General features: G+C 70.3%; 51 protein-coding genes and 1 riboswitch (2 of these 52 only partly in view). Of the genes, 22 read left to right on the forward strand and 29 right to left on the reverse strand.

Going from position 1 to position 57,413, the window contains the following annotated elements; genetic code table 11:
- Positions 1-282, reverse strand: the 5' portion of a protein-coding gene (dapB, locus tag DEA06_RS07415; protein WP_116647355.1) for a 4-hydroxy-tetrahydrodipicolinate reductase. It extends 549 nt beyond the left edge of the window; only the first 282 of its 831 coding nucleotides appear in the window; its start codon is at positions 280-282; its stop codon lies beyond the left edge, outside the window.
- A 30-nt stretch (positions 283-312) separates the two neighbouring features.
- Here dapB and DEA06_RS07420 point away from each other — a divergent pair, with 30 nt between their 5' ends.
- Both DEA06_RS07420 and DEA06_RS07425 read left to right on the forward strand, forming a co-directional pair.
- Entirely contained in the window at positions 313-783 is a 471-nt protein-coding gene (locus DEA06_RS07420) for a GNAT family N-acetyltransferase (protein ID WP_116647356.1), read from the forward strand.
- 38 nt (positions 784-821) lie between these two features.
- Positions 822-1,190 carry a hypothetical protein gene (locus DEA06_RS07425; RefSeq protein WP_116647357.1) on the forward strand — a complete coding sequence of 123 codons (369 nt, stop codon included), beginning with the start codon at positions 822-824 and terminating at the stop codon, positions 1,188-1,190.
- Between the two features lie 166 nt (positions 1,191-1,356).
- Here DEA06_RS07425 and DEA06_RS07430 read toward each other — a convergent pair whose 3' ends face one another.
- From DEA06_RS07430 to DEA06_RS07440, 3 genes are all read right to left on the reverse strand, one after another.
- Positions 1,357-1,959: a histidine phosphatase family protein gene (locus DEA06_RS07430; RefSeq protein ID WP_116647358.1), complete on the reverse strand. Its 603-nt coding sequence runs from the start codon at positions 1,957-1,959 to the stop codon at positions 1,357-1,359.
- 79 nt (positions 1,960-2,038) lie between these two features.
- Complete coding sequence (locus DEA06_RS07435; RefSeq protein WP_116647359.1) at positions 2,039-3,064, reverse strand: aldo/keto reductase; 1,026 nt, start codon at positions 3,062-3,064, stop codon at positions 2,039-2,041.
- Positions 3,065-3,288: 224 nt separating this feature from the next.
- Positions 3,289-5,586, reverse strand: a complete 2,298-nt coding sequence (locus tag DEA06_RS07440) for a polyribonucleotide nucleotidyltransferase (RefSeq protein WP_116647360.1) — start codon at positions 5,584-5,586, stop codon at positions 3,289-3,291.
- 387 nt (positions 5,587-5,973) lie between these two features.
- On the opposite strand from DEA06_RS07440, the gene DEA06_RS16685 reads away from it, so the two are divergent.
- Together DEA06_RS16685 and DEA06_RS07450 are read left to right on the forward strand one after the other, a co-directional pair.
- The gene (locus DEA06_RS16685; protein WP_205781236.1) at positions 5,974-7,113 is read left to right on the forward strand and encodes a hypothetical protein; all 1,140 of its coding nucleotides are present in this window, start codon (positions 5,974-5,976) and stop codon (positions 7,111-7,113) included.
- Between the two features lie 27 nt (positions 7,114-7,140).
- Positions 7,141-7,329, forward strand: coding sequence for a DUF5302 domain-containing protein (locus tag DEA06_RS07450; protein ID WP_116647361.1), 189 nt, complete (start codon positions 7,141-7,143; stop codon positions 7,327-7,329).
- A 40-nt stretch (positions 7,330-7,369) separates the two neighbouring features.
- On the opposite strand, the gene DEA06_RS07455 is transcribed toward DEA06_RS07450, so the two are convergent.
- Positions 7,370-9,328, reverse strand: a complete 1,959-nt coding sequence (locus DEA06_RS07455; protein ID WP_116647362.1) for a GDSL-type esterase/lipase family protein — start codon at positions 9,326-9,328, stop codon at positions 7,370-7,372.
- 134 nt (positions 9,329-9,462) lie between these two features.
- Between DEA06_RS07455 and DEA06_RS07460 the strand changes: the two genes are divergently transcribed.
- Positions 9,463-10,068, forward strand: coding sequence for a VTT domain-containing protein (locus tag DEA06_RS07460; protein WP_116647363.1), 606 nt, complete (start codon positions 9,463-9,465; stop codon positions 10,066-10,068).
- Here the strand turns inward: DEA06_RS07460 and DEA06_RS07465 are convergent.
- Entirely contained in the window at positions 10,065-10,826 is a 762-nt protein-coding gene (locus DEA06_RS07465; RefSeq protein WP_116647364.1) for a fructosamine kinase family protein, read from the reverse strand. The genes DEA06_RS07460 and DEA06_RS07465 overlap by 4 nt on opposite strands.
- Before the next feature lie 206 nt (positions 10,827-11,032).
- Between DEA06_RS07465 and DEA06_RS07470 the strand changes: the two genes are divergently transcribed.
- Positions 11,033-11,845 (forward strand): DNA/RNA non-specific endonuclease, encoded by an 813-nt coding sequence (locus tag DEA06_RS07470; protein WP_116647365.1) that lies wholly within the window; start codon positions 11,033-11,035, stop codon positions 11,843-11,845.
- Between the two features lie 14 nt (positions 11,846-11,859).
- Here DEA06_RS07470 and DEA06_RS07475 read toward each other — a convergent pair whose 3' ends face one another.
- The gene (locus DEA06_RS07475) at positions 11,860-12,525 is read right to left on the reverse strand and encodes a CE1759 family FMN reductase (RefSeq protein ID WP_116647366.1); all 666 of its coding nucleotides are present in this window, start codon (positions 12,523-12,525) and stop codon (positions 11,860-11,862) included.
- 1 nt (position 12,526) lies between these two features.
- A complete protein-coding gene (locus DEA06_RS07480; protein WP_116647634.1) occupies positions 12,527-13,732 on the reverse strand; it encodes an LLM class flavin-dependent oxidoreductase in 1,206 nt (401 codons plus the stop codon).
- A gap of 186 nt (positions 13,733-13,918) precedes the next feature.
- Between DEA06_RS07480 and DEA06_RS07485 the strand changes: the two genes are divergently transcribed.
- Positions 13,919-14,941, forward strand: coding sequence for a 2-oxoglutarate and iron-dependent oxygenase domain-containing protein (locus DEA06_RS07485; protein WP_116647367.1), 1,023 nt, complete (start codon positions 13,919-13,921; stop codon positions 14,939-14,941).
- 249 nt (positions 14,942-15,190) lie between these two features.
- Here the strand turns inward: DEA06_RS07485 and rpsO are convergent, their stop codons facing one another.
- Entirely contained in the window at positions 15,191-15,460 is a 270-nt protein-coding gene (rpsO, locus tag DEA06_RS07490; RefSeq protein WP_056121136.1) for a 30S ribosomal protein S15, read from the reverse strand.
- Between the two features lie 192 nt (positions 15,461-15,652).
- Here rpsO and DEA06_RS07495 point away from each other — a divergent pair, with 192 nt between their 5' ends.
- Together DEA06_RS07495 and DEA06_RS07500 are read left to right on the forward strand one after the other, a co-directional pair.
- A complete protein-coding gene (locus DEA06_RS07495) occupies positions 15,653-16,960 on the forward strand; it encodes an MFS transporter (RefSeq protein WP_116647368.1) in 1,308 nt (435 codons plus the stop codon).
- Between the two features lie 83 nt (positions 16,961-17,043).
- A complete protein-coding gene (locus tag DEA06_RS07500; RefSeq protein ID WP_240606860.1) occupies positions 17,044-17,964 on the forward strand; it encodes a DMT family transporter in 921 nt (306 codons plus the stop codon).
- 57 nt (positions 17,965-18,021) lie between these two features.
- On the opposite strand, the gene DEA06_RS07505 is transcribed toward DEA06_RS07500, so the two are convergent.
- Positions 18,022-18,582, reverse strand: coding sequence for a YceI family protein (locus tag DEA06_RS07505; RefSeq protein WP_116647369.1), 561 nt, complete (start codon positions 18,580-18,582; stop codon positions 18,022-18,024).
- A gap of 141 nt (positions 18,583-18,723) precedes the next feature.
- On the reverse strand, positions 18,724-19,089 hold the full coding sequence (locus DEA06_RS07510; protein WP_116647370.1) for an FKBP-type peptidyl-prolyl cis-trans isomerase: 366 nt from the start codon (positions 19,087-19,089) through the stop codon (positions 18,724-18,726).
- 204 nt (positions 19,090-19,293) lie between these two features.
- A riboswitch (TPP riboswitch) is annotated at positions 19,294-19,392 on the forward strand.
- Between DEA06_RS07510 and thiM the strand changes: the two genes are divergently transcribed.
- The 3 genes from thiM (at position 19,390) to DEA06_RS07525 (ending at position 22,309) form a co-directional block, all read left to right on the forward strand.
- On the forward strand, positions 19,390-20,190 hold the full coding sequence (thiM, locus tag DEA06_RS07515) for a hydroxyethylthiazole kinase (RefSeq protein WP_116647636.1): 801 nt from the start codon (positions 19,390-19,392) through the stop codon (positions 20,188-20,190). Its footprint overlaps the riboswitch before it by 3 nt.
- Positions 20,187-20,831, forward strand: coding sequence for a thiamine phosphate synthase (thiE, locus tag DEA06_RS16815; protein WP_116647371.1), 645 nt, complete (start codon positions 20,187-20,189; stop codon positions 20,829-20,831). Before thiM ends, thiE begins: the two co-directional genes overlap by 4 nt.
- Complete coding sequence (locus DEA06_RS07525) at positions 20,828-22,309, forward strand: bifunctional hydroxymethylpyrimidine kinase/phosphomethylpyrimidine kinase (protein WP_116647372.1); 1,482 nt, start codon at positions 20,828-20,830, stop codon at positions 22,307-22,309. Before thiE ends, DEA06_RS07525 begins: the two co-directional genes overlap by 4 nt.
- Positions 22,310-22,325: 16 nt before the next feature.
- Here DEA06_RS07525 and DEA06_RS07530 read toward each other — a convergent pair whose 3' ends face one another.
- Entirely contained in the window at positions 22,326-23,483 is a 1,158-nt protein-coding gene (locus DEA06_RS07530) for a PrsW family intramembrane metalloprotease (protein ID WP_116647373.1), read from the reverse strand.
- Between the two features lie 49 nt (positions 23,484-23,532).
- Between DEA06_RS07530 and DEA06_RS07535 the strand changes: the two genes are divergently transcribed.
- Positions 23,533-24,399 carry a fumarylacetoacetate hydrolase family protein gene (locus tag DEA06_RS07535; protein ID WP_116647374.1) on the forward strand — a complete coding sequence of 289 codons (867 nt, stop codon included), beginning with the start codon at positions 23,533-23,535 and terminating at the stop codon, positions 24,397-24,399.
- Positions 24,400-24,419: 20 nt separating this feature from the next.
- Here the strand turns inward: DEA06_RS07535 and DEA06_RS07540 are convergent, their stop codons facing one another.
- A complete protein-coding gene (locus DEA06_RS07540) occupies positions 24,420-25,910 on the reverse strand; it encodes an aspartate ammonia-lyase (protein WP_116647375.1) in 1,491 nt (496 codons plus the stop codon).
- A gap of 118 nt (positions 25,911-26,028) precedes the next feature.
- Positions 26,029-26,940, reverse strand: coding sequence for a phosphodiesterase (locus DEA06_RS07545; RefSeq protein WP_116647376.1), 912 nt, complete (start codon positions 26,938-26,940; stop codon positions 26,029-26,031).
- A gap of 80 nt (positions 26,941-27,020) precedes the next feature.
- Here DEA06_RS07545 and DEA06_RS07550 point away from each other — a divergent pair, with 80 nt between their 5' ends.
- Together DEA06_RS07550 and DEA06_RS07555 are read left to right on the forward strand one after the other, a co-directional pair.
- A complete protein-coding gene (locus tag DEA06_RS07550) occupies positions 27,021-28,595 on the forward strand; it encodes a molybdopterin-dependent oxidoreductase (RefSeq protein WP_116647377.1) in 1,575 nt (524 codons plus the stop codon).
- A gap of 41 nt (positions 28,596-28,636) precedes the next feature.
- Complete coding sequence (locus DEA06_RS07555) at positions 28,637-30,757, forward strand: S9 family peptidase (RefSeq protein ID WP_116647378.1); 2,121 nt, start codon at positions 28,637-28,639, stop codon at positions 30,755-30,757.
- Positions 30,758-30,883: 126 nt separating this feature from the next.
- Here DEA06_RS07555 and DEA06_RS07560 read toward each other — a convergent pair whose 3' ends face one another.
- The 3 genes from DEA06_RS07560 to DEA06_RS07570 form a co-directional block, all read right to left on the reverse strand.
- A complete protein-coding gene (locus DEA06_RS07560; protein ID WP_116647379.1) occupies positions 30,884-31,912 on the reverse strand; it encodes a 6-phosphofructokinase in 1,029 nt (342 codons plus the stop codon).
- 137 nt (positions 31,913-32,049) lie between these two features.
- On the reverse strand, positions 32,050-34,209 hold the full coding sequence (locus DEA06_RS07565) for a DEAD/DEAH box helicase (protein ID WP_116647380.1): 2,160 nt from the start codon (positions 34,207-34,209) through the stop codon (positions 32,050-32,052).
- Between the two features lie 297 nt (positions 34,210-34,506).
- Positions 34,507-36,780 carry a heavy metal translocating P-type ATPase gene (locus DEA06_RS07570; RefSeq protein WP_116647381.1) on the reverse strand — a complete coding sequence of 758 codons (2,274 nt, stop codon included), beginning with the start codon at positions 36,778-36,780 and terminating at the stop codon, positions 34,507-34,509.
- 85 nt (positions 36,781-36,865) lie between these two features.
- On the opposite strand from DEA06_RS07570, the gene DEA06_RS07575 reads away from it, so the two are divergent.
- Both DEA06_RS07575 and deoC read left to right on the forward strand, forming a co-directional pair.
- On the forward strand, positions 36,866-38,227 hold the full coding sequence (locus DEA06_RS07575) for an MFS transporter (RefSeq protein WP_240606861.1): 1,362 nt from the start codon (positions 36,866-36,868) through the stop codon (positions 38,225-38,227).
- 10 nt (positions 38,228-38,237) lie between these two features.
- Positions 38,238-38,954 (forward strand): deoxyribose-phosphate aldolase, encoded by a 717-nt coding sequence (gene deoC / locus DEA06_RS07580; RefSeq protein WP_116647382.1) that lies wholly within the window; start codon positions 38,238-38,240, stop codon positions 38,952-38,954.
- Positions 38,955-39,052: 98 nt separating this feature from the next.
- Here deoC and DEA06_RS07585 read toward each other — a convergent pair whose 3' ends face one another.
- The 5 genes from DEA06_RS07585 to DEA06_RS07605 all read right to left on the reverse strand — a co-directional run bounded on the left by DEA06_RS07585 (position 39,053) and on the right by DEA06_RS07605 (position 42,395).
- On the reverse strand, positions 39,053-40,018 hold the full coding sequence (locus DEA06_RS07585; protein ID WP_116647383.1) for a bifunctional riboflavin kinase/FAD synthetase: 966 nt from the start codon (positions 40,016-40,018) through the stop codon (positions 39,053-39,055).
- Complete coding sequence (locus DEA06_RS07590) at positions 40,015-40,470, reverse strand: hypothetical protein (RefSeq protein WP_116647384.1); 456 nt, start codon at positions 40,468-40,470, stop codon at positions 40,015-40,017. The genes DEA06_RS07585 and DEA06_RS07590 overlap by 4 nt, the downstream gene beginning before the upstream one ends.
- Before the next feature lie 64 nt (positions 40,471-40,534).
- Complete coding sequence (locus tag DEA06_RS07595; RefSeq protein WP_116647385.1) at positions 40,535-40,903, reverse strand: hypothetical protein; 369 nt, start codon at positions 40,901-40,903, stop codon at positions 40,535-40,537.
- Entirely contained in the window at positions 40,900-41,796 is an 897-nt protein-coding gene (gene truB, locus DEA06_RS07600; RefSeq protein ID WP_116647386.1) for a tRNA pseudouridine(55) synthase TruB, read from the reverse strand. The genes DEA06_RS07595 and truB overlap by 4 nt, the downstream gene beginning before the upstream one ends.
- Complete coding sequence (locus tag DEA06_RS07605) at positions 41,796-42,395, reverse strand: hypothetical protein (protein WP_116647387.1); 600 nt, start codon at positions 42,393-42,395, stop codon at positions 41,796-41,798. Before DEA06_RS07605 ends, truB begins: the two co-directional genes overlap by 1 nt.
- A gap of 48 nt (positions 42,396-42,443) precedes the next feature.
- Between DEA06_RS07605 and DEA06_RS07610 the strand changes: the two genes are divergently transcribed.
- On the forward strand, positions 42,444-43,313 hold the full coding sequence (locus DEA06_RS07610; protein WP_116647388.1) for an A/G-specific adenine glycosylase: 870 nt from the start codon (positions 42,444-42,446) through the stop codon (positions 43,311-43,313).
- An 83-nt stretch (positions 43,314-43,396) separates the two neighbouring features.
- Here DEA06_RS07610 and rbfA read toward each other — a convergent pair whose 3' ends face one another.
- The 4 genes from rbfA to nusA form a co-directional block, all read right to left on the reverse strand.
- Positions 43,397-43,831, reverse strand: coding sequence for a 30S ribosome-binding factor RbfA (rbfA, locus tag DEA06_RS07615; protein WP_116647389.1), 435 nt, complete (start codon positions 43,829-43,831; stop codon positions 43,397-43,399).
- Between the two features lie 163 nt (positions 43,832-43,994).
- On the reverse strand, positions 43,995-46,811 hold the full coding sequence (gene infB, locus DEA06_RS07620) for a translation initiation factor IF-2 (protein WP_116647390.1): 2,817 nt from the start codon (positions 46,809-46,811) through the stop codon (positions 43,995-43,997).
- Between the two features lie 93 nt (positions 46,812-46,904).
- Complete coding sequence (locus DEA06_RS07625; RefSeq protein WP_116647391.1) at positions 46,905-47,156, reverse strand: YlxR family protein; 252 nt, start codon at positions 47,154-47,156, stop codon at positions 46,905-46,907.
- A 42-nt stretch (positions 47,157-47,198) separates the two neighbouring features.
- Positions 47,199-48,188, reverse strand: coding sequence for a transcription termination factor NusA (gene nusA, locus DEA06_RS07630; protein ID WP_116647392.1), 990 nt, complete (start codon positions 48,186-48,188; stop codon positions 47,199-47,201).
- Positions 48,189-48,304: 116 nt separating this feature from the next.
- Here nusA and DEA06_RS07635 point away from each other — a divergent pair, with 116 nt between their 5' ends.
- Complete coding sequence (locus DEA06_RS07635; protein WP_116647393.1) at positions 48,305-49,114, forward strand: DUF1206 domain-containing protein; 810 nt, start codon at positions 48,305-48,307, stop codon at positions 49,112-49,114.
- Between the two features lie 6 nt (positions 49,115-49,120).
- Here the strand turns inward: DEA06_RS07635 and DEA06_RS07640 are convergent, their stop codons facing one another.
- Positions 49,121-49,942 carry an aldo/keto reductase gene (locus tag DEA06_RS07640; protein ID WP_116647394.1) on the reverse strand — a complete coding sequence of 274 codons (822 nt, stop codon included), beginning with the start codon at positions 49,940-49,942 and terminating at the stop codon, positions 49,121-49,123.
- Positions 49,943-50,101: 159 nt separating this feature from the next.
- Here DEA06_RS07640 and DEA06_RS07645 point away from each other — a divergent pair, with 159 nt between their 5' ends.
- The 3 genes from DEA06_RS07645 to DEA06_RS07655 all read left to right on the forward strand — a co-directional run bounded on the left by DEA06_RS07645 (position 50,102) and on the right by DEA06_RS07655 (position 54,983).
- The gene (locus tag DEA06_RS07645) at positions 50,102-52,663 is read left to right on the forward strand and encodes a metallophosphoesterase (protein WP_116647395.1); all 2,562 of its coding nucleotides are present in this window, start codon (positions 50,102-50,104) and stop codon (positions 52,661-52,663) included.
- Between the two features lie 99 nt (positions 52,664-52,762).
- Positions 52,763-53,386 (forward strand): hypothetical protein, encoded by a 624-nt coding sequence (locus DEA06_RS07650; RefSeq protein WP_116647396.1) that lies wholly within the window; start codon positions 52,763-52,765, stop codon positions 53,384-53,386.
- Positions 53,387-53,474: 88 nt separating this feature from the next.
- Entirely contained in the window at positions 53,475-54,983 is a 1,509-nt protein-coding gene (locus DEA06_RS07655) for a hypothetical protein (protein ID WP_116647397.1), read from the forward strand.
- Between the two features lie 28 nt (positions 54,984-55,011).
- Here the strand turns inward: DEA06_RS07655 and DEA06_RS07660 are convergent, their stop codons facing one another.
- Both DEA06_RS07660 and DEA06_RS16690 read right to left on the reverse strand, forming a co-directional pair.
- Entirely contained in the window at positions 55,012-56,766 is a 1,755-nt protein-coding gene (locus DEA06_RS07660; RefSeq protein WP_116647398.1) for a proline--tRNA ligase, read from the reverse strand.
- Positions 56,767-56,828: 62 nt separating this feature from the next.
- Positions 56,829-57,413, reverse strand: the end of a protein-coding gene (locus tag DEA06_RS16690) for a hypothetical protein (RefSeq protein WP_205781238.1). It continues 651 nt past the right edge of the window; only the last 585 of its 1,236 coding nucleotides appear in the window; its start codon lies off the right edge, out of view; it ends in the stop codon at positions 56,829-56,831.

A 57,413-nucleotide genomic window follows, 5' to 3' on the forward strand; every position in this document is an offset into this window, starting at 1 on the left:
CGCCTTCTCGACCAGGGGACGCACCAGCGCGATGCGCTCGTTCGACCAGCCCGAGGTTCCGACGAGAACGTTGATGCCCCGCTCGACGGCGGCCCGCACCACGTCGAGGGAGACAGCGGGCGTGGAGGCGTCGATCACGAGGTCGGACCCGTCGAGGTCGGCCAGGTCGGAGCGCGACGTCAACACGCCCACGACCTCGAACCCGGGCTCCGCCTCGACGACCTCGCGAATCACGCCGCCGAGCTTCCCCGTACCGCCCACGATGGTCACGCGCGTCGTCATGCCCCCAGCCTACGGCGCTACCCTCGACCCATGACCGAGATCCGCCCCGTGCCGGTCGATCACTCCGACGCGCACGGTCTGCTCGAGGAGTACTTCGCCCTCCGAGCATCCATCTTCCCGGGTGGCACGTACCGCACCGTCTTCCCGGAGGCCGCCACTTTCACCGAGCCGGCCGGCGTCTTCGTGGTCCTGTACGACGGTGACGAGCCTGTCGGATGCGGCGGTATCCGCCGTCTCGCCGACGGCCCGCACGGCACCCGCTACGAGGTCAAGCACCTCTACGTGTGCGACGCCGGCCGCGGCCGCGGGTGGGGCCGGATGCTGCTCGCCGACCTCGAGACCAGAGCCGCCGCTCTCGGCGCCGCCGAGATGGTGCTCGACACCCACCACACCCTCGACGCCGCCGGCGCGCTCTACGCGCGGTCGGGTTACGAGCAGATCGACCCTTACAACGACAACGCGAACGCGACGCGCTGGTACGCGAAGGCGCTGGACGCGTAGCGAGAACCCTTCCGACGTCGCCCCGCTAGGTTGAGCGGGTGCCCATCGTCACGCCGCCCGTCGCGGATGACTCGCTCACGCCCTTCGACGGTGGGGTCGGAGTGCTCACTCGCGGCGGTGAGGTCATGGGCCACGTCGCAACGACGCTGGGCTCGTTCTGGTCGCCGTTCAGCCCGCTGCGAATGCAGTGGTGGGTCTGGCACATCGTGGCGTGGAGCGATGGCGCACGCGAGCCGTCTACCGAGGATTATCCGCCGTTCCTCAGCGTGAGCGAGATGAAGGCCGGGCACCTCGAAGTGCTCAGCCGCGATCCGTCGCGGACCGGTCGGTACGACTTCGCGTGGTTGGGCTCCGCGGAATCCGCCGCGACGCTCGCCCGGCTCCGCATCACTCCGGAAGATTTCTGAGGCCGGTCACGCACCCCACGAACGCGCCGCGAGGTTTCGGGCACGCTCGGCGCGCAGCATCCGCCCGCGCGGCGACGGTCGAGACGCGGGCTATCGGCCGGGGCGCGGGCTTTCGGGACGGGATTGCCCGCGTGCGGGCCGAAAGCCCTCGTGCGGGCGGGGCGAACTAGACGGGGATCGTCTCGGGAAGGCCGGTGCGCAGCTCGAACGGAAGGTGCGCGAGATCGTTGTGGGTGAGCATCGACCAGGGGCGGCCCTTGCGCTGCGACAGCACCGTCAGGCCGCAGTGCGCCTGGTTGAGCGTCATCCAGCGCCAGTCGGGCGTCTGGAGCACCTCGCGCACGAACCACGCGATCACGAAGTTGTGCGTGATGAGCAGCTCGTGAACCTCGCCCGGCTTGCGCACGAGGAACTCGCTCGTCGCGTCCGCCATCTGCGCACTGCCGGCCTCGACCTCGGCCTCGGTGACGCTGCCGAAGAAGGGCTCGTAGGCCCCGGGGGTGTCTTCGGTCATGCCCGTCGGCACACAGTCGAACAGCAGCGCCGAGGGCTGCGGTGAGACCGACGGCAGGCGCTCGGCGACTGCGGCGGCGGTCTGGGCGGCCCGTTCCAGCGGCGAGTGCCACACGGCGTCGAGAGGCACCCCCGACAGCCGATCGGCGATCAGGGCGGCCTGGCGCATCCCCCGCGGCGAGAGCGGACCATCGGTGAGACCGTGCTCCGCGTCTTGATGCTCGCCGTGGCGCACGAGATACAGGTAGTGCGTCACGTCAACTCGATTCGTCGTCGGGCGGCGTACTCCGTGCCACGCATTTCAGCCTACGACACGGGTCGCGGCAGCGCTCGGGTTACTCGACGGCGCGTGCGATATCGGCGAGGTGCGCACGACTCAGTCGCGCGCCGACTCCCTGGATGAGCTCGACCACGTTCTCGGGCGCCACGGCGTTCACGATCGGAGCGGTGACGACCTTCTGCGCGAGCAACCACGCGACGGCGACGGCGGCGTCGGGAAGGCCCAGCTCGGCACCGACCGCGTCGAGGGCGCGCAGGGCGCGGCTCCCGCGGCGGTTCAGGTTCGCGGTGAGCTGCGCACCACGGACGGAGCGCACGACGCTCGGGCGCGTGCGGTGCCCGCCGGCGAGGAATCCGTGCTCGAGGGCGTGGGACGGCGTGAAGGCCATGGCCTGCGCGCCCGCCACCAGACGCAGGTCTCCGGTGAACTCCTCACGACGCAGCAGGTTGTACGGCGCGTCGAGGACGGTGACGCGCGGGTATCCGGCCGACGAGAGGATGCGGGCCTCCACCAGCTGGGCGGCGGTGTACCCGTAGGCGCCCACCGCTCGGACCTTGCCCGATTCGACCAGCCACTCGGCGGTGGCGAGGGTGTCTTCGAGTACTGCACCCCGGTCACTCGTCGCGTCGAGGTACAGGACGTCGATCCGGTCGGTCATGAGGCGCGCGAGGGATGCTTCGACCGCGCGTACGAGCGACACCGAGCCCAGCCCCGGGTTATCCGGGTGGCCCCCGACCCGAACGGCGACCACCGTGTCATCGCGCATTCCGCGGGAGTGCAGCCACTGCCCCACGATGTACTCGCTGCGTCCTGCCGAGTAGCTGTCTGCGGTGTGGATCGCGTTGCCACCGAGCTCGGCGTAGGTGTCGAGGATGGCGTGACTGGAGGCGATGTCGACGTTCCAGCCGAACTCGGCAGCCCCGAGGAAGAGGGGGAAGACGTGGAAACCCGAGTCGCCCAGGGCCACGCGCACGACGCTTCCCACGCCGGCGCCCTGCACCGGGATCGGAGCCGACGGGTGGGGGAACCCGGCTGCGGGCGAGCCGAAGGGCGCCGTACCTCCGACGCTCAACCCCGACATCACGCGACTCCCTGCTGATCGGTTCCGCTGCGGGGGGCGTTCTCGACTTCGCGACTCGTCCTGGATTCCCGCGTACTTCGAGGGTAGAGCAGACAGCGCACGCGGCCTCCGCCCGTCCCACCCGCCCGATAAATATTCGGTAACGCTTTCAGACGGCGAATGCCCGCCCCGCCGAAGCGGAACGGGCATTCACGATCGTCCGGTCAGGAGGACCGGACGGAGGATCACCCCTCGGCGGGAGCCTCCGGGCCCTCGCTCGCGGCTGCGGAGCCCTCCTGATCGGCGGCCTCCTGGTCGTCGGTCACGGGCTCGAGCGACAGCTTGCCGCGGTCGTCGATCTTCGTGATGCGCACGAGGAGCTTCTGACCGACCGAGAGCACGTCGTCGACGTTCTCGACGCGCTTCCCGCCGGCGAGCTTGCGCACCTCGCTGACGTGGAGCAGCCCGTCCTTGCCCGGGAGCAGCGAGACGAACGCACCGAACGTGGCGATCTTGACGACGGTTCCGAGGAACTGCTCGCCGACCTCGGGGTTGGTCGGGTTCGCGATCGCGTTGACCTGGGCGCGAGCGGCCTCGGCCGACGGACCGTCGACGGCGCCGATGTAGACCGTGCCGTCCTCCTCGATGGAGATGTCGGCGCCGGTCTCGTCCTGGATCGCGTTGATCGTCTTGCCCTTGGGGCCGATGAGCTCACCGATCTTGTCGACCGGGATCTGCACGCTGATGACGCGGGGCGCGGTGGGCGCCATCTCGTCGGGGGCGTCGATCGCGGCGTTCAGGACACCGAGGATCGTCAGGCGGGCTTCCTTGGCCTGGGTCAGCGCGGCGGCGAGCACCGACGACGGGATGCCGTCGAGCTTCGTGTCGAGCTGGATCGCGGTGATGAACTCGCTCGTACCGGCGACCTTGAAGTCCATGTCGCCGAGTGCGTCTTCCGCACCGAGGATGTCGGTCAGCGCGGCGTAGCGGGTCTGACCGTCGACCTCGTCGGTGACGAGGCCCATCGCGATGCCGGCGACCGGCGCGCGCAGCGGCACACCGGCGTTCAGGAGCGAGAGGGTCGAGGCGCAGACCGAGCCCATCGACGTCGAACCGTTGGAGCCGAGAGCCTCGGACACCTGGCGGATGGCGTAGGGGAACTCGTCGCGCGCCGGCAGAACCGGAACGAGCGCGCGCTCGGCGAGGAAGCCGTGCCCGATCTCGCGACGCTTCGGGCTTCCCACACGGCCGGTCTCACCGGTCGAGTACGGCGGGAAGTTGTAGTGGTGCATGTAGCGCTTGCGCGTGATGGGCGACAGCGAGTCGATCTGCTGTTCCATCTTCAGCATGTTCAGCGTGGTGACACCCAGGATCTGGGTTTCGCCGCGCTGGAAGATGGCCGAGCCGTGGACGCGCGGGATGACCTGCACCTCGGCGTCGAGCGGGCGGATGTCGGCCAGGCCGCGGCCGTCCATGCGGACGCCCTCAGACAGGATGCGTCCGCGCACGATGATCTTGGTGACCGACTTGTATGCGGCCGAGAACTCCAGCGTCGCGACGGCGGGCAGCTCGCCGGCCTCGACGGCGGCGAGCAGCTCGGCCTTGACGGCCGCCTTGAGCTCGTCATCGGCGTTCTGGCGCTCCTGCTTGTCGGCGATCTGGTAGATCGGGACGAGCTTGTCGTAGGCGCGGCCGGCGACGAAGTCGTAGGTCTCCTGGCTGTAGGCCGGGAAGACGGGGAACGACTGGATCTCCTTGGCCGCGGTGTTCGCCACGGCGTTCTGGGCATCCACGAGCTGCTTCAGGAACGGCTTCGCGGCCTCGAGGCCCTCGGCGACGACCTGCTCGTTGGGCTTGACGGCGCCGCCCTTGATGAGGTTCCAGCTGCCCTCGGTGGCTTCGGCTTCGACCATCATGATCGCGACGTCTTCGTTGCCGTTGGCGTCGGTGATGACACGGCCGGCCACGATGAGGTCGAAGACGGCCTCCTCGAGCTGCGACACGGTCGGGAAGGCGATCCACTGGTCGGCGGTCTCACCGGCACCGGGGATGAGCGCGAGGCGCACACCGGCGATCGGACCCGAGAACGGCAGACCCGAGATCTGGGTCGAGAGGGATGCGGCGTTGATCGCGAGCGCGTCGTAGAACTCGCCCGGCGCGATCGACAGGACGGTGACGACGATCTGCACCTCGTTGCGGAGGCCGGAGACGAACGACGGGCGCAGCGGCCGGTCGATCAGACGGCAGACGAGGATCGCTTCGGTCGAGGGGCGGCCCTCGCGACGGAAGAACGAGCCGGGGATCTTGCCCGCGGCGTACGAGCGCTCTTCGACGTCGACGGTCAGCGGGAAGAAGTCGAAGCCTTCGCGCGGGTGCTTGCCGGCGCTGGTGGCCGAGAGGAGCATCGTCTCCTCGTCGAGGTACGCGGCGACCGCGCCCTGCGCCTGCTGCGCGAGACGACCGGTTTCGAAGCGAACGGTGCGGGTGCCGAAACGGCCGTTGTCGAGAACGGCTTCAGCGGCGGTGATTTCAGGACCTTCCAAGAGGTCTCTCCTTCTGTTTTGTGAGAGCACGTTGTCGCGCTCACGCGCGACGGTGCCGTCGTCTTTGTTTAGACTCGCGTGCCCGAATGACAACGCGAGGCAATCGAAGGAGCAGGAACAGGCAGAAAAGGGCACGCGGACAGCATCCGTGTGAGATCCCGGCGACTGGCCACCAGTAGACGACCACCCGGCTATCGCGACGGGGAGTCCACCACAGGGGACCAGCGTCCTGCCGGCCTGCTCCATGAGCTCATATGTAATTGAGCGGATTGCCGAAGCAACCCGACTCAGCCTACCAGCGCGCTGCTCGCCGCCGCCGCTCCGCTGCGGGGCGCGCCCCAGGATTCGGGATAGCGCCGAGACCGCGCGACCGTTTACCTTTGCCCCATGCGTCCCGTTCGTCACACGAGTCACAGCGCGCTCGTCGTCGCGCTGGTGATCGGGATGCTGCTGACCGCTCCGAGCCCCGCCCGTGGCGCGACCGTCAACGAGATCGAGGCCGAGCTCACGGCCGTGGAAGAAGCGGCCGCGTCGGCGTCGGACGACGCCCTCGTCGCAGAAGCTGCCGCGCAGGATGCGCGCGGGGCCGCCGAGACGGCGGCCGCGCGCGTCGCCGCCCTCGACACGCAGGTCGATGCGACGGAGGCGGAGGCGACCGCGCACGCCGCTCGCGTGGTCGCTGCGGTCGTCGCCATCTCACGAGCGACGGCCGACAGCCCCCTCCTCGCCCGGGTCCTCACCTCTGCCGACCCGGAGAGCCTGCTCTCGGGACTCAGCACGGCCGAGAGGACGGGTCGGCTCTCGGCCCAGCTCGCGCGATCGGCCCGAGAGTCGGCGAACGCGGTCACCGCACAGCGCTCTCAGGCCGACGTCGTGCGCGCCGAACGAGACCGGCTCGCCACCGAGGCCGAAGCGGCCGCAGCCCGGGCCCGGAGCCTGGTCGACGCCGAGACCTCCGCCATCGCGTCGGCTCGAAGCGAGCTCGATGCCCTGTACACCCGGCTCGCCGCAGCGCAGCGCACAACGGTCGAGCGCGCGAAGACCCAACGCGAGCAGCGCACCATCGCCCAACAGGCGGCGCAGCCGGCGGCCGGGGTGCCCACGTCGCCCTCCCGCGCGCCGGTGACGCCCGTCACATCTCCCCCCGCTCCCGCAACTCCCCCGGCTCCGGTAACCCCCGCGCCTCCGCCGGTGGTACCTCCCGCGGGCACGCCGATCGCCTCGCCCGCCGAAGCCCAGGCGATCGCCCGCCAGATGTCAGCCGCCCGCGGCTGGGGCGACGATCAGTTCTCCTGCCTCGTGCGCCTCTGGAACCGCGAGTCGGGGTGGCGCGTGCAGGCCCGGAACCCGTCCAGCGGCGCCTACGGGATCCCCCAGGCGTACCCCGCCGAGAAGCTCGCCGCCGCCGGCCCCGATTGGCGCACGGATGCGGCGACGCAGATCTCCTGGGGATTGTCCTACATCGCGTCCCGCTACGGGTCTCCGTGCGGGGCGTGGGATCACTCCGAGCGCACCGGGTGGTACTGAGCGGCCCGGCCGACCTAGGGTGGGGACATGAGTACCGAGGAAAAGCCCGCAGGCGCAGCATCCGATGACATGAAGCGCAAGTTCCGCGAGGCTCTCGAGAAGAAGAACGCCCACCAGCGTTCGGGCGAGGCCCACCTCGACGGAGACTCCGCGGTGCACTCCACCAAGGGGCCGGCCAGCGGCAACCGCGACTTCAGCCGCCGCAAGAGCGGCTGAGTCCGACCGTAGTCTTCGCGGCCGTCCTCGGCGCGGGCGCTCAGGTGCTCGACACGCGCTTGCGGCGCCCCCGTCCGGGAAGCTCGACGTAGGTCAGGTGCTTCGCGATGCGTCCGTCGCCGGCGGTGCGCCCGTGCAGCCGCCGCCAGACCCACGGCAGCGCGTCGCGACGCAGCCACGACCCGGGCATCGGCATCTCGTCGGAGTGGAACGCCTCGTCGAGGTCGCTGAGCGCCTCGGCGTCGGGCACCCCCAGCACGTCGGCCGCGCGGTAGGCGACGAGGCGGTGCCCCGCCGGACGCAGGTGCACCCGGTCGTCCGACCACAGGGGCAGCTCACCGAGCGCCGGCGTCGCTTCCAGGTCGAGCAGGATGGCGCCCGTCTCGGCCGCGATCCGACGCAGTTCGGAGTTGAAGGTCGCGAACCGTCTCGCGAAGATCACGGCCGCACGCCGACGCGGGAGGAACACCGTGGCCAGGAGCACGTCGGCGCCCGTCGCCCGCACCTCGCGCACGACCCGCTCGAGCTGCGTCACCAGCGCGGGGATGTCGACCTTCGGCCCGACGAGGTCGTTCGACCCCATGAGGATCGAGACGAGGTCGGGGCGCATCCTCAGCGCGTGCGGCACCTGTTCCTCGACGAGGTCTCGCATCTTGCGGCTGCGAACGGCGAGGTTCGCATAGCGGAATACTCCGTCGCTCGATGCCGCGAGCAGTGACGCGAGCCGGTCGGCCCACCCGCGGTACTCGCCGTCCGGCATGCGCGAGCCATCGCACAGCCCCTCCGTGATCGAGTCGCCCAGCGCGACATAGCGCCGCCACGGCCGTGAGACCGCGGGCGCGGCGATTGCCGGCCGATGGCGGCCTCGGGCGGGCAGGCCGTCGTCCATGGGTCGCAGCGCGATCGCCTCGCGGTAATGCCCGACGAGCTGCGCCCCCAGGGCATCCCAGGTGCGGCCCGCGACGCTCTCCCGGGCCGCGCGGGCGAACGCGCGGCGCTTGGCGGCGTCGCCCACGAGGTCGGACACCCGCGCGCGCAGGTCGTCGCGATCGCCGGGTCGGTACAGCCAGCCGTCGATGCTGCTGCGCACGAGGTCGAGAGGTCCGCCCACTCCGGTCGCGACGACGGGGACACCGCTGGCGAGAGCCTCCTGGATGGTCTGCCCGAAGGTCTCGCTCTCGCCGGGGTGCACGAACACGTCGAATCCGGCCATCACCTCACCGAGCTGCGCCCCCGACAGGTGTCCGGTGAACACGGCGTCCGGCAGCATCCGCTCCAGACCCGCCCGCGACGGGCCGTCGCCCACGACGACCAGGCGCGTGCCCGGCAGGTCGGCGAGCGCGCGGAGGTCGTCGACCTGCTTCTCGGGGGCGAGACGGCCGACGTAGCCGATGATGACCTCGCCCGCGGGAGCGACCGCGCGGCGCCAGGCCTCGTTGCGGTGGGCCGGGTCGAACCGCACCGCGTCGACGCCTCTCCCCCACCGTCGGATGCGGTCGACGCCGAGCTCTTCGAGCTGCGCGGTCGAGGCCGACGAGGGCGCGAGCGTCAGGGTCGCGCGACGATGCAAACGGGACACGTGGGAGCGGGCGAACGCGGTGGCCTGCGACACCCCGTACTTCTGCGCGTAGGCGATGACGTCGGTCTGGTAGACGGCCACCGTCGGGATACGCAGCGCGTCGGCCGCGGCGATCCCCTGCCAGCCGAGCACGAACGGCGAGGCGAGGTGCACCACGTCGGGCCGGAAACTGCGCAGCAGCGCGGTGAGCCGAGCCGCACGCGCGAACACGACCCGCACCTCGGGGTAGGACGGCAGCGGCACCGAGCGCAGCAGCTCGGTGCGGGCACCGTGGAGGTCGGTCGTCACCTCGCCCGCCCGCGGGGCGATGACGAGCGTCTCGTGGCCCTGCGCGTTCAGGTGACGGAGAACGTGGAGCACGGAGCCCGTGACCCCGTTCATGTGCGGGAGGAAGGATTCGGCGAGCAGCGCGACTCTCACGCCTCCAGGGTGAGGGCATCTCGGCGTCCACGGACGCCAGGAACGCCCCGATCGCCGAGAGTTCACCTGATCAACCCCGGGGCGTCACCGGCCCGTCGACGGGACGTTCGGAGTTCACACGGACGTGGTAGGCAATGCGGGTGATCGACGAGGTGCTGGCCCAGGTGGCCTCGAGCCCCTGGGCGCTTCCGCTGATGTTCGTGCTCGTGCTGGGCGATGCGTTCCTCGTGGTCATCCCGGGCGAAGCCGCGGTGACCGCTTTCGGGGCGCTCGCTGTCTCCAGCGGCGCCCCTCCCCTCGTCGCGGTCATCGTCGTCGCGACCGCGGGCGCTCTCCTCGGTGACGTCGGCTGCTACCTCGTGGGGCGGCGGATCGGACTCGATCGATGGCGGTGGATGCGGCGACCCCGCGTGCAGGCAGCATTCACCTGGGCGCGTACGCGCCTGGATCGACGCACCGCGCTCGTGCTCTTCACCGCCCGGTTCATCCCGTTCGCGCGCCTCGCGGTCAATCTGACCGCCGGCGCGTCGCGCGTGCCGGTGCCCCGCTACGTCGCGGTCGCCGGGCTCGCCGCGCTGGGATGGGCCGCCTACCAGGCGCTCATCGGCGCGGTCGTCGCCTCGATCGTCCCCGGCGGACCGGTCGTCGCGGTCGTGGTCTCGGTCGTCGTCGCGATCGGCATCGGTGTCGTCGTCGACGCCTTCCTGGCCCGTCGCGGGCGGCGCACCGGTCGGCTCTAGACGAGTGCGAGCGTGCGCCTGGCGGCGCGGACGAGAGCGGACCCGTAAGCCGGCCCGTGCCCGGCGGCGTGCACCGCGAGCGGATGCAGCTGGTGCAGCGGTATGCGTTCGTGCCACCCGGGGCGGAGCGCATGCTCGGCGTCGTACGCGGCGAGGACGCGATCGAGGAAGGGACACCCGAAGAGGTCGAGCATCGCCAGGTCGGTCTCGCGATGACCGCCGTGCGCGGCCGGGTCGATGAGCACCACGCCCCCCGATGCCCACAGGACGTTTCCCGACCACAGGTCGCCGTGCAGACGAGCCGGCCGGTCGCCGTCGTCGAACGCGCCCGCGGCGATGAGGTCGCAGACGCGGTGGACGACCTCGACGTCGGCCGTCGAGAGACTGCCCGCGGCGACCGCCGGACCGAGGAAAGGACGCACGCGCTGCTCGGCGTAGAACGCGCCCCACGCGGAGGTCGGGTGACAGGGCTGGCGTCGGCTGCCGATGAAGACCGGGCCGTCCCACCCGTCGGGCGGCGCCCCGAAAGCCGGCGCCCCCGCGTCGTGCATCACGGAGAGAGCGCGACCGAAGGCGCTCGCGGTCGCCGCATCCGGTCGGGTCTCGGTGACGCGCTCGAGCGAGATGCGATCGGGGGCGACGTGGTGCACGCCCACCACCCGCGGGCCGCCGTCCACCTCGCGCAGCCAGGCGAGCCCGGCGGCTTCGGCCTGGAAGAATGCGTCCGGGGCTCCGGAACGCTCTTTGACGAAGAGCACGGCTCAGTGGGGGGCGTCGTGCTCGTCGTGGGGCTCGCCGGGATCGTCGGGTTCGGCCGCGGTCGTGGTGTCGGGCTCGGGTCCGGGTGTGATGGGAGGTTTGCCATCCTTATCCATGCCCCCAGTCCACACGAGCGTGCGATCGATCGCGAACCGTTGACAGGCCGGTTCTGCGCCGTGTCGGTGGCTACCCGCAGGATGAGGACATGGATGCTGCGTCCCCGACCGATGGCTACGACCCGCTGTTCCTGGGCATCACCGTGCCGCTGCCGATCTCGTCGGTTCCCTCGCTCGTGATCGACTACCCGCGGTTCAGCGTCGTTCTCGACCCGTCACGGCGCTTGGCGCGGGCGACGGCGGTGAACATCGACGGCACACGGCTGCGCGAGGTCCCTCGCACGGGCGACTGGCGGCTCGACCCCCGCGCACCCGCAGACGCGCAGACCGGGCCGGAGGTCTACGCGCGCAACGACCTCGATCGCGGGCATCTCGTGAGGCGCCGCGACCCCGGCTGGGGCGACGTCGACGAGGCACGACGGGCGACCGAGGCAACCTTTTTCTACACGAACGCGGCACCCCAGGCGGCGGGCTTCAATCAGTCGAAGGAGCTCTGGCTGGGTCTCGAAGACCACGTGCTCGACCACGCCGAGGCGCAGGACGTGCGGCTCTCCGTCTTCACCGCCCCGGTGCTGGGCGACGACGACCCGCCCTATCGCGGCATCCGGGTGCCCCTGCGGTTCTGGAAGATCGCAGCCTGGGCGACCGGCGACGCCCAGCGCCCGCTCGCGGCCGCCGGGTTCGTGCTCGATCAGACCGATCTCGTCGACACGCGGCGAGAAGCACGAGCGGTGGCCCCGCTCGGGGGGTTCCGCACCTTCCAGGTGCCGATCTCCGACATCGCCCCGGTGAGCGGACTCGACCTGGGCCCTCTCGTCGAGGCCGACGTGCTCCCGCGCGAGGGAGCACGTCCGACGCCGTGGCACGAGATCTCCACGACGTCGGACGTCTCACTGGGCTGAGCCCGGCGGCGGAGTCACTCCCCCGCGAGGCCACCGAGCAGGTGACCGAACGATCGGCCTTCGCCGAGATAGGTCGCGGGGTCGTACGGATCCTCATCGCGCACCGGCATGCGAGCCGCGATCGCGTCGGCGATCTCGCGCGCCCCGCGATCGATGCGGGCGCCGAGAGGGGCGACGCCGTCGGCGTTCGCTCCCCAGTCGCTCGATGCGGCGAAGACGCCGGTGGGCACCGGGTTCGCGTGCAGGTAGGTGAACAACGGCCGGATCGAGTAGTCGATCGCGAGCGAGTGGCGGGCGGTACCCGCGTTCGCACCGAGCAGCACGGGGACACCCGCGAGGGCATCGGGGTCGAGGATGTCGACGAACGACTTGAACAGTCCCGAGTAGCTCGTGGAGAAGATCGGCGTGACCGCGATGATCGCGTCGGCCGACACGACGGCGTTGACCATCGCCTCGAGGGCAGGTGGAGCGAACCCGGTGAGCAGGTTGTTCGTGATGTCGTGCGCGTAGTCACGCAACTCGAACACGTCGACCTCCGCGGCGATCCCCGTCGGCTCGCTCGCGGTGCTCTTGGCACGCAGAGCGGCGACGGTCGCATCGGCGAGGCGGTCACCCAGCATCCGGGTCGTCGAGGGATTCGACAGTCCCGCGGTCACGACCGCGATACGGCGCGCGCTCACGTCAGGCTCCCGTCCGCGTCGCCGCAGCGCCGAAGGCACTGCCCGCGGCGACCGGGGCGTCGCGGTAGGGCGAACCGTCGGTCAGGTTGTCGCCGCGGTTGGCCTTCGGCACCGCCTGGCGGGGCGCGCCGTCGGCGTAGGCCTTCGCGACGAGGTTCGCATGGGTCGGCGCGTCGGGCACCTCGGCCGGGCGGTTCTTCTGCAGCTCCTTGCGCAGCACGGGTACGACCTCCCCGCCCAGGATGTCGAGCTGCTCGAGCACGGTCTTCACCGGAAGGCCGGCGTGATCGATGAGGAACAGCTGACGCTGGTAGTCGCCGAACGTTTCGCGCATGGCGGCGTACCGGTCGATGACCTGCTGCGGCGAACCCACGGTGAGCGGGGTCATCTCCGAGAAGTCCTCGAGGCTCGGGCCGTGACCGTAGACGGGCGCGTTGTCGAAGTAGGGGCGGAACTGCCTCACGGCGTCCTGCGAGTTCGCGCTCATGAAGACCTGGCCGCCGAGTCCGACGATCGCCTGCTCGGCCGTGCCGTGACCGTAGTGGGCGAACCGCTCGCGGTAGAGCGTGATGAGGCGCTGGTAGTGCTCCTTCGGCCAGAAGATGTTGTTCGCGAAGAAGCCGTTGCCGTAGAACGCGGCCTGCTCGGCGATCTCGGGGGTGCGGATCGAGCCGTGCCACACGAACGGGGGCACGCCGTCGAGGGGGCGCGGCGTCGAGGTGAAGCCCGACAGGGGGGTGCGGAACTGCCCCTCCCAATCGACCACGTCCTCGCGCCAGAGGCGGTGGAGCAGGTTGTAGTTCTCGATCGTCAGCGGCAGGCCCTGGCGGATGTCCTTGCCGAACCACGGGTACACCGGGCCGGTGTTGCCGCGCCCGAGCATGAGGTCGGCGCGACCGCCCGAGACGTGCTGCAGCATCGCGAAGTCTTCGGCGATCTTCACCGGGTCGTTCGTGGTGATGAGCGTGGTCGACGTGGTGAGGATCAGTCGCTCGGTCTGGGCGGCGATGTACGCCAGCGTCGTCGTGGGCGAGGACGACCAGAAGGGCGGGTTGTGGTGCTCGCCGAGGGCGAAGACGTCGAGACCGACCTCTTCGGCGTGCTTGGCGATGGTGAGGGTGTTCTGGATGCGCTCGGCCTCGCTCGGCGTCTGCCGAGTGGTCGGGTCCTCCGTGATGTCGCTGACCGTCATGATGCCGAACTGCATCCCGGGCCAGGTGGTGGTGTCGTTCACGATCGCTCTCCGTATCTCACGCTGTGTTCGAAGTGTATTCGCGTGAATGTACTGTGTGCAACGCTGCGGTCCCGAGACTATTCCCGCGTTCCGTCCGGGGCGCGGGTAATCCTCTGCAACATTGGCCGACGCGCACTCGAGCCCGCCTAGTCTCGGCACATGTCCGATCTGAATCTGCCCGTTCTCGACCTCTCGCTCCTCGATCAGGGGCCGGATGCTGCGGCCCGGTTCCGCAATGAACTGCGCGCCGCCACGCACGATGTCGGCTTCTTCTATCTCGTCGGCACGGGAGTGACACCCGAGCTCGAGGCGCGACTCAACCGCGTCGCCCGCGAGTTCTTCGAGCTGCCCGAGGCCGACAAGCTGGCGATCGAGAACGTCAAGAGCCCCCACTTCCGCGGCTACACCCGCATCGGCGGCGAACGCACCCAGGGAAAGGTCGACTGGCGCGAGCAGATCGACGTCGGACCCGAGCGGGCCGCGATCGAGACCCCCGGTCCCGACTACGAGCGACTGACCGGCCCGAACCTCTGGCCCGACGCCCAGCCCGAGCTGCGCGAGGTCGTCTCCGAGTGGCACGACCGCCTCACCGGCATCGCTCGGAAGCTGCTGCGCGCCTGGGCGCTCGCGCTCGGCGCCGACGAAGAGTACTTCGACCGCCACTTCGGCGACCCTTCGACTCTCATCAAGATCGTGCGCTACCCCGGCAAGGACGACCCGACGCCGCAACAGGGTGTCGGCGCGCACAAGGACTCCGGCGTCCTCACGCTGCTATGGGTCGAGCCCGGCAAGGGCGGACTGCAGGTGCAGCGCGACGGGCAGTGGGTGGACGCCCCGCCCGTGCCCGGGTCGTTCGTCGTGAACATCGGCGAGCTCCTGGAGTACGCCACCCAGGGCTACCTCATCGCGACGAACCACCGGGTGATCTCGCCCCGCTATCCCGACGACCGCATCTCGGTGCCGTTCTTCTTCAACCCCGCGCTCGACGCCCGACTTCCGATCATCGAGCTCCCCGCCGAGCTCGCAGCCGTCGCCCGCGGCGTCACGGAGGATCCGACCAACCCGATCCACGCGACCTACGGCGAGAACGCGCTGAAGTCGCGGCTGCGCGCCCACCCCGACGTCGCCGAGATCCACCACCCCGACCTCGTGGCCGCCCGCGCGGCGTCCGCGACCGCGTAGCCCCGCAGCATCCGCTCGTCCTCTGACCGCGAGACTTCATCCCAGCTACGAGACTCCCACTGCAGTGCGCAGTCTCGTAGCCCGGATGAAGTCTCGCGGTTCTTCAACGCCAGGGAACGACGAAGGCCTCCCCACACCTGGGGAGGCCTTCGAAGAAAGCGATTGAACGCTAGGAGCGCGGTGCCTTGGCGGCGGCTTCGGTCGGCATACGCCGACCTTCGCAAGAGGCTGTGCCTTTTGCGACTCCGCCTAGCGGCGGAGTCCGAGACGCTCGATCAGCGACCGGTAACGGTTGATGTCGATGTCCTGGAGGTAGCCGAGCAGACGACGGCGCTGACCCACCATCAAGAACAGACCACGACGCGAGTGGTGGTCGTGCTTGTGCTCCTTGAGGTGCTCGGTGAGGTCCTTGATGCGCTGCGTCAGCATCGCGACCTGCACCTCGGGGGATCCGGTGTCACCGGGGTGCGTCGCGTACTCTTCGATGATCGCCTTCTTGGCGTCAGACTCGAGTGGCATAGATGGGATCCCCTTTCAGCTTGTTGCGCGGCGCCCGACGCCGAATGCGTGGGCTCTCTTTCTCCGCGGCCGATCCAACGGCAACCGCATGAGTCTACCAGCGAACGGATGCTGCGGCGAACCCGCTCCCGCAGCCCCGGGGTAGCCTCGAAGGATGCGTATGCATCGCCCCTTCCCCCGGACGAAGTGGTGATGGCCACCCGCCTCAGCCGCAGCTCGTTCATGGACCTGCGTCCGCTGCGCGTCCCGGCGTTCGCACGCCTGTGGATCGGGTCGCTGCTGGCCGGGCTCGGCGGCCAGCTGACGGTCGTCGCGGTGATGCTGCACGTGTTCGCCCTCACCGGCGACACCTTCGCCGTGGCGATGATCGCCGTCGCGGGTCTCCTCCCGATGATCGTCGCGGGCCTGTACGGGGGAATGCTCGCCGACGCGTTCGACCGTCGCACCGTGGCACTGATCGCGGCCACCGTCACGTTCGCCTCCACGGCACTGCTCGCCGCGCTCGCGTGGACGGGGGCCGAGACCGTCTGGTGGCTGTACGTGCTCAGCATCGTCAACTCCGCGGCCAATTCGATCGTGCTGGCCACCCGCTCCGCGATCGTCCCGCGGCTCATCCCGCGCGAACTCCTCCCCGCCGCGGCCGCGCTGCAGGGTGTGAGCACCGGCGTGATGGTGATGGCCGGCCCCGCACTCGCGGGCGTGCTCGTCGCCGTGGCCGGATACGCGTGGACGTACAGCATCGACGTCGTCATGATGCTGGGTCTGTTCCTCGGCCTCTGGACCCTCCCCCGCATCCGTCCCGAGGGCGCGGTGGTGCGCGCGGGCATCGAATCGCTGCGGGATGGATGGCGATTCCTCCGGCGCGCATCGAACATCCGCCTGCAGTACATCCTCGACATCGTCGCGATGACCTTCGGCCAGCCGCTCGCGCTGTTCCCGGCCATCGGTGCGGTGCTGCTGGGCGGCGGCGCGATCACCACGGGTGCGCTCACCGCCTCGATCGCCGCGGGAGTGCTGATGTCGAGCCTCTTCTCCGGACCCATCGGGCGGGTGCGGCGCCAGGGGCTGGGCATCGAACGCGCGATCTACGTCTACGGCGGCGCCATGGCGCTCTTCGGCCTCGTGCTGCTCGCCGCCGCTCTGGGGTGGCCGGCGACCGCGATCGTCGACGAGTCCTCGCCGAATCTGGCCGCGATCGCGCTGGCGACCGTGGCACTCGCGATCGCCGGTGGGGCCGACAACGTCAGCGCGATCTATCGCTCGACGATGATGCAGTCCGCCGTCCCCGACGCGATCCGCGGACGCCTCCAGGGCATCTTCATCGTCGTCGTGGCCGGCGGCCCGCGCCTCGGCGCGCTCTACGCCGGCACTCTCGCGACCTTCACCGCGCTGTGGTTCCCGCCGTTGATCGGCGGCATGATCGTCATCGCGCTGGTCGGCCTGCTGGTGCGACTCAACCCGCGCTTCCGCTCCTACGACGCCGACCACCCCGAACCGTAGGGCGAGCGACAGCGATCGGCGGAAAACGGACGACGCAGTCCGACCGGGCTCGCCACGCCCGGGCCGCGGTCTAGAGTCGGCGGGTGCCCTCGCCCTCAGCCGCTCCCTCGCAGACCTCCGTCGCCGTGCAGTTCGCCCTGACCGGCATCGTCTGGGGATCGAGCTTCCTGTTCATGAAGGTCGCCCTGACGGGCCTGGCCCCGGGGCAGGTCGCGTGGGGCCGCCTCGTGCTCGGAGCCCTCACCCTCGGTGCGTTCATGCTCCTGCGGCGCGAGAGCCTCCCCCGCCGCCCGATCATCTGGTTGCACCTCGCCGTGGTCGGTGTCGTCTTCTGCGTGCTGCCCTTCCTGCTCTTCTCCTGGGCGCAGCAGCACGTCACATCGGGGCTCGCGAGCATCTACAACGCCACCACGCCGATCATGACGGCGGTGATGGCCTGGGCGGTCTTCCGCGTCGAGAGCCTCAAACCCGTGCAGATCACCGGCATCGTGCTCGGGATCCTCGGGGTGCTCGTCATCGTCGGTCCGTGGCAGGGGCTCGATCTCGACCAGAGCCTCGTCGCCCAGTTCGCGATCCTCGGGGCGACCGCCTGCTACGGCGTCGGCCTCGCGTACATGCGTCGCTTCCTCGCGAACAGCGGGCTCTCACCCCTCAGCTTCGCCTTCACCTACATCGCGCTCGCCGCGACGGTCATGCTGGTACTCACTCCCGTCATCGCCGTGGGTCCGGTCGAGTGGAGCCCGTGGGTCATCGCCAGCATGCTCATGCTCGGTTGCCTCGGCACGGGAGTCGCCTACATCTGGAACCAGAACGCCCTGCGCGCCTGGGGACCCACGCGCGCCTCCACGGTGACGTACATCACCCCCGTCGTCGGGGTGGTGCTCGGAATGGTCGTGCTCGGCGAACCGCTCGCGTGGAACGAGCCGGTGGGGGCGCTCATCGTCTTCCTCGGCATCCTCCTCGCCCAGGACCGCCTGCGTCGGCGACGGCCTGCGCTCGCCTGACCGGGCACGCGAAAGGGGCGGATGCTGACAGCATCCGCCCCTTCGCCGTGCAGAGTCTTACGCCTGGAGCGCACCCTGGAGGTCGAGCTCGATCGTGACGTCCTTGCCGACGAGGACCCCACCGGTCTCGAGGGCGGTGTTCCACGTCAGACCGAAGTCCTCGCGGTTGATGACCGTCTTGGCGGTGGCGCCGGCCTTGTAGTTGCCCCACGGGTCGGTGCCGAAGCCGCCGAACTCGAACGAGAACGTGACGGGCTTGGTGGTGCCCTTGATGGTGAGGTCGCCGTCGACGAGCATGTCGCCGTCCTCGACGCGCACGCCGGTGGAGCGGAACTCCATCGTCGGGAAGTTCTCGGCGTCGAAGAAGTCGGCCGAGCGGAGGTGGCCGTCGCGGCCCTCATCCTTCGTGTCGATCGATGCGACGTCGACGGTGGCCTCGACCGTCGACTCGAGGGGGTTCTCGGTGGTGACGAACGTGCCGCTCTTCACACCGAAGGCGCCGCGCACCTTCGAGATCATCATGTGGCGGACGCTGAAGGTGACCTCGCTGTGCGCGGGGTCGAGAGCCCAGGTGCCCGCCTTGTAGCCGGGGACGTCGAGCGTGGTGGTGTCGGTCATGGTTCTCCTCGAGTGGTGGGGGTGCCGGTTCGATCGGCTCCTGTCGACTGAACCGTGGCAGTGTCGAATGTATTCCACCGAATATAGAAATGACGAAACCCGGGCCGCCGAAGCGCGCCCGGGTCTCGTGATGAACCGGTGTCAGCCGACCTTGAGCAGGTCGATGATGAAGATCAGGGTCTTGCCGCCGAGGAAGTGTCCGCCGGCGGGGCCATAGGCGAGGTGCGGCGGGATGACGAGTTCACGGCGCCCGCCGACCTTCATGCCCGGGATGCCGTCCTGCCATCCCTGGATGAGGCCGCGGAGCGGGAACTGGATGCTCTCCCCACGTCCCCACGACGAATCGAATTCTTCACCGGTGTCGTACTCGACGCCGAGGTAGTGCACCGTCACGGTGTCGCCGGGCTTCGCCTCGTCGCCGTCGCCCACGGTGATGTCGCGGATGACGAGGTCGGTGGGCGCCGGGCCCTGGGGGGCGTCGATCTCGGGCTTTGTCGCATCAGTCATGCGTCCATCCAAGCACGATCGGAGTCCGTCCGACTGCCCTTGACACCACTCAGCGCCCGGTGCCGCGGCGATGCCTGCGTGACTCCCGAGCGCTGAGTTGGTCTGCAATCAGGATGCTCCGAGCCTCCGGCCCTGTCAAGACCCGGCCGCGCGCACGCCCCGCATCGACGATCCCTCGCACCGCGTCGCATGTGCAACGATGGGTCCACTGGCACGGGGTGCCCCTCACGACGAGGGGCTGAGATCACACCCGGAGAACCTGCTCTAGTTCGTACTAGCGAAGGGATGTCGAGCGTGACGATCACGCCTGCACTTCTGCAATCCGTCCGAGACGCTGTCGGAGAGGTGCGCTCCGCCGCGCCCCTCGTCCAGTGCGTCACCAACAGCGTGGTGGTCAATTTCACCGCCAACGCCCTGCTCGCCATCGGCGCGTCACCCGCGATGGTCGACATCCCCGAGGAGTCGGGGGTGTTCGCCTCCGTGGCCGACGCCGTGCTCATCAACCTCGGGACGCCGAATGCCGAGCAACGGGCGGCCTCCGTCGAGGCCGTCGGTGCCGCCCGCGCCGGCGGCACGCCCTGGGTTCTCGATCCCGTGGCCGTGGGCGCACTGCCCGTGCGCACCGCTCTGGCCCACCGCCTGCTCGAAGAGCGACCGTCGATCGTGCGCGGCAACCCGTCCGAGATCCTCGCGCTGGCGGGCGCGGGTGCCGGCGGCCGCGGCGTCGACAGCGCCGACGGCGTGGACGATGCGCTCGAGGGCGCGCTCTCGCTCGCGCGATCCACCGGGGCGGTCGTCGCCGTCTCCGGGGCGGTCGATCTTCTCACCGACGGCGAGCGGGTCGTCCGCATCGCCAACGGTGATCCGCTGCTCACCCGGATCACCGGCGGCGGATGCGCTCTCGGCGCGGTGCTCGCCGCCTTCGCCGGTGCGCACGCCGACCGCTTCGAAGCCTCCGTCGCCGCCGTCGCCGCCTACACGGTCGCCGCCGAGCTCGCGGCGCCCGGAGCCGACGGGCCGGGGTCTTTCGCCGTGAGGTTCATCGACGCCCTCGCCTCGCTCGACGGCGCGACCGTCGCCGAGCGGGTGGTTCTCTCATGAGTGTCGACCTGGCGCTGTACCTCGTCACCGACGCCGTCATCGCGACCCGCGCCGGGCACCGGTTGCCCGATCTCGTGGCCGCCGCGGTCGCCGGCGGGGTGACGGCCGTCCAGGTGCGCGAGAAGCACGCCCCCGCGCGCGCGTTCCTCGACACCGTCCTCGCGGTGGCCGCCGCCACTCCCCCTCACGTGCCGGTCATCGTGAACGACCGGGTCGACGTCTACCTCGCCGCGCGCGCGGCCGGCGCTGCCGTGTCGGGCGTCCACCTCGGGCAGTCGGATCTCCCGGCGTCGATCGCACGCACGCTCATCGGCCCCGAGGGCATCATCGGCGTGAGCGTGTCGACGGACGCCGAGATGCGCGAAGCCTCAGCCCACGCCGACTACCTCGGAATCGGACCGTTCCGCGCGACGAGCACCAAGCCGGATGCAGCGCACCCCCTCGGCGCGGGTGCGACCGGCCGCCTAGCCGATGTGAGCACCCTGCCGGTGGTCGCCATCGGCGGCATCACCGCGACGGACGCCGCGGTGCTGCGGGCGGCGGGTGTCAGCGGCATCGCCGTCGTGTCGGCGATCTGCGGCGCAGCCGACCCCTCCGCCGCCGCCGTAGCCCTGCGGTCGGCCTGGGAGGCCGGCCGATGAGCGCCGGCGTCCCCCGGGTGCTCAGCATCGCCGGCACTGACCCGACGGGCGGGGCAGGGGTGCAGGCCGACCTGAAGAGCATCGCCGCCAACGGCGGATACGGGATGGCCGCGGTCACCGCACTCGTCGCGCAGAACACGCGCGGCGTGCGGTCGGTGCACCGCCCGCCGACGTCGTTCCTCGCCGAGCAGCTGCACGCGGTCAGCGACGACGTAGCGATCGATGCCGTGAAGATCGGCATGCTCGCCGACGTGGGGGTGATCGCGACGGTGCGCCAGTGGCTTTCCGCGGTGCGCCCACCCGTCGTGGTCCTCGACCCCGTGATGGTGTCCACCAGCGGGCACCGGCTGCTCGACCCGGGGGCCGAAGATGCGTTGCGCCTGCTCCTCCCCGTGGCCGACCTCGTCACACCCAACGTGCCGGAGCTCGCCATCCTGCTCGCCTGTGAGCCGGCATCGGACGGCGACGCCGTCGTCGCCCAGGCCCGGGAACTCGCCCGGCGTCACGGTGTGCGGGTCTTGGCGAAGGGCGGGCATCTCGAGGGTTCCGACCTCCGCGACGCGCTCGTGGAGCCCGACGGCCGCGTCAGCGACTTCCGCTCGCCGCGCATCGAGACAGGGAACACCCACGGGACGGGGTGCTCCCTGTCGTCCGCGATCGCGACCCGCCGCGCGGCGGGCTCGACCTGGTCTGATGCGACGGATCTCGCCCTGCGCTGGCTGTCGGAGAGCATCCGGCACGGGTCAGAGCTCGCCGTCGGGGGCGGGCACGGGCCCGTGAGCCACTTCGCCGGGCTCTGGGCGCGCGGCGGCCTCGACACCGCGCCGACGCCGGGCGAGATCGCCGACGAGTGGTGGCAGGACACGGCCGACGTGCGGGAGGCGATCGACGGGCTCGACTTCATCCGGTCTCTCGGCGACGGAACGCTCGATCGGGAAGCGTTCGCCTGGTACCTCGCGCAGGACGCCGTGTACCTCCGCGAGTACTCGCGCGTGCTGGCACAGGCGTCCCGTCTCGCGCCCACCGCCGAGGAGCAGACGTTCTGGATCACCGGCGCTCACGCCGCCGTGGCCACCGAGCTGACCCTCCACGAGCAGTGGCTCGATCTCGGCGACGGATCGCGCGTACAGGCGAGCCCCACCACGACCGCCTACCTCGACCATCTGGGGGCGGCCGCCGACAGCGGCGACTACGAGCGGCTCATCGCGGCGGTCCTCCCCTGCTACTGGCTCTACCACGACGTCGGAAGCCGGCTGCATCCGCTCAGCGGCGACGCACACCCGTATCGCGACTGGCTCGACACCTACGCCGCGCCGGAGTTCGCCGACGCGACGCTGACGGCGATCGAGATCGTCACCGCCGCGGCCGCTCGCGCGGCGCCGCGTCGTCGCGCGGTGATGGCGGAGGCGTTCCGGGCGTCGGCGACGCACGAACTGTCGTTCTGGCGCGCCCCCCTCGACGCCGTGGCGGTCCGGTGAGGGCGGGGCCCTTTCCTCAGGGGGCGAACAGTTCCGTCCTCGCCCGCGTCGCACGCTCGAGCAGCTGACGCTCGACGGTGGCCGCGTGAGGGTCACGGCCCGACAGCGCCCGCTGTCGGGCCGCGGCGAGCGCGGTCGCATCGGCGATGAAGCGCCGCATGACGCGCGTGCGGTCGCCGTTCAGCGTCTTCGCCCAGCGGAGCGCCGCGCGGCGGCCGGGCCCGGTCGCCAGCATCCCCACCTCCTGCTCGGTGAACCATCCCGCCGCGGCGTATTCACCGAGCCGCACCCGGGTCAGGCGCGACTCCTCGCGGCGCAGCAGCAGCACCCCGAGGATGAAGAGAACGAAGAGGGGCACCTGCACGGTCACGTAGAGCGCGAAGAAGTCAGCGAACACCGCCGAGCCGTTCCAGAGCGCGTGCAGGAGGATCGCTGCGACCAGCCCGGCGAGCCCATAGCCGAACGCGGCACCGGCGGGCAGTGACCGCCGGGCGGCCAATCCGAACGCGAATCCGATCAGCGCGGTGAACATGACGTGCGCGAAGGGCGAGAGGATCGCGCGGAGGAAGAACGTCGTCGACGCCTGGGAGAGGCCCCCCTCGATGAGACTGATGGCGAAGTACTGGATGTTCTCGGTGAAGGCGAACCCTGCGCCGACGAGCGCCCCGTAGACGATGCCGTCGACGGGTCCGTCGAACGACCGCCGGGCGGCGACGTAGATGAGGAAGACCCCGAGACCCTTCGCGACCTCCTCGACCACGGGGGCTTGCACGACGGAGGAGAACTCGGCCGGCAGCGGACCGACAACGAACGTCAGCGCGAGGTCGACGCCCAGCGCGATGGCGACCGCGGCGATGGCTCCCCAGGCGACGGCGAACACGACGATTCCGCGCGGTTCCGGCTCCCACCGATCGATGAGGCGCACGACCGCCGCTACCACCGCGAGCGGCACGAGCGCGAGGATCATCCCCACGGTCGACGCGCCCGGCCCGAGGAAGTTCACGAAGTACGCGACGAGGGCCACCAGCACGAGCGCGAGCACGCCGCCGATCCACACGAGCGCACCCCCGGTGCGTCGGGAGCCGACGGGTACGGTCGCGGGCACGGACCCCGCGGGCGAGATGGGGGCGCCGGCCCCCGGATGCGGCTGCGACAGCGGCGAGGGGTAGGCCATGCGATCAGCCTAGAGCGGGGTGCCCCACGCCGCCGGGTAGCGTGGACGCATGCGGTTTGCCCACGTTCAGTCAGCGTCGTCCGAACTCTCCCCCCGCCTGGTGGTCGTCAGCGACGAGGCGATGACCTTCGTCGACGAGTTGTTCGACGACGCGCCCGGCACCCTCGAGGCCCTCATCGCCGGCGGCGACGAGCTGCTGGAGCGGGTGCGAGGCGCGGCCGACGCCGCATCCTGGATCTCGATCGACGGGGCGGCGTTCGCATCGGCCGTCCTGACACCGCCGGTGATCCTGGCGATCGGATTGAACTACTCCGCGCACTCGGGCGAGCTCGGGCTCAAGACAGACTCGACGCCCACCGTCTTCGTGCTGTGGCCCAACTCGCTCGCCGGGCACGAGGCGACCACGTCGTGGCCGCGAACCCTCAGCGAATCGGTGGACTACGAGGCGGAACTGGGCGTGATCATCGGACGAGCGGCGAAGGACGTCGCCACGGAGGACGCCCTCGACCACGTCTGGGGCTACACGGTGGTCAACGACATCACCGCCCGCGACATCCAGTTCTCCGAGGCGCAGTGGTCGCGCTGCAAGTCGTTCGACGGGTTCACACCGACCGGCCCGTTCGTCGTGACCGCCGATGAGATCCCCGATCCGCAGAACCTCCACATCTGGACCGTCGTCGACGGACACACGGTGCAGGACGCCTCCACCGGCCAGATGGTGCGCTCGGTCGCGACGCTCATCTCGCACTTGTCGCAGTCGGTCACCCTGCTGCCGGGGACGCTCATCTCCACCGGCAGCCCGGGCGGGGCGGGCTACTCCCGCGACCCGCAGATCTTCCTCCGCGACCGTTCGACCGTCACGGTCGGCGTCGACGGGGTGGGCGCACTCACGACGCACTGCCGGATCATCGGCTGACCCGCCGTCTCGCCAGCCGCTCAGCCCTCGGGAGGCGAGACGACGTCGGTCGAGGAGCGGATGACGGGGATCGCCTCGGTGATCGCCTCGAGCCCCGACAGGCGCATCGGCGAGATCTGCTTCGTGACCTCGGCTCGTGACATCAGGCCCGCCTCGACGACGAGGTCGGCGACGTTGCGTCCCGTCAGCAACGCGGTCTTGGCGAGGGCCGCGGCCGCCGCGTAGCCGATGAAGGGCGTGAGAGCGGTGACGACGCCCACCGACGAGCCGACCATCGCGCCGAGTCGTTCCCGGTTCGCGGTGATGCCGTCGATGCAGTTCACCCGCAGCGTCCACATAGCCCGCTGCATCCAGGTCATCGACTGGAAGATGGAGTGCGCGATCACCGGCTCGAAGGCGTTGAGCTGCAGCTGACCGCCCTCGACCGCCATCGTGACGGTGAGGTCGGCGCCTGCCACCGCGAAGGCGACCTGGTTGACGACCTCGGGGATGACGGGGTTGACCTTGCCCGGCATGATGCTCGAGCCCGCCTGACGGGGCGGCAGATTGATCTCGCCGAACCCGGCCTGCGGGCCGCTGGAGAGGAGACGGAGGTCGTTGCAGATCTTCGACAGCTTGATCGCGTTGCGCTTCAGCGAAGACGAGAACGACATGAACGAGCCCGTATCGCTCGTCGACTCCACGAGGTCGGTCGCGGTGTCGAGGTCGAGCGCGGTGATGGAGCGCAGATGGTGCAGCACGGCCTTCGCGTAGGTCGAGTGTGCCGTGATCCCCGTGCCGATCGCGGTCGCTCCCATGTTGACCTCCGCGAGGAGGTAGGCGTTCTCGGTCAACCGGTTGTAGTCCTCCCCGAGCGTCGTGGCGAAACCGTGGAACTCCTGTCCGAGCGTCATCGGCACGGCGTCCTGCAGCTGGGTGCGCCCGACTTTGAGCACGTCGTGGAACTCGACCGACTTCGCGAGGAACGACTGCCGCAGGAGCGAGAGCTCTGCCAGCAGGCTCTGGAGGTTCAGCGCGAGCCCGACCTTGACGGCCGTCGGGTACACGTCGTTCGTCGACTGACTGCGGTTGGTGTGGTCGATCGGCGAGAGGAAACCGTAATCGCCCTTCGCACGCCCGGCCTCTTCGAGGGCGATGTTGGTCAGCACCTCGTTGGCGTTCATGTTCGTCGACGTGCCGGCGCCGCCCTGGATGACGCCCACGACGAACTGATCATGGAACTCGCCGTCGATGACCCGCTGGGCGGCGCGATCGATCAGCTGCCCCCGCTCGGCGTCGAGCACGCCGATCTCGATGTTGGCGCGGGCCGACGCCTGCTTGACCATCGCCAGAGCCCGGACGAGATCGGGGTAGACCGAGATCGGACGCTGGGAGATCGGGAAATTCTCCAGCGCGCGGGCGGTGTGGATGCCCCAATACGCCTCGGCGGGGATCTCCAGCGATCCCAACGAATCGGTCTCCGTGCGGGTGCGCTCGGTGGTGTCCTGGAGCTTCGTCGCGTCCTGTGGCATGTAGATCCTTTTGGGTTACGGCCGGTCGAGGTGCGTCGAGCCTACCCGCGCGGGCTGAGCGCCCCCGGTGGACACCGGGGTGACCGACGGTCACCGCACGGGCCGCGGCGTACAGCCGTCAGGAGCGCTTGCGCGAGAACGCGTCGAGTCGTTCCTCGGGGGTGAGACCGGCCATGCGCTCGGTCCACTCCGCCGTGAAGTACTCCCCCGTCTGCGCATCGTCGACGACGGGTACCACCGCGTGGGTGATCGTGTCGTCGTAGACGTGCACGAGGTGAAAGGACTGCCCGGCGTCCATCCCGTTCACCTCGACCGCCGGGCGGGCGAGATCCATCGTGTAGCAGGTCGCCGCCGCCACGCTCACCGGCACCCCGGCGAAGGTGCCGCTGGTCGAGTAGTGCAGGTGGCCGGCGAGGATGCCGCGCACGTCGGTTCCGGCGACCACCTCGGCGAGCGCGTGCTGGTCGCGGAGCTCGAGGATGTCGAAGAAGGGGATGTGCGACGGGAGCGGCGGATGGTGCAGAACCAGGAGCGTGCCCAGCGGGGACGGATCGGCGAGGACGCCGGCGAGCCAGTCCCGTTGGGCGGCATCGATCTCGCCGTGATGCCATCCGGGCACGGTCGAATCGAGGGCGACCAGCCGGAGGCCGTCGAGGTCCCACACCCCCGTGATCGGCTCCTGCGTCGCCTCCGTGTCGAGGAGGTGCTGGCGCATGGCAGGACGTTCGTCGTGGTTGCCGGCCACCCACACCACCGGCGCCCCCAGTCGTTCGGCGACCGGCTCGACCTCTGCCCGGAGAGCCGCATAGGCCTCGGGTTCGCCCAGGTCGGTGAGATCGCCGGTGAAGACGAGGGCATCGGGACGGATACCGAGGTCTTCGACCGCGCGCATCGTGCGCGCGAGGTTCGCCGCGACGTCGTACCGACCGCCCAGCCGGCGGTCGCCGGCGAGGAGATGCGTATCGCTCAGATGCACGATCACGCGCCGCGCGGGCGGGTACTGACCGAACTGCGGCGATGCTCCGACCATGCCCCCAGCCTAGAGCGCACATCCGAATCGTCGGCGGCCGCGAATAGGTAGCGACCACGACGAGACGGGGAGGCCCAGCCATGGCCGCACGACGCAAGACCTTCACCGCCTGGTCGGCGGTGGCCGGCATCGTCTCGGCTGCCGCGTTCCTCGCGGCCGCCGAACTCATCGCCCTCTTGGTCGCGCCCCAGGCGAGTCCGCTGCTGGCGGTGGGGTCGTTCGTGATCGACATCGTGCCCCAGCCGCTCAAGGAGTTCGCGATCTCGACGTTCGGGGCGAACGACAAGATCGCTCTGCTCGTCGGCCTCGGCCTCGCGGTCGTCATCGCGTCGGCGATCGCCGGAATCCTCGAGTACGTGCGACCACCGCTGGGCGCCGTGCTGCTCGTCGTCGCCGGAGTGCTCTCCGGCGCGGCGATCCTCACCCGCGCGGGTGCGGGCGTCCTCTCCGCGCTTCCTCCGCTGGTCGGCACGATCGTGGGGGTCGTGCTCATCCTGATGCTGGGGCGACGTCTGCGGGCCTGGCGCGACCGTGCGGCGGCCGCTCCCACGGAGTCGGACCCTGAGGAGGGCGCTGAGACCGCGGGGGCGAGCCGGCGCGGATTCCTCGGGATGACCGCCATCGCCGCCGCCGCCTCCGTCGTGGTGGGTGTGGGCTCGCGGGTCATCTCGGCGACGACCTCGTCGATCGCGGCCGTCCGCGACGCCATCCAGCTTCCCGCGGTGCGCTCCACGGTCACCGTGCCGGCCGGCGCGGAAGCCGACGTGGAGGGCCTCTCCCCCCTGTTCACGCCCAACGCCGAGTTCTACCGCGTCGACACGGCTCTGACCGTTCCCTCGATCGACCCATCGACCTGGCGCCTCGTGATCGACGGCATGGTCGACCAGCGCATCGAGCTCTCCTTCGACGACCTCGTCGGGATGGGTCTCGACGAGTACGGCATCACCCTGACGTGCGTCTCGAACGAGGTCGGTGGCGGCCTCGTCGGCAACGCGATCTGGCAGGGCGTTCCCATTCGCGACATCCTCGCGATGGCGGGGCCCCAGGCCGGCGCCGACATGGTGCTCTCGCGCAGCGTCGACGGCTACACCGCGAGCACTCCTCTCGACACGCTGACCGACGACAACCGAGACGCCATCTTCGCGGTCGCCATGAACGGCGAACCGCTTCCGCTCGAGCACGGTTTCCCGGTGCGGATGGTCGTCCCCGGTCTCTACGGCTACGTCTCGGCGACGAAGTGGGTCACCGAGCTGAAGGTCACCACGTTCGCCGCCGACGAGGCCTACTGGACCCCGCGCGGGTACGCCGCTGAAGCCCCCATCAAGATGTCGTCGCGCATCGATACCCCGCGTTCGGGAACGCCTGTCAACGCCGGCACCGTGCCGATCGCGGGCATGGCGTGGGCGCAGACCACCGGCATCCAGAGTGTCGAGGTCTCGATCGACGACGGCGACTGGCAGCAGGCGAACCTCTCCACGCCGGTCAACGCCGACACCTGGGTGCAGTGGTGGATGGAGTGGCAGGCCGAGGCAGGCACGCACTACGTCACCGTGCGTGCCACCGACAAGAACGGTCAGGTGCAGATCGAGGACCGCGCGCCCATCGCCCCCGACGGCTCGTCGGGGTGGCAGCGCACCCTCGTCACCGTCCGCTGACGACCGGCCGGGGGGCGGTGCTCCTCGGCTAGCGTGGGATCGTGAACGACGCTCAGGCCCTTCCCGATCCCCCCGTCGCCGAGCGCCGCTCGACGATCCGCTCCCACCACGGCGACACCTTCGACGACCCGTACGAGTGGTTCCGTGCGAAGGAGGATGCGGCGGTCCTCTCGCACCTCGACGCCGAGAACGCCTACACCGACGCCCGAACGGCTCACCTCGAGGGGCTTCGCGAGCAGGTGTTCCAGGAGATCAAGGGCCGCACCCTCGAGACCGACCTGTCCGTCCCCAGCCGCCGCGGCGCGTGGTGGTACTACGGCCGCACCGTCGAAGGCAGCCAGTACGGCATCCAGTGCCGCGCTCCCCTGGCCTCGCCCGACGACTGGACGCCGCCCGAACTCACCCCGGGAGAGCCCGTCCCCGGCGAGCAGGTGCTCCTCGACGGCAACATCGAGGCCGAGGGCACCGACTTCTTCTCTCTCGGCAGCTTCGAGGTCTCCACCGACGGAGGGCGCATGCTCTACGGCGTCGACGTCGTCGGCGACGAGCGCTACACCCTTCGCGTGCGAGACCTCACCACCGGCGAGAACCTCGCCGATGAGATCCCCGACACCTTCGCGGGTGCCTCGTTCTCGCCGGACGGTCGCTACGTGGTCTACACGACCGTCGACGACGCCTGGCGTCCCGACACCGTATGGCTCCACGAGATCGGCACGCCGGTCGACACCGACGTGAAGCTGTTCACGGAGCCCGACGAGCGGTACTGGGTCGGCGCGGGCTTCACCCGCAGCGACCGCTATCTCGTCATCGATGTCGGATCGTCGATCACCTCCGAGGAGTGGATCCTCGACGCCGACGACCTGCGCGGCGAACCGCGCGTGGTCTGGCCGCGCCGCGAGGGGGTGGAGTACTCCGCCTCCGACGCCGTCGTGGACGGCGAGGACGTGCTCTACGTGCTCCACAACGACGACGCTCTCGACTTCGAGGTGGTGCGGGTCACCGCATCCGACCCCCAAGGCGAACGGTCCGTCGTCATCGCCCACCGGCCGGGTCAGCGACTGCTCGGCGTCGACACGTTCCGCGACTGGGGGGTCGTCGGTTACCGCCGCGACGGCCTGCCCCGACTCGGCATGCTCGACTACGCCGATGGTGCGGTGCGCGAGATCGAATTCGACGAGCCGCTCTACAGCGTCGGTACGGGCGGCAATCCCGAGTGGGCGCCGCCCCTCCTGCGTGTCGGTTACGGCTCGTTCGTCACCCCCGGCACCGTCTTCGACTACGAGATCGCCACCGGTGAGCTGCTGCTGCGCAAGCGCCAGCCCGTGCTCGGCGGCTACGACGGCGCCGACTACGGCCAAGCCCGCGTGTGGGCCACCGCTCAGGACGGCACCCGGGTGCCGATCTCGCTGGTGTGGAAGCGCTCGTTCGGCGAGGTGGGCTCGGCCCCGCGTCCGCTCCACCTCTACGGATACGGGTCGTACGAGCACTCGATCGAGCCCGGCTTCTCGGTCGCGAGGCTGTCGGAGCTCGACCGCGGCGTGGTCTTCGCGGTCGCGCACGTGCGCGGCGGCGGCGAGATGGGCAGGCAGTGGTACGAAGACGGGAAGACGCTCGCGAAGCGCAACACGTTCACCGACTTCGTCGACGCCGCGCGCCACCTCGTCGAGGCGGGCTACACGACCCCCGACCGGATGGTCGCGGAGGGCGGCAGCGCCGGCGGTCTGCTGATGGGCGCCATCGCGAACCTCGCCCCCGAGCTGTTCGCCGGCGTGCTCGCGAGCGTGCCCTTCGTCGACGCGCTCACCACGATCCTCGACCCCTCGCTCCCTCTGACCGTCATCGAGTGGGACGAGTGGGGCGACCCGCTGCACGACGCCGACGTCTACGCGTACATGAAGTCGTACTCGCCGTACGAGAATGTGCGCGAAGGCGTCGTCTACCCCCGCATCCTCGCCGTCACGTCGCTCAACGACACGCGCGTGCTCTACGTCGAACCGGCCAAGTGGGTCGCCCGTCTGCGCGAGGTGGGTGCCGACGCGATGCTCAAGTGCGAGATGGTCGCCGGTCACGGCGGAGTCAGCGGTCGGTACAACTCCTGGCGTGAGCGGGCGTTCGAGCTCGCTTGGCTGCTCGACGTGCTCGGCGTCGCCGACGCGTCCTGACCGCGCGCGACCGGCGCGCAGCATCCGCTCGCCGGTCGCGCAGGTAGGAGAAGGGCCCGGCGTAGGACGATCTCGGTCGGATCGTCCTACGCCGGGCCCTTGTCCTACGTCGGGCACAAGAAGGGATCAGCCGAAGAGCGCGGCGGCCTCTTCGTAGCGGTACAGCGGCACGGTGTTGAGCTCGCCGAGCGCGTCGGCGAACGGCACGCGAACGATGTCGGTGCCGCGCATGGCCACCATGTGACCCCAGTTCTGCTCGAAGAGCGCGTCAGCGGCGTGGAGCCCGAGACGCGTCGCGAGCACGCGGTCGAAGCCCGAGGGCGACCCGCCGCGCTGGATGTGGCCGAGCACCGTCGAGCGGGTCTCGATGCCCGTGATGCGCTCGATCTCGGGGGCGAGCACCTCGCTGATGCCGCCGAGACGGGGACGGTTGAACGCGTCGAGGCCCTTGTCGCTGAACGCCTCGCTCATGCCCTTGAGCGTGAAGCCCTCGGACACGACGATGAGCGGCGCACGACCGCGGTCGTGGGCGCGTGTGACCTGGTCGACGATCTCGTCGAGCGAGAGCGGCACCTCGGGGATGCAGATGACGTGGGCCCCCGCGGCGATGCCGGCGTGCAGGGCGATCCAGCCGACGTGGCGGCCCATCACCTCGGCGACCATGCACCGCTGGTGGGAGTCACCGGTCGTGCGCAGGCGGTCCATCGCGTCGGTGGCGATGTTGACCGCGGTGTCGAAACCGAACGAGTAGTCGGTCGCGCGCAGGTCGTTGTCGATGGTCTTCGGCACGCCGATGACGTTGATGCCGTCGTTCGAGAGGCGGTCGGCGGCCGCGAGCGTGCCCTCGCCGCCGATCGCGACGATGCCGTCGATGCGGTGACCGTAGAGGGTCTTGGCGATGTTCTCGGCGCCGCCGCGGGTGCCCTCGTAGGGGTTGGTGCGGCTGGTGCCGAGGATGGTGCCGCCGACCTTGGACAGCCCCTTCACCTCGTGGCGGGTGAGGGGGAAGAAGTCGGCGTCGACGACGCCTCGCCAGCCGTCTCGGATGCCCACGAACTCGATGTCGTAGTTCGTCGTGCCCTTGAGCACGATTCCGCGGATGACGGCGTTGAGACCGGGGCAGTCGCCGCCGCTCGTCAGAATGCCGATCTTCATAGCTGTGGTCCTCGCTGTGTCGGGTGGGAGAGCCGGCGACGTTGCCACACCGACCATAGCGTCGGAGGCGATGCGTCAGCCACTTGGCGGGCGCGTGTGCGGGTGCGGCGGCCGGTCTCCCGCCGCCGCACCCGGGATCACTCGCCGCCGAGAGTGCGTCGCAGCACGTGCATGAGCGCGCTCAGCTGCACCGAGTCGCTCGATGCCGGGTCGACCGCTTCGCCGTCGAGGGCGCGAGCGGCCAGACCCTGCTTGGAGTCGATGAGCTCGGCGATCTTGGTGTCGATCGTGTGCGCAGCGATGATCCGCCAGGCGGTCACGGGCTCTTCCTGACCGATGCGGTGCACGCGGTCGATGGCCTGCGTCTGCTCGGCGGCGGTCCAGCTCAGTTCGGCCAGCACGACGTTCGACGCGGCCTGCATGTTGAGCCCGACACCGGCTGCGGTGAGCGAGCACACCGCGATCCCGACGTCCGGGTCGTTGTTGAACGCGTCGATCGCGAGCTGCCGTGCGGGGGTCGTCTGGTCTCCGCGGATGGAGACGGTGCGAAGACCCGACGCGGCGAAGTGGGACTCCGCAGCATCCATCACGTCGATGTGCTTGGCGAAGAAGACCACCTTGCCGACGGAGCGCTGCAGCTGCACCGCGTAATCGGCGGCGAGGTGCGCCTTGGCCTGGCCGATCTTTCGCACCATCGTGAACACGTTCTCGGAGCCCGTGCCCGCGGCCTTCGACTCTTCGAGCTCGTTGTGCGCAACCAGCCGCACGATGTCGTCGTCGATCTCGCCGGGAGCGAGGCCGCGGTCGCCGCGAGCCTCGAGGATGCGGCGATACCGCGCGGCGAGTCGTTCGCCCAGCTCGCGCTCGGCCTGGCGAACGGAACGACCGAATTCGTCGTCGAGCTCGACGGGGAGGTCGGCGATGAGCTTGTCGGGCAGGTCGGCCGCGACGTCCTTCTTCTTGCGGCGGACGATGCCCATCGAGATGACGGCCTCGCGCGCCTCCGGGTAGAACGCCTTGTCGGCCGGGGTGAGGCCGGTCGACTCGAGCTTGTCCATGAGCTCGGCACCGGGCTTCTCGCCCAGCGTCCAGCCGAGGAAGCGCCAGATCGCGTCGAAGTCTTCGACGTCGTTGATCAGCGGCGTGCCCGTGAGAGCGAGCATCAGAGGATCGCGAACCTGTTCGCGGATGCGTCCGGCGAGCGCCAGCACGTTCTGCGATCGCTGCGACGTGAGGTTCTTGATGAAGTGCGCCTCGTCGACGACCATGCCCTTGAGCCCGATCGAGCCCAGCCATGACAGGTGGCGATCGAGGATCTCGTAGTTGACGATGAAGACGTCGGCGAAGGCGTCGACATCGCGTCCATCGCCGCTGACGACCGTGGCCCGTCGCTGCGGAGTCCACCGGCCGACCTCGCGCAGCCAGTTCATCTTCACGACGTTCGGCACGACCACGAGCAACGGATAGGCGCCCGCCACCGACGCGGCGAGCACCGACTGAGCGGTCTTTCCGAGGCCCGGCTCGTCTGCGAGGAGGAAGCTGCGGTGCCCCTCGCGCACAGACTCGAGGAAACGGGACTGATGCGCCATGACCTCCAGGCCCTTGGGCGACAGCCGGTCGAACTCGGGCACCTCGGGAAGAGTCATGGATGCGGCGGATCCGCCCGCGCCGGTCTCGAAGGCCTTGAACAGCGGGCCCATGAGCTCCCAGCCGTCGAGCCGACGGCGCGGCGCGCTCTGGGACACGGCCGCGGTCAGGTCGGGCGCGAGGAAGGGGTTGGCCATCTGGCGCGACTCGATCGCGGGCGGCACGACCTGGCGCTCGGCCAGCGCGGCCGGCACGACCGGCTGCGAGACAGGCGCGACGTCGGTGATGATGAGCTCGTCCGGCGGCAGCTCGGCGCCCGACTCGATGAGCCAGTCGCGGCGCATGCGCCGCGCCACCGGCGACGTGGCCTGGTCGACCTCGAGCAGCTGGATGAGCGACGTGTCGCGCGCAGCGGTCTTGGCGAGGATGGTCGCCACCCCATCGAGACGCTTGAGCAGCTCGGCGCGGGCTCCGGCGTCGAGGTCGGCCTCGGCCTTCACCCGCGCACGCTCTTCACGCACCAGGAAGGCGATCACCTGGAACTTCACGCGATTGGTCGGTCCGAGCTTGCCTCGCTGCGCCTTGGCCTCGACCTCGCGCACCTTGCGGGCGAGGATCGGGATGAGGGGTGCTTCGTCGTCGCGGCGTGCCGCGGAAGTCTTTCTGCGCCGCGATGAATTGTTCTGCGCGGCGGGTGCCGTGGTCGGCATGCTCCTCCTGAGCGTGTCAGCCGGATGACCCGGCGATGACCGGTCGAGCCGGTGTTGTCTACGATCCCGCGGGGGCGGTCAGCCGTCACGCACGCGGGGAGGAACCGTCGAACGGACGCGGATCGGCATCCTGGCCGATTCGTTCCGGCGAGTGCGGCACATTCCCGCGAGTGGTCCCCGACGCCCAGTCTAGCGTCTGGTGCCGATACATCACTCCCCCGCGGCGAGGATGCCCGTCGCGGGGCCCCGGAGACACCGCTCGTTCTCAGCCGATGGGCGCGGCGCCCCCGGTCGGCGTCACCGAGCGCGTCGCAGGCGCAGGCTGTTGAGCACGACGAACACGCTGGAGAACGCCATCGCCGCCCCCGCCAGCATGGGGTTCAGCAAGCCGAGCGCCGCCAGGGGCAGAGCGGCGACGTTGTACGCGAACGCCCAGAACAGGTTGCCGCGGATGACCCCCATCGTGCGGCGGCTGAGCCGGACGGCGGCGACGATCGCGCGCGGGTCGCTGCGGACGAGCGTCACGTCTCCGGCGTGCATCGCCGCATCCGCTCCCCCGCCCATCGCGATCCCGAGGTCGGCAGCGGCGAGGGCGGCGGCATCGTTCACACCGTCTCCGACCATCGCGACGACGCGACCCTCGGCGCGCAGGCGCTCGATCTCGGCGAGCTTGCCCTCGGGGAGCACCCCCGCGCGCACCGTGTCGATACCCAGCTCGTGGGCCACCGCCTCGGCGACCCCGGCGTTGTCGCCGGTGAGCAGCACGACGTCGAGACCCAGGCCGCGCAGGTCGGCCACGGCCCCGGCGCTCTCGGCGCGCACCGTGTCGGCGATCTCGAAGACGGCCCGCGCCCGCGGGCGCTCCTCGCCGACGGCCCAGCCCGCGACGACCACGGTGCCCCGGCGCTCGCCCGCGGCGACCGCGTCGGCGAGCGCCGGGGACAGCTCCGCGCCCTGCTCCGTCGCGAAGGCCGGGCGCCCGGCGAAGACGGCGACGCCGTCGACCGTGCCGATCACGCCGCGACCCGCGAGCGAACGGACGTCGTCGGCCACCGCACCGGCACCGGCCGCGGAGACGATCGCCCGGGCGACGGGGTGCTCGGAGCCGCGCTCGACCGCCGCGACGAGCGCGAGCGCCTCGGCGGCGTCGGTCGCCCCGTCGGTCACGACAGAGGCCACCGTCATGCGGCCCTCGGTGAGGGTGCCGGTCTTGTCGAGCACGACCGTGTCGATCTTCTCGGCCGACTCGAGCGCTTCGGGGCCGGTGACCAGAATCCCCAGCTGCGCGGCACGACCCGTGCCGACGAGCACGGCGATCGGCGTCGCCAGGCCCAGCGCGCAGGGGCAGGCGATGATGAGCACCGCGACCGCGGCGGTGAAGCCGGCGGCGAGGGGCTGTCCGGCCAGCATCCACGCCGCGAGGGTGGCGACGGCCAGCACGATCACGATCGGCACGAAAATCGCCGACACGCGATCGGCGAGGCGCTGCACGCGGCTCTTGCCGAGCTGGGCGTCTTCGACGAGACGGGCGATCCGAGAAAGCCGGCTCTCGCTGCCGACCGATGTCGCCCTCACGACGAGGCGCCCGTCCGCGGAGATGGTGCCACCGGTGACCGGGTCGCCGGGGCCGACGTCGACCGGCACGGACTCGCCCGTGAGCATGCTCTCGTCGACCGACGCCGTCCCCTCGACCACCGCGCCGTCGGCGGCGATCGTTCCGCCGGGGCGGACCACGAAGAGCTCACCCGCGGCGAGGCGCTCGATCGGCACGGTGGTGCCGTCGGGGAGCTCGACGGTCTTCGCGCCGAGTTCGAGGAGCGAGCGCAGCGCCGACCCGGCGCGCCGGGTCGCGCGCTGCTCGACGAAACGGCCGAGGAGGAGGAACACGGTCACGGCGGCGACGACCTCGAAGTAGACGAGGGCGGTGGCATCGTGCACGGGGCCGAAGAGCACGACGTCGTGCCGCAGGCCGAGCTCTCCGGCATTGCCGAAGAAGAGCGCCCACGTGCTCCAGAGGTACGCGGCCACCGTGCCCAACGTGATCAGCGTGTCCATCGTCGCCGCGCCGTGGCGGGCGTTCGCCACCGTCGCACGGTGGAAGGGCCAGCCGCCCCAGAACAGGATCGGGGTGACGAGCACGAACGAGACCCATTGCCAGCCGGTGAATTGCAGCGCGGGCACCATTCCGAGCACCACGACCGGCAGCCCGAGGAGGGCACTCACGATCAGCCGGGTACGCAGCGACGTCGCCCCGGGGCGGTCCTCGGTGTCGTGCACGTGGCCCTCGGCACCGTGGGCGTGGTGGTCGGGGGCGGATGCTGCGCCCGCCGCCGTCTCGTCGCGCCGTACCCGCGCGTCGTATCCGGCGCCGCGCACAGCCGCGACGAGCGCGTGGGCGTCGAGGTCGTCGGGGAACGTGACCCGCGCCGACTCCGTGGCGAGGTTGACCGCCGCATCCACGCCGTCCACGGCGCGCAGCCGCTTCTCCACGCGCGCCACGCAGCTCGCACAGGTCATGCCCTCGATGTCGAGAACCGCGGTGCGTCGTCCGTTCTGGTCGTGCTGGTCCATCACGCCTCCTTCGTCCACGTACACAACCACGATACCCCCCTGGGGTATTCCTGTCTCGTCGCGCAGACGGCCGTACAGTGAGCAGATGGCCGAGCAGATGACCCGCGATCAGAGAATGGTGCTGACGATCGCGATCCTGTCGTCATTCGTGTCATTCCTCGACGGCACCGTGGTGACGGTGGCGCTGCCCGCGATCTCCCGCGACCTGGGCGGTGGCCTCACCACCCAGCAGTGGGTCGTCGACGCCTACCTCATCACCCTCGGCGCTCTGATCCTCGTCGCGGGGTCGCTGAGCGACGTCCTCGGCCGACTCGTCGTGCTGCGCATCGGGCTGATCGGCTTCGCGGTGACCTCGATCGCGATCGGGGCCGCTCCCACCGCGGAATTCCTGATCATCATGCGCGCGCTGCAAGGTGTCGCGGGGGCGCTCCTCGTGCCCAGTTCCCTCGCGCTGATCACCGCGAACTTCCGCGGCCCGGCGCAGGCGAGGGCGATCGGGGTGTGGACGGCGGCGACGACCGGCGCGATGATCGCCGGCCCGCTCGTCGGAGGACTCTTCGTCGACCTGCTGTCGTGGCGCCTGGTGTTCTTCATCAACGTGCTCCCCATCGCCCTCACCCTCTTCCTTCTCGTCAGGCTCGGTCACCCCGATCACCGCCGAGAGGGCGCCCGGGTGGACTACCTCGGGGCGATCCTGTGCACCGCCGGGCTCGGCGGTTCCGTCTTCGCCCTCATCGAGCAGTCCGCGCTCGGGTGGGCCTCCCCGGTGATCTGGGGCTCGATGACGATCGGCGTGCTCTCCTTCGCCGCCTTCCTCCTGCGGCAGCGCTTCGCGCGCGACCCGATGATGCCCCTCGACCTCTTCCGCGCCCGGAACTTCTGGACCGGCAACGTCGCGACCGCGTTCATCTACGGCGCGCTGTCGCTCAACGGCTTCGTCCTCGGCGTGTATCTGCAGCAGGGCGCCGGCCTCCCCGCCACTCTCGCCGGCCTCGCATCACTGCCCGCGACGGTGCTCATGATCCTCTTCAGCTCGCGCGTCGGCGCTCTCGCGGGCACGTGGGGGCCTCGACTGTTCATGACCATCGGTCCACTCCTCGCTGCGGGGGGCTCTCTGCTGCTCCTCTCGATCGGCGAGGACTTCGACTACTGGTGGCAGGTGCTCCCCGGCATCATCGTGTTCGGCTTCGGGCTGACCCTCACCGTCTCCCCCCTCACCTCGGCGATCCTCGGCGCGATCGACACCAGTCGGTCGGGTATCGCCTCGGCCGTCAACAACGCGGTCTCGCGCGTCGCCGGGCTCATCGCGGTCGCGATGGTCGCGCTGATCGTGGGCGGGTCGATCGACCTCGACGGCTTCCACCGCGCCGCCGTCGTCACCGCAGCTCTCCTCGCGATCGGCGGCGTGGTCTCGTTCCTCGGCATCCGCAACGCCCCTCGCGCGTAGGCTGGGAGCCATGTCGAACCTCTCCGAGCGCGAGCTCGCCGCCACCATCGATCACGCGATCCTCAAGCCCGAGCTCGTCCGCGCAGACGTCGACGCCGAGCTCGACATCGCCGCCGAGTGGGGCGTTTTCAGCGTGTGCGTCCGCCCCTCCGACATCGCCTATGCCGTGCAGCGCCTCGACGGCACGGGCGTCGCGGTGGGAACGGTCATCGGCTTCCCGCACGGCACCACGTCGACCGCGGCCAAGACAGCCGAGGTCGCGCAGGCCCTGGCGGACGGGGCGAGCGAGGTCGACATGGTCGTGAACATCGGATTCCTGCGCTCCGGCTTCGACGACGCCGTCGCCGACGACATCCGCGCTGTCGTGAGCGCCGCGGAGGGGCGCATCGCCAAGGTCATCCTCGAGACCTCCTACCTCGACGACGAGCAGATCGCCCGCGGCAGCCGCCTGACCGAGGCCGGCGGCGCCGCGTTCGTGAAGACGTCGACCGGCTTCGGCGGCGGCGGCGCGAGCGTCGAGCACGTGCGCCTCATGCGCGCGAGCGTCGGTCCCGCCGTGCAGGTGAAGGCATCCGGGGGCGTCCGCAATCTCGCCACCGCCCTCGCGATGATCGACGCCGGCGCCACCCGCCTCGGCACGAGCGCGGCCGCGACGATCCTGGGTGAAGCCCGCGCGATCGAGCGGGGCGACGGCCCCACCGGCGCGACCGACACGGCCTCGTACTGATCCTGCTGCGCTCAGCCTGCCGCTGAGAGTCCAAGACACCCGGGCCGCCCGAGGGCGCCGTCCGGGTGTTTTGGACTCTCGCGCGCGCGGCGGCGGTGTCAGTGGGCGCCGAGCACGGCCCGGACACGCTCGACGTCGTCGGCCATCTGCGCCTTGAGAGCCTCGACGCCGTCGAAGGCGACCATGCCGCGGATGCGCTCGACGAAGCGCACCTGCATCAGGTGCCCGTACAGGTCGAGGTCGGTCTCGTCGAGCACGTAGGCCTCGACCTGACGGACGAGGACATCGTCGAAGGTGGGATTGACGCCGATGCTGATCGCCGCCGGATACCGGGTACCCGGGCGCAGACCGTCGGCGGAGCCCTCGTCGATGAGCCAGCCGGCGTAGACCCCGTCGGCGGGGATGAACCCCTCGAGGTCGGGCGAGAGGTTGGCGGTCGGGTAGCCGAGCTCGCGGCCGCGCTTGAGTCCATGGACGACCTCGCCCCACACCGACGGGGCTGCCCCGAGGAGCTTGCCGGCCGACGCGACGTCGCCCTCGGCGAGCAGCTCGCGGATCCAGGTCGATGACACGCGCCGGTCGGAATCGATGGCCCGCACGTCGTCGACGATCTGCACGACGAACCCGAAGCGCTCCCCCATCGTCCGCAGCAGCTCGGCGTCACCGGCCCCGCCTCGCCCGAACCGGAAGTCGCCCCCGACCAGCACGCTGCGAACGCCGAGCGCCCCGACGAGCACATGGCGCACGAACTCCTCGGCGTCGAGACTCGCGAGTTGCTCGTCGAAGGTGAGCATGAGGGTCGCATCCACACCGGCGCGTTCGAGCAGTTCGATCTTCTGGGTGACGCCCACCAGGCTCACGGGGCACAGATCGGGTCGCAGCACGCTCAAGGGGTTGCGATCGAACGTGACGGCCACCACCTTCGCGCCCGTGGCCGCAGCATCCACCTTCGCCCGGTCGATGACGGCACGATGCCCGGCGTGGACGCCGTCGAACTTGCCGATGGCGACGACCGAGGGCCCGAACCCGGCGGGAACCTCCGAGGGGTCGCGAAATGTGATCACCAGGACGACCTCTCCATCGGCTCGGACTCGGGCACGGCGACCTCACGCCCGGGGCGGTGCGTCACGAGCCACCAGATGCCGACGAACGGCAGCACCAGCGGGACGAAGACGTACCCCGACCCGAACCACGACCACACGGTCTCCTCCGGGAACAGGTCGTGCCGGATCAGGCTGAACACTCCGACCACGAGCACCCCGACGAGCTCGAACGAGATCGCCGCCCACGCGACCAGGTACCAGACGCGGGAGGCGGAGAAGATCAGGGCGAGGGTCGCGACGATATAGACGGCCGCCGAGATGGCCGAGAGCGTGAACGCCAGCGGTGCGTGGTCGAAACGCAGCACGATCTGCACGAAGGAGCGCCCGGTCGCGGCGAGGGCCAGGATCGCGTAGACGACGACGAGAACCCGGCCGACGCCGGTCATGTTCCGGGTGCGAGTGCGGGATTCCATGGCTCTTCGATCTTAGAGTCGCGCGGGGCGGGTGCTCTCCGTGCGCGCAGGATGAGGCGACGCCTCACCCGATCTGGACGGTCCAGATCACGTGCATGCGCCACACCATGATCGCCACCGAGGCGGCGCCGATGCCCATGATCACGGTGCTCCACCGGCTGCGTTCCACGAGCGCCCACGCGACAGCCGCCGGCGGGATCAGCACCGCCGAGACCAGGTAGACCCAGAACTCCAGCGCGCTCCCCGTCGGAGGGTTGCCGGCGAACGGGGCGATGATCGCCGTCACGACCTGCGCGATGAGCAGCACCTCGATCAGCGCCAGGCTGCCGACCGTGACGTCGCCGGGACGCCTTCCCGCGAGCCCGGCGATCACGGCCACCAGGGCGGCGACCGATGCCACGGCGACCTGTGCGAGCGTGAACCAGAGGATCATGCGTTCTCCCCCGTCGGCAGGTTCATCACGCTCTTGACGTCGACGCCGCGTCGTTCGACGACGCCGATGAGCACGCCCTCGGGATCGATCGCGGCGGCGGGCGACGCGGGCAGACGGGATGCTGCCCCCACGAGGCGCTTGCCGTGCCGGAGGTCGCGCGCCTCGTCGGCCGAGACCTGGAACGCTCCGAGAACCGTCGCGCCCGCATCGGCCGGAGTGAGGAGCGGAACACCCGCCAGGGCGTCGAGCTGCGCCGCATCCGTCACCGAGAACGGGCCGATCCGCGTGCGCCGGAGTGCGGTCAGGTGACCGCCGACGCCGAGAGCTGCACCCAGGTCGCGCGCCAACGCACGGATGTACGTGCCGCTGGAGCAGTCGACCACGACGTCCAGCTCGATGCGATCGTCTTCGCGCCGGCGTTCGATCACGTCGAATCTCGAGACGACGACGTCGCGGGCCTTGAGTTCGACCTCGACGCCCTCGCGGGCGAGGTCGTACGCACGACGGCCGTTGACCTTGATCGCCGACACCGTGGTCGGCACCTGCGAGATCGCACCGGTGAGTGCTGCGATCCCCTCGTCGATCGCGCCATCCGTCACCGCGGCGATGTCCGAGAGCGAGGCACGGTCGACGACCTCCCCGTCGGCGTCATCGGTATCGGTGGTCGCCCCGAGCAACAGGGTGGCGGTGTAGGTCTTGTCGGCGCCGACGATGAACGTGAGCAGGCGCGTCGCGGCGTCGACCCCGAGAACGAGCAGCCCCGTCGCCATCGGATCGAGGGTGCCGGCGTGGCCGACCTTGCGGGTGCCGCGCGCCTTCCGCGCGCGCGAGACGACATCGTGACTGGTCATGCCCGCCGGCTTGTCGACGAGCAGCACGCCTCCCGCGGGCATTAGCAGAAGTCTCCGAAGATCCGCGTCGGGTTCTCGGGATCGGTGTTCTCTATGAGAGCGGATGCTGCCGCCCCCGGGTTCGACGAGCGCCGGTAGGAAGCGACGGCATCCCGGACGGCGGCGTTCGAGGCGGCGGCGGGGTCGGCATCGGCACGGCCGTCGTGAGCGAGTCGCGCGAATGCCGACGTCGGATGTGTTTCGAGCCACACCGACCAGTTCCACAGGCCGCGCAGCTCGCGGGTGAGCAGGAAGTCACCGTCGACGACGAGCAGCGCGTCGGCGGGGGCGGTCGTCGCTTCCGCTGCGGGCGTGAGAGAGAAGCCCTCCGGCGACGAGGAACGGAACGGCTCCACCAGTAGGCGGCGCACCTCGTCGGCGTCGAGACGGCCATCGGCATCCGCGAAGTCGGCGGCGGAGGCGCGCAGCGCCGTCTCGCCCTCCTCCGTGAAGGCGGCCGCGAGGGCGTCGGCGACGGCAGCCTGGCCGGATCCGGGGGCACCGTCGACCGCGACGATCACGCGTCCGCGGCGAAGGTTCTGTCGCACCTCGGCGCGCAGCTCGCGCATCATCGAGGCGGCCGAGGGGCTCGGGGAGTTCATCCCTCCAGCGTACGTTCCTCCGCACCCCGCCTGACGTACGCTGGCCTGATGCCCGAGCTCGCCGCACCGCTGGTCGAGTGGTACGGCCGGAACGCCCGAGACCTCCCCTGGCGGCGCGAGGGGTTCGGTGCGTGGGGAACGCTCGTGAGCGAGTTCATGCTGCAGCAGACGCCCGTCGCCCGTGTCATCCCGCACCTCGAGGCGTGGCTCGCCCGGTGGCCGACTCCCGGTGCGCTCGCGGCCGACGCCCCGGCCGAGGCCGTGCGGCAGTGGGCCAACCTCGGTTACCCCCGCCGCGCGCTCTGGCTGCACCGCGCCGCGACGGAGATCCGCGACCGCCACGCAGACGTCGTGCCCCGCGACGTCGACGCTCTGCTCGCCCTCACCGGGATCGGCGACTATACCGCCCGGGCCGTCGCGGTCTTCGCCTACGGCGACCGCCATCCCGTCGTCGATACGAACACGCGCCGCGTGCTCGCGCGAGCCGTCGCCGGCCGAGCCCAGCCGGGCCCGCCGTCGCGGCGCGACCTCGTCGACATGGCCGCGATCCTCCCCGACGACGTCGAGGCCGCCGCCATCGTCAACGCGGCGGCGATGGAACTCGGCGCGACCGTCTGCACCGCCCGCGCGCCCCGCTGCGAAGCGTGCCCTCTCGCCGACATCTGCCGCTGGCGCGCCGACGGCTACCCCGATACCGGCGACACCCGCCGCCGCCAGGCGAAGTACGAGGGAAGCGACCGTCAGGCACGAGGGGCGGTGATGCGGATGCTGCGCGACGCCGCGCCCTCGGCGGTGCCCCACGAGGCGATCATCGCCGACTGGCCCGATCCACGGCAGCGGGACCGCGCCATAGACTCGCTCGTCGTCGACGGCCTCGTCGAAGCATCCGACGGTCTTCTGCACCTGCCCCGCGGCTGAACCGGCCCGAAAACACGATTCCCCTGTCTCGAACGGTGGGTATCAGCCGCCGAACGTGACAGGGGAATCGTCGTGAGACGCGCTCAGTCCTCGTCGTCGTCCTCGCGCGGCTTGACGTAGGGATCGGACTCGCCCGCGTAGGCCGCACCGGCTGCGATACCGGCGACGGCGGCATCGCGCTCGGCCGCCTCACGGAGGAGGTCGGCGATGTTGCCGGCGTTCTCGGGGATCGCGTCGGCGATGAACTCGAGCGTCGGGGTCAGTCGGATGTTGAGCTGCTTGCCGACCTCGGCGCGGAGCAGCCCGGTCGCGGACTTCAGGGCAGCGCCCGTGTCAGCGCGCTCCTCGGGGGTGCCGAGGACCGTGTAGAACACGGATGCGTGCTGGAGGTCGCCGGTCACCCGGACGTCGGTGATCGTGACGAAACCGAGGCGCGGGTCGCGAAGACCCTTCTCGAGCCTCTCGGCCACAAGCACCTTGATGCGGTCTGCCAAGCGCGCTTGACGCTCTCCAGCCATGTTCTTCCTTCTCTCAATTATCCCAGCGAGCGATGAGTCGAGGGAGGCCGGCGGAAACCGGAGGCTGCGAGTGTCTCCTCCTGAGCATCGGGGTAGGGGCCCCGCTCTGCGATGGAGGAGACACTCGCTGCCGGAGGTTGTAGCCGGCCGGAGTGACGCAGGATCAGCCTCGCGGCTTCTCCACCATTTCCGTGGTCTCGATCTCGTCACCGATCTGGATGTCGTTGAACTTACCGAGACCGATACCGGCCTCGAAGTCCGTACGAACCTCGGTGACGTCGTCCTTGAAGCGGCGCAGCGACTCGATCGCGAGGCCGTCGGCCAGCACGACACCGTCGCGGATGACGCGAGCCTTGGCGTTTCGCGTGATCGTTCCCGATCGCACGATGACACCGGCGATGTTGCCGACCTTGGAGGAGCGGAACACCTCGCGGATCTCGGCGACACCCGACTGCACCTCTTCGAACTCCGGCTTGAGCAGGCCCTTGAGCGACTGCTCGACGTCGTCGATCGCGTTGTAGATGACGGAGTAGAACCGGGTGTCGACACCCTCGCGGGCGGCGCGCTCACGGGCCTTGGTGTCGGGACGCACGTTGAACCCGATGATGATCGCGTTGTCGATCGTGGCGAGGTTCACGTCGGACTCGGTAATGGCTCCGACGCCGCGGTGGATGATCCGCAGCTGCACGCTGTCGTCGACCTCGATCTTGAGCAGCGACTCCTCGAGCGCCTCCACGGCACCCGACACGTCGCCCTTGATGATGAGGTTGAGCGACTCGACCTTGCCCTCTTCGAGCGCACGGGTGAAGTCCTCGAGCGAGATGCGCTTGCGGGCCTTGGCCAGCTGGGCGTTGCGCTCTGCCGCTTCACGCTTCTCGGCGATCTGACGGGCCAGGCGGTCTTCCTCGGTCACGATGAACGTGTCGCCGGCGCGGGGCACGGAGTTCAGACCCTGCACCTGCACGGGGCGCGACGGCCACGCCTCGAGCACGGCCTCGCCGTTCTCGTCGGCCATGGCGCGGACGCGTCCGTACGCCGTTCCGGCGACGATCGCGTCGCCGACGCGCAGCGTTCCGGACTGGATGAGCACGGTGGCCACCGAACCGCGGCCCTTGTCGAGCTTCGCTTCGATCGCGACACCACGGGCGGCCTTGTTCGGGTTCGCCGTGAGGTCGAGTCCCGCGTCAGCCGTCAGCAGCACGGCGTCGAGGAGGTCCTGGATGCCGATGTTGTTTCGCGCCGACACATCGACGAACATGACGTCTCCGCCGTACTCCTCGGCGACGAGGCCGTACTCGGTCAGCTGCTGACGCACCTTGGCCGGGTTGGAGTCGGGCTTGTCGATCTTGTTCACCGCGACCACGATCGGCACGTTGGCCGCCTGGGCGTGGTTGAGCGCCTCCACCGTCTGGGGCATGATGCCGTCGTCGGCGGCGACGACGAGGATCGCGAGGTCGGTCACCTGCGCACCACGTGCACGCATGGCGGTGAACGCCTCGTGACCCGGGGTGTCGATGAAGGTGATCGCGCGCTCGATGCCCTCGTGCTCGGTCCAGACCTGGTACGCACCGATGTGCTGCGTGATGCCGCCGGCCTCGCCCGCGACCACGTTGGTCTGGCGGATGGCGTCGAGCAGTCGGGTCTTACCGTGGTCGACGTGGCCCATGACGGTGACGACCGGGGGCCGGATCTCGAGGTCGTCTTCGCTCTCGGCCTCGAGTTCTGCGTCGAGGTCGAGACCGAAGCCCTCGAGGAGCTCTTTGTCCTCGTCCTCGGGCGAGACCATCTGGATGTTGTAGCCGAGCTCGCCGCCGAGCACCTCGAACGTGGCCTCGTCGAGCGACTCGGTCGCGGTGGCCATCTCGCCCAGGTTGAACAGGATGGTCACGAGCGTGCCGGGCTGAACCGTGTAACCGGTCAGGGCCTCGATCTTGTCGGCGAAGTCGGAGATCGACGCGCCGCGACGCATGCGGATGATCTCGCCGTTGCCCTTGGTGACGTTGACGCCGCCGACGACCGGCGCCGACCGCATCTCGAATTCCTGCCGCTTCGCCCTACGCGACTTGCGCTGCTTGGACTTGCCGCCACCCTTGCCGAAGGCACCCGCGGTACCGCCGCCGGGGCCGCGGCCACGGCCGCCACCACCGCCGGGACGGCCGGCGAAGCCGCCGCCCGCCGGTGCGCCGGGACGGGAGAACCCGCCGCCACCGGCACCGCCGGGACGACCGGGACCGCCGGGACGCTGCTGGAACGGAGCGCCGGGACGACCGCCGCCACCGGGACGACCCGCACCGCCGGGACGCGGAGCGCCCGGGCGCGGGGCACCGGGACGCGGCGCCTGCGGGCGGGGGATGTTGCCGGGGGTCGGCGACGGGCGCTGGCCCATGCCCTGCGCCGACGCGAACGGGTTGTTACCCGGACGCGGACCGGCCGGACGCTGACCCATGCCCTGCGCCGACGCGAAGGGGTTGTTACCCGGACGCGGGGCGCCACCGGGACGCGGCGCCTGCGGGGCGCCGGCGGCCGGAGCCGGGCGCGGGGCACCGGGGGTGTCGGAGGACGCCGCGGGGGTGGATGCTTCGGACACCTCGGGCGCGGCGGGTGCTGCCGGTGCCGGGACGGAGGGAGCGGGAGCGGCGACCTCGGGGGCGGCGGGTGCTGCCGGTGCCGGGGTCGGAGCGGGGGCGGGGGCCGGAGCCGGACGCGCGGGACCGGGCTTGGCCGCCGGGGCGGCGGGCCGGGCCGGGCCGGGTCGACCGGCTGCGGGGCGCGGCGAAGCCGCGGGGGCGGCCGGCGCCGATGCGCCCGCCGATGCGGAACCGTCGGCCTCGAGGGCCGCACGGAGCTTGCGAGCCACGGGGGGCTCGATCGTCGAGGACGGGCTCTTGACGAACTCGCCGAGTTCCTTGAGCTTCGCGAGGGCGATCTTACTGTCGACGCCGAGCTCGGAAGCGATCTCGTGTACGCGTGGTTTTGCCACAATTCTCCTGTCAGGGGGCCTACCCCGGACAGGGCAGACCGTTAGATGCGGACGGGTCTCATTTCGAGCCGTTCACTTTGAGTCCATAGCCGTTCAGCCGTTTCGCTGGAGGGATTCTTCGAAGGTCTGCGTGTCGAGAGGACCCGACACACGTAATGCTCGCACGAATGCGCGGCGCCGCAGGGCGAGCTCCACGCACGTGTGCGTCTCATGAACCCACGCGCCACGCCCCGGGAGACAGGCCCGATCGTCGCGGACGAGGACCGAACCGTCGGCCACGACTCGCAGGAGCGTGGACCGTGGTGCGCGCGCACGACATGCGACGCACGTTCGTACGGGTTCCATTCTACACCTCGGGCGCGTCGTAGCCGATCGTGGGCGGGGCGATCAGTCGTCTTCCAGGATGCTGTCGGGCTGGATATCGATCTTGGCGCCGGTGAGCTTGGCGGCGAGGCGGGCGTTCTGGCCCTCCTTGCCGATCGCCAACGACAGCTGGTAGTCGGGCACGAGCGCCCGGACGGCCTTGGTCGAGGCGTCGAGGATGAAGCTCGAGGTCACCTTCGCGGGCGAGAGGGCGTTGCCGACGAACCGGGCGAGCTCGGCGTCGTAGTCGACGATGTCGATCTTCTCGCCTCCGAGCTCCTCGGTCACGGCGCGGACACGGCGGCCCAACTCGCCGATGCAAGCGCCCTTGGCGTTGATGGTGGGGTCGGTCGCCTGCACCGCGATCTTGGTGCGGTGCCCCGCCTCGCGGGCGAGGGAGATGATCTCGACGAGACCCGATGCGATCTCGGGCACCTCGAGCGCGAACAGCTTGCGAACGAGGCCCGGGTGGGTCCGCGAGACGGTGATCGACGGGCCCTTGGTTCCCTTCGACACCGACGTCACGTAGACGCGCAGGCGCGAACCGTGCGAGTAGTTCTCCCCCGGCACCTGCTCCTCGGGGGGAAGGATGGCCTCGATGGTGCCGAGGTCGACGTGCACCATCCGAGGGTTGGGCCCCTGCTGCACGACACCGGCGACGATGTCGCCCTCTTTGCCCTTGAACTCGCCCAGCACCGCGTCGTCGGCGATGTCGCGCAGGCGCTGGCTGATGACCTGCTTCGCGGCGAAGGCGGCGATGCGCCCGAAGTCCTCGGGATGCTGCTCCTCCTCGCCGATGACGACGTCCTCGTCATCGAGCACGGGAGCGAAGATCGCGACGTGGCCCGTCTTGCGGTCGAGCTGCACGCGCGCGCCCGCAGGCACTTCGCCGTTCTCGGACGTGTGGCGGCCGTAGGCGGTGAGGATGGCCGATTCGATGATCCGGACGAGTTCGTCGAAGGGGATCTCCTTCTCGCGTTCGACCGTCTTCAACAGACCGAGATCGATGTCCACAATGGGGCCCTCCGTATTCAGCTCTCGTCGGCGCGATCGCGCGTCGACATTCCCCCTACATTACCGGACGGTCCGCGCCGCCGGTGGTGCGGCGCCCACTGGCCTACGGTGGTCGCATGCCGTCCTCCCCGCGTTCCGCCGCCGCGTCGGCGCAGTCGTCCTCCGCCTTCCGCGCGCTCGCGCGCGCCGGCTTCGTCGCCAACGGTCTCGTGCACGTCCTCCTCGGCGCCCTCGTGGTGACGGTCGCGTTCGGCGGCGATGAGCAGACCGATCAGTCCGGCGCGTTCGAGGCGATCGCGGCGGCTCCCTTCGGCGCCGTCCTGCTGTGGGCGTGCGCCGCGGCGCTCTGGGCGCTGGGCGCCTGGCGAGCGGTCGAGGCGTTCGTCGCGCGCGGCACGAGCGGCGCCGATCGCGCGAAGCGGGCGGTGAAGCAGGGCGCCCGAGCGATCACCTATCTCGCGGTGGGCGGCATCGCCGCATCCGTCGCTCTCGGCGCCCGGTCGCAGGGCGATCAGAGCGCGCAGAATGCCAGCAGCAGTGTGCTCTCGCTGCCCGGCGGACCGTTTCTTCTCGCAGCGGTCGGGATCATCGTCGCGGCCGTCGGCGTCGGGTTCGTCGTCATCGGCGCACGACGCTCGTTCCGCAAGAAGATCTCCACGCCCGGGGGCACGCTCGGAACGGCCCTCGTCGTCCTCGGCACCGTCGGATACATCGCGAAGGGCATCGCTCTGGCCACGGTGGGAATCCTCGTCGTCGTCGCCGCCGTCACGGTCGACCCCTCCGCCTCGGGGGGACTCGACGCCGCGGTGAGCGCGCTGCTGCAGACCCCGGCCGGACCGTGGTTGGGCGGCGCGGTAGGAGTCGGCTTCATCGCCTACGGGCTCTTCACCATCCTTCGCGCGAAGTACGCCCGGCTCGACGCCTGACCCGCCTCAGTCGAGGTCGGGGTCGCGCCCGGTACGGACACCGGTCTCGAGTCGATCGATCGCCGCCACGTCGTCGGCGTCCAGCACGAAGTCGAACACGTCGGCGTTCTCTCGCAGACGCTCCGGTGACGTCGATTTCGGGAAGAGCACCAGCCCGCGGTCGAGGTGCCAGCGGATGACGACCTGAGCCGGGGTCTTGTCGTGGTGCTGGGCTATGGAGCGCAGGGCGGGTTCGTCGAGCAGACCGCCGCGGGCCAGGGGCGCCCACGCCTCGGTGACGATGCCGTGGCTCGCATTCCATTCCTGGAGATGACGCTGCGGGAATCGGGGGTGCAGCTCGATCTGGTTGACGACCGGACGCACCCCGGTCTCGGCGACGAGCCGATCGATGTGATGCGGGTGGAAGTTGCTGACTCCGATCGACCTCGCCCGCCCCTCGGTGGCGAGCTTCACCAGTGCCCGCCAGGTGTCGACGTAGCGGTCCTGACTGGGCACGGGCCAATGGATGAGGTAGAGGTCGACCTCGTCGAGCCCGAGTCGGTCCAGGCTCGCGTCGAAGGCGCGCAGCGTGGAGTCGTATCCCTGGTCGTCGTTCCACACCTTGGTCGTGACGAAGACGTCGTCGCGGTCGAGGCCGCTGCGGCGCAGGCCCTCCCCCACCTCGGCCTCGTTGCCGTAGAGGGCCGCGGTGTCGACATGCCGGTAGCCGTCGGCGAGCGCACCCGCCACGAGGTCGGCCGTCCGTTCGGCCGGCACCTTGTACGTGCCGACGCCGAGCTGAGGGATGCTGCGGCCGTCTGCCAGCGGGATGAGCGGGACCTGGATCATCCGTCCACGCTAATCCCGTAAGCATCCAGATGCGATTCATAGCTCGTTCATCTCGCGGATATAGCTCGGCCCCTCACGCCGACGAGCCTTCGGAGGTACTCAGAACGCGCCTGCCCCCGGTCGGGAGAGCGTTCGATCCGTTCCCCAGAAGGAGACCTCGTGGCCACCACCACATCCCGTCCGATGCGCCGCGTCGCGCATCGCTGTCTGGCTGCCACAGCCACCGCCGGCCTGGCCGCCGGACTGCTGACCGCCGTGGCAGCACCCGCCGCAACGGCGGCGCCCACCACCGACGACCTCGCCTCGCGGTTCACCCTGGCGGTGCTCCCCGACACGCAGTTCTACTCGCGCTACTCATCCGACCAGTTCTTCCCCCGCTACGGCACCGACCCCTTCGCCGAGCAGACGAAGTGGATCGCGGAGCACGCGGACGAACTCAACATCCCCTTCACGGCGCACCTCGGCGACATCGTCGACCGCGCGGGCACGCAGCGCGAGTGGGAGGCCGCCGATCGAGCGATGAAGACGCTGGACGACGCCGACCTCCCCTACTCGATCCTCCCCGGCAACCACGATGTCCGCGACAGCGGCAAGTGGGACAACGAGCTGGATGCCGCCAACGAGCCGTTCAACCGCTGGTTCGGCGCGACGCGCGCCGCGCTGCAGTCGACCTACGAGGGATCGGACCCGACCGGGCTGAGCCAGTACCACATCTTCGAGGCCGAGGGACAGCAGTTCATGTCGCTCGCGCTGTCGTGGCGCCCCTCCGACCAGACCCTCGCCTGGGCGCAGAGCGTGATCGACGCACACCCCACCGTTCCGGTGATCCTGACGAACCACGCGCTCCTCAACGTCGCGGCCGACCAGACGTCGCCGCTGGAGACCGGGGACAGCGAGCGGATGTGGGAGAAGCTCATCAAGAGCAACGACCAGATCTTCATGACGCTGAACGGACACTTCCACGGCGCGACCCGCCAGGTGAAGACCAACGACTTCGGTCACCCGGTTCACCAGATCCTCATGGACTACCAGATGGCGTACGAGGGCGGCAACGGCTACCTCGGCCTGTTCGAGTTCGACCTCACCAACGACACCATCTCGCTCGAGACCGCGTCGCCCTGGGTCACGTTCAAGCCGCAGGAGACGCTCACCTCGTACGACCAGCCGCTGCTGGACGGCATCCACCAGCGCTACACGCTCGACATGGACTTCAGCGAGCGTTTCGCCGGCTTCGCGCCGACCTTCACCGCCGGGACGCCCGATGAGCCGTCGCTGAGCGCGGCGGCCCGCGGCATCCTGCTCGACGGCTTCGAAGGTCCCGACGCGATCACGACCGAGCTGCCCGGTAACGAGCTCGACTTCGTCGAGGTCGACGGCACGCTCGCCCACTGGCGCTTCAACGGCAACGAGGGCGTCGTCGACCCCGACACCGTGATCGAAGACGTCGCGGGCGACAATGACCTCACCCGTCCGGACCCGGCCACCACCAACTCCGTCGGAACCACGTGGGAGGACCTCACGGTCGAGAACACCGATGTCCACGGGTTCTCCTCCGACGGGGCTGCGGCGTGCTTCGACAACTCGTCGGGCTCGCGCTACAGCTACCTCACCACGGCGGCGGACGCGGCGATCAACGACGCCGACCTCTCCAACGGCTACACCATCGAGACCTTCGTCAAGATGGACGCCGACTGGACCGCCGCGAGCAACCAGTGGTCGAAGTTCCTCACGCGCACCGGCAACCGCTCGCAGATCGGCGTGCCGCGTACGCAGTGGGACTGGACGGCCTCGCCGAGCGCGCTGGGCATCTCGAACCTGCGCGAGTTCCAGTGGACCAGCCTCGACAAGAATGCGGCGCTCGGCGACCGCACGAACTGGTCGGGCGAGATCATGGTCGACAACTGGTCGCACGTCGCGGTCGTGAACGACCCCACGTCGCGCACCACGACCATGTACGTCGACGGCGCCCCGGTGCTGCGCAACGCGACGAACGTCGGCGGCATGGCCTGGCACGAGGGGTACTCCTGGATCCTCGGCTCGGACTGGGTCGACAACGCCGCACGTAACGGGTGGCACGGCTGCGTCGGCGAGACCCGCATCATCGACCACGCGACGACGCCCGACCAGTGGCTGACCCAGCGCGCCGACCTCACCGCTCTGACCATCGACCAGGCGCCCGAGGGCACTCTCGCCGCCGACACGTCCTCGGTCCGCTTCGCGGGCACGGGCTTCCCGGGTGCCGAGGTTCGTCTTGCTCCCGCCGCTGGATCGTCCAGCGAGATCGCGCCGGCCCAGACCGTCGTCCTCGCCGACGGCACCTGGGAGCTGGAGGTGTCCGACGGTATCGCCGCCGGTCAGCACGACCTCGAGATCGCCCAGGCGCTCGGCAGCCGTTCGGCCGAACCCCGTCAGGTGAGCTTCGCCGTCGAGGCGGCGCCCGCCCTCGATGTCACCGCCACCACCAGCACGCGCACCCTCGCCGGCAAGAAGTACCTGTCGGTCGTGGTGACCAACAACGAGTCGGTCAACGTCGACATCACGATCCAGACCGCGTACGGCACGAAGACCTTCACCGCCGTCAAGCCCGGCGCATCGGCGAACGTGTCGCTGAACTCCCGCCTGGCCGCGCTTCCCGCCGGTGAGGCGACGGTCACCGTGACCGGCGCCGTCGGCGGAGCACCCGTCACCCTCACCCGGACCGTGGCCTACGCCGCGTCCTGACCCCTGGCCCCGGGGTCGGCGTTCCCGACGCCGACCCCGGGGCGCTCCCTCCCGCCCCCATCCGGGCGGCAACCTCGCACCCTCAAGGAGAAACCAGACATGAACACCTCCCGCGCGCTGCGCTGCAGCATCATCGCCTTCGGCGCCGTTCTGCTCGTCTCGGTCGGTACGGCCGCCGCGTCGGCCGATGAGACGAACATGGGCGACCAGGACATCGACGTCAACGTCGAGATCACCGAGATCGAGGAGCCCGGCGTCCTCGCTCTGACCGTCGCGGGCTCCGCGTCGACCCAACTGACCGAGAACGGCTCGACCGAGCTGGTCCGTCAGTTCACCGGCACGCTTCCCACGGTCACGGTGACCGACACCCGCACCGAGGAGGAGATCCCCGCCGGTGCGAGCTGGTACGTCCTCGGCTCGGCGAGCGACTTCACCGGCCCCGGCGAGACCACGATCACCGCCGACCACCTCGGCTGGACGCCGGCGCTGGTCGAGGGGGCCGGCGAGGGCGAACCGTTCATCTCGGTCGGTGGCGACGTCCTCGGCACCGAGGACGGCGGGCTCGGTCTCGGGAACGTCGAGAAGGAGCTGCTGTTCCTCGGCGACTCGGCCGAAGCGGCCAGCGGAGCCTGGAGCGCGACGGCCGGCCTGCAGCTCAAGGTCGGCGCCGATGTCGAGCCCGGCTCCTACGCCTCGGTCGTGACCCTGTCGCTGTTCGAGTAACCACTCATGGCGAGGCCGGGGAGTTCCGCTTCCCGGCCTCGCCGTCTCATCCTGACGCGTCTCCATCGGCGCGTCGCGAGGTCTTCCCATGAACGCACTGTGGACGCACGCCGCCGCCTCCGCACTCTCGGCGATTCTGCTCCTCTCCCCTTCCGCCGTCGCGGGCGTCGCGCCGGCGGCCGCACCCTCGTCGGTGCCGTCGACGCCCTCGCCGGGCACCGTCGAATCGAACGTGACCTGGTCGGTGCGCCCGGGAGACTCCGCCGGGCCCGACGGTCGCTCGTGGGTGGAGTGGGAGGCCGACCCCGGCCAGACCCGGACCGAACACCTGGTCGTGTCGAACTTCGGCGACCGCGAAGTGGAGTTCCGCTTGACCGCCGCCGACGGCTACTTCACCGACACCGGGCGCTTCAGCATGCTCCCCTCCGACCAGGAGTCCGCCGAGGCCGGCACCTGGATCACGCTCCCCGAGTCGGTCGTCGTGCCCGCGGGAGGGGCGGAGATCGTGCCCTTCAGCATCCGTGTGCCCGCGGATGCATCGCCCGGCGATCACCCCGCCGGCGTCGCCGCCAGCATCCTGTCCTCCGGCGCGGGAGCGGTCGGCGTCGAGTCGCGCGTCGGATTCCGCGTCATGACGCGCGTGACCGGTGACCTGCGCGCGGAACTCGTCACCGCGGTGAACGGCTCCTATACCGGCTCGGTCAACCCGTTCGATCCGGGGCGCCTCGAGCTGACGTATGCGATCACCAACAGCGGCAACACGCGCATTCGCACGCACCCCACCGTCTCCCTCGCCGGGCCCTTCGGCCTGGCGGCCAGCGAGCGCAGCGGCGAAGAGATCGTCGACATCGCGCCGGGTGAGACCCGCACGGGCACGCTCGAGGTGTCGGGAGCCTGGCCGCTGTTCTGGTACGACGCGCGTGTGACGGCGACGCCGATCGCGGTCACGGAAGACCTGACCGTCGAGGGCGCGCGGACCACCTCGAGCTCCGTGGGCATCGCCGCCCTGCCCCTCTCGCAGCTCGTGACCCTGATCGCGGCGCTCGGGCTCCTCGCCTGGTTCCTCCGGCAGCGCCGCCGGGAGCGGGCGAAGACCGCACGCCTCATCGAGGAGGCTCGCGCCGAGGGACGGGCAGCATCCGCCCCGCCGCGCCTCGGCGGCGCCGCCGGACCCCGCGCGGCGGAGGTACAGTCCGAAGCCCCGCCGCAGGACGAGGCGCCGACCGGCGGCCCGCGGGTGCCGCTGCGCCGCCGCGACGCGCGACCGTCCGCGCGGCTCGTCGCGGGTCTGCTGATCGGCGCGGCGACACTCGCCGGTGCGGGTTTCTCGACGGGCGACGCTCAGGCGGCCACGACGCGGGAGCTCACCGGTGTGGACGTTCGCGTCGAGATCACTCCCGCCCCGGACCCCGGGGCCACCAGCGAGCCCACGCCGACCCCTCAGCCCTCGAGCACGATGCCGACCACGGGGCCGGGAGGCGCGACCCCGCTGCCGCCCACCGGCGGCGGGATCGATGCCGGACTGCTCGCGCTGGGCGGAATCCTGGTGGCGGGCGGGATCGCCGCCGGAGTGGCCGTGCGCGCGCGCCGACGCTGATCGGCGCGGCGCCGCCCCGAGGAGCGGGTCAGGCCGTGAGGCGCGCGACGGCTTCGGCCGCCGGCACCACCTCTCGGTCGCCGGTGCGACGATCCCAGAGCTCGACCTCGCCGTCGGCGGCGCCGCGTCCGACGATCACGATGCGCGGCACGCCCACGAGCTCGGCGTCACCGAACTTGACGCCGGGAGAGACCTTCGGGCGGTCGTCGTAGAGCACGTCGAACCCGGATGCTTCCAGGTCGGCCGACAACGACGCTGCGAGCTCGAAAGCGGCAGCATCCCGTCCGGTGGCGACCACGTGCACGTCGAACGGCGCGACGGACGCGGGCCAGATGAGGCCCTTGTCGTCGTTGTTGAGCTCGGCGATGTTGGCGAGGATGCGGGTGACGCCGATGCCGTAGGAGCCCATGGTGACGGTGACGAGCTTGCCGTTCTCGTCGAGCACCTTCAGGCCGAGCGCCTCGGCGTACTTGCGACCGAGCTGGAACACGTGCCCGATCTCCATACCGCGGGCAAGACTCACCGGGCCCGAACCGTCGGGCGCCGGGTCGCCCTCGCGGACGGTGGCGACCTCGATGAAGCCGTCGGCGGTGAAGTCGCGGCCGGCGACGAGGGAGTGCACGTGCTTCTGATCGATGTTGGCGCCGGTGATCCACGACGTGCCGTCGACGACGCGCGGGTCGAGGAAGTAGCGGATGCCGGTGGCCGATTCCTCGCCGAGGATCGGGCCCGTCTCGGACCACGGTCCGATGTACCCCTTCACCAGGAGCGGGTTGCGCTCGAAGTCCTCCGCCGTGGCGGCTTCGACCGCGGCGGGCGCGAAGGCGACCTCGACGCGCTTGTCGTCGACGTCGCGGTCTCCGGGGAGCCCGACGGCGACGACCTCGCGGGTGCCGTCGAGGTGGGTGAGGGCGAGCACGACGTTCTTGAGCGTGTCGGCGGCCGTGTAGTCGCCGTCGAGCGTCGCGTTCGCGTGGTCGACGAGGGTCTGGATGGTCGGGGTGTTCGGCGAATCGAAGATGACGGGTGCGGGGAGGCCGTCGAAGGCGATCGGCTCGGGAACGACGGTCGTGAACGCCTCGACGTTCGCCGCGTACCCACCCTCCGAGCGCACGAAGGTGTCTTCGCCGATCGCGGTCGGGTGCAGGAACTCCTCGGACTTCGATCCACCCATGGCGCCGGCGTCGGCCGCGACGATGACGTACTCGAGCCCGAGCCGCTGGAAGATGCGCTCGTAGGCGTCGCGCTGAGCCTGGTACGACGCATCGAGACCTGCGTCACTCGCGTCGAACGAGTAGGCGTCCTTCATCGTGAACTCGCGCCCGCGCAGCAGGCCGGCGCGCGGCCGGGCCTCGTCGCGGTACTTGTCCTGGATCTGGTAGATCGTCAGCGGCAGGTCTTTGTAGGAGTTGTAGAGGTCTTTCACGAGCAGCGTGAAGACCTCTTCGTGCGTGGGCGCGAGGAGATAGTCGGCACCCTTGCGGTCTTTCAGACGGAACATGCCGTCGCCGTACTCCTCCCACCGGCCCGAGAGCTCGTAGGGCTCGCGCGGCAGGAGCGCCGGGAAGTGCACCTCGTAGGCGCCGGCATTCGCCATCTCGTCGCGGATGATCGCCTCGATCTTCGCCTTCACCCGCAGGCCGAGCGGCAGCCAGGCGAAGATGCCCGGCGCCTGGCGGCGGATGTATCCCGCCCGCACCAGCAGTCGGTGACTGGGAACCTCGGCATCAGCCGGGTCTTCGCGGAGCGTGCGGAGGAAGTAATGCGACAGACGTGTGACCACGGTTCGAGTTTACGGGCGCCGGATGCTGCGCCTCACCCGCCTGTCGCATCGTTCCGTGCGGCTCAGCTCCCGACGGTGTCGATGATGGCGCTCGCCACCTCTGCCGCGACTCTGGAGCGATCGTTCTCCGGCACACTGATCGGCATCGTGTACCTGACCCAGTTGCCATCCGCAAGGACGTCGACGATGCAGGCGTTGAGTTCATCAGGCTGGCACAGAGCTGTCGCCGCGTCCGTCGGCGCAGAACCGGGCAGTGGGATCTGCTCTCCCGAGACCGCCTCCCGATAGGCCCACTCGCCGCCGGGAAGCCATGTCACGGATCCGTAGTCCGCGGCAGTCCACAGGTCGGCGCCGCCCTCGCGGTAGAAGCAGGGCGTCGCACCCCAGAAATCCGAGATCATCCACGCCTTGATGCTCCAACCGCCGTCGGGATTGCCGGTCTCGATCCCCGAGACCCCGAGGATCGCCTCGAGACGAGTGGTCGGCAGAACCGCCGAGCAATCGCCGGAGACGGGGCTGGTTCCCGTGGGCGGCGTCCACGAGCGAGGAGAGATCTGCGAGCCGCGCACACGCTCACGAACGGCTTCGACCGCGGTTGAGCCTGCCGCTGTCTGCAGCGCCGGATCGTCGAAGCCGGTGCGGGGTTG

This window comes from Microbacterium sp. Gd 4-13 (assembly GCF_003095395.1).
Lineage (GTDB): Bacteria > Actinomycetota > Actinomycetes > Actinomycetales > Microbacteriaceae > Microbacterium.

Bases quoted from the DNA above. Each gene is read 5' to 3' on its own strand.
- DEA06_RS07420 (WP_116647356.1), top strand. From the start codon at position 313: ATGACCGAGATCCGCCCCGTGCCGGTCGATCACTCCGACGCGCACGGT.
- DEA06_RS07435 (WP_116647359.1), bottom strand. From the start codon at position 3,064: ATGTCGGGGTTGAGCGTCGGAGGTACGGCGCCCTTCGGCTCGCCCGCA.
- DEA06_RS16685 (WP_205781236.1), top strand. From the start codon at position 5,974: ATGCGTCCCGTTCGTCACACGAGTCACAGCGCGCTCGTCGTCGCGCTG.
- DEA06_RS07450 (WP_116647361.1), top strand. From the start codon at position 7,141: ATGAGTACCGAGGAAAAGCCCGCAGGCGCAGCATCCGATGACATGAAG.
- DEA06_RS07460 (WP_116647363.1), top strand. From the start codon at position 9,463: ATGCGGGTGATCGACGAGGTGCTGGCCCAGGTGGCCTCGAGCCCCTGG.
- DEA06_RS07470 (WP_116647365.1), top strand. From the start codon at position 11,033: ATGGATGCTGCGTCCCCGACCGATGGCTACGACCCGCTGTTCCTGGGC.
- DEA06_RS07480 (WP_116647634.1), bottom strand. From the start codon at position 13,732: ATGCAGTTCGGCATCATGACGGTCAGCGACATCACGGAGGACCCGACC.
- DEA06_RS07485 (WP_116647367.1), top strand. From the start codon at position 13,919: ATGTCCGATCTGAATCTGCCCGTTCTCGACCTCTCGCTCCTCGATCAG.
- rpsO (WP_056121136.1), bottom strand. From the start codon at position 15,460: ATGCCACTCGAGTCTGACGCCAAGAAGGCGATCATCGAAGAGTACGCG.
- DEA06_RS07495 (WP_116647368.1), top strand. From the start codon at position 15,653: ATGGCCACCCGCCTCAGCCGCAGCTCGTTCATGGACCTGCGTCCGCTG.
- DEA06_RS07505 (WP_116647369.1), bottom strand. From the start codon at position 18,582: ATGACCGACACCACCACGCTCGACGTCCCCGGCTACAAGGCGGGCACC.
- DEA06_RS07510 (WP_116647370.1), bottom strand. From the start codon at position 19,089: ATGACTGATGCGACAAAGCCCGAGATCGACGCCCCCCAGGGCCCGGCG.
- thiE (WP_116647371.1), top strand. From the start codon at position 20,187: ATGAGTGTCGACCTGGCGCTGTACCTCGTCACCGACGCCGTCATCGCG.
- DEA06_RS07525 (WP_116647372.1), top strand. From the start codon at position 20,828: ATGAGCGCCGGCGTCCCCCGGGTGCTCAGCATCGCCGGCACTGACCCG.
- DEA06_RS07530 (WP_116647373.1), bottom strand. From the start codon at position 23,483: ATGGCCTACCCCTCGCCGCTGTCGCAGCCGCATCCGGGGGCCGGCGCC.
- DEA06_RS07535 (WP_116647374.1), top strand. From the start codon at position 23,533: ATGCGGTTTGCCCACGTTCAGTCAGCGTCGTCCGAACTCTCCCCCCGC.
- DEA06_RS07540 (WP_116647375.1), bottom strand. From the start codon at position 25,910: ATGCCACAGGACGCGACGAAGCTCCAGGACACCACCGAGCGCACCCGC.
- DEA06_RS07545 (WP_116647376.1), bottom strand. From the start codon at position 26,940: ATGGTCGGAGCATCGCCGCAGTTCGGTCAGTACCCGCCCGCGCGGCGC.
- DEA06_RS07550 (WP_116647377.1), top strand. From the start codon at position 27,021: ATGGCCGCACGACGCAAGACCTTCACCGCCTGGTCGGCGGTGGCCGGC.
- DEA06_RS07560 (WP_116647379.1), bottom strand. From the start codon at position 31,912: ATGAAGATCGGCATTCTGACGAGCGGCGGCGACTGCCCCGGTCTCAAC.
- DEA06_RS07565 (WP_116647380.1), bottom strand. From the start codon at position 34,209: ATGCCGACCACGGCACCCGCCGCGCAGAACAATTCATCGCGGCGCAGA.
- DEA06_RS07570 (WP_116647381.1), bottom strand. From the start codon at position 36,780: ATGGACCAGCACGACCAGAACGGACGACGCACCGCGGTTCTCGACATC.
- DEA06_RS07575 (WP_240606861.1), top strand. From the start codon at position 36,866: ATGGCCGAGCAGATGACCCGCGATCAGAGAATGGTGCTGACGATCGCG.
- deoC (WP_116647382.1), top strand. From the start codon at position 38,238: ATGTCGAACCTCTCCGAGCGCGAGCTCGCCGCCACCATCGATCACGCG.
- DEA06_RS07590 (WP_116647384.1), bottom strand. From the start codon at position 40,470: ATGGAATCCCGCACTCGCACCCGGAACATGACCGGCGTCGGCCGGGTT.
- DEA06_RS07595 (WP_116647385.1), bottom strand. From the start codon at position 40,903: ATGATCCTCTGGTTCACGCTCGCACAGGTCGCCGTGGCATCGGTCGCC.
- truB (WP_116647386.1), bottom strand. From the start codon at position 41,796: ATGCCCGCGGGAGGCGTGCTGCTCGTCGACAAGCCGGCGGGCATGACC.
- DEA06_RS07605 (WP_116647387.1), bottom strand. From the start codon at position 42,395: ATGAACTCCCCGAGCCCCTCGGCCGCCTCGATGATGCGCGAGCTGCGC.
- DEA06_RS07610 (WP_116647388.1), top strand. From the start codon at position 42,444: ATGCCCGAGCTCGCCGCACCGCTGGTCGAGTGGTACGGCCGGAACGCC.
- rbfA (WP_116647389.1), bottom strand. From the start codon at position 43,831: ATGGCTGGAGAGCGTCAAGCGCGCTTGGCAGACCGCATCAAGGTGCTT.
- DEA06_RS07625 (WP_116647391.1), bottom strand. From the start codon at position 47,156: ATGGAACCCGTACGAACGTGCGTCGCATGTCGTGCGCGCGCACCACGG.
- DEA06_RS07635 (WP_116647393.1), top strand. From the start codon at position 48,305: ATGCCGTCCTCCCCGCGTTCCGCCGCCGCGTCGGCGCAGTCGTCCTCC.
- DEA06_RS07640 (WP_116647394.1), bottom strand. From the start codon at position 49,942: ATGATCCAGGTCCCGCTCATCCCGCTGGCAGACGGCCGCAGCATCCCT.
- DEA06_RS07650 (WP_116647396.1), top strand. From the start codon at position 52,763: ATGAACACCTCCCGCGCGCTGCGCTGCAGCATCATCGCCTTCGGCGCC.
- DEA06_RS07655 (WP_116647397.1), top strand. From the start codon at position 53,475: ATGAACGCACTGTGGACGCACGCCGCCGCCTCCGCACTCTCGGCGATT.